General features: G+C 66.7%; 55 protein-coding genes, 1 tRNA gene and 1 riboswitch (1 of these 57 only partly in view). Of the genes, 20 read left to right on the forward strand and 36 right to left on the reverse strand.

Annotation, left to right across the window (positions count from 1 at the left end; genetic code table 11):
* Window positions 1-1710 carry the 3' portion of a TonB-dependent receptor plug domain-containing protein gene (locus tag AC5P5X_RS15600; RefSeq protein ID WP_111189583.1) on the forward strand. It extends 1149 nt beyond the left edge of the window, so the window shows 1710 of its 2859 coding nt (coding positions 1150-2859); its start codon lies off the left edge, out of view; the stop codon is at window positions 1708-1710.
* Between the two features lie 207 nt (window positions 1711-1917).
* On the opposite strand, the gene rarD is transcribed toward AC5P5X_RS15600, so the two are convergent.
* Both rarD and yedA read right to left on the reverse strand, forming a co-directional pair.
* Window positions 1918-2814 (reverse strand): EamA family transporter RarD, encoded by an 897-nt coding sequence (gene rarD, locus AC5P5X_RS15605; protein WP_012478888.1) that lies wholly within the window; start codon window positions 2812-2814, stop codon window positions 1918-1920.
* On the reverse strand, window positions 2811-3716 hold the full coding sequence (yedA, locus tag AC5P5X_RS15610) for a drug/metabolite exporter YedA (protein WP_111189582.1): 906 nt from the start codon (window positions 3714-3716) through the stop codon (window positions 2811-2813). The genes rarD and yedA overlap by 4 nt, the downstream gene beginning before the upstream one ends.
* Before the next feature lie 223 nt (window positions 3717-3939).
* Between yedA and AC5P5X_RS15615 the strand changes: the two genes are divergently transcribed.
* Both AC5P5X_RS15615 and AC5P5X_RS15620 read left to right on the forward strand, forming a co-directional pair.
* Window positions 3940-5274, forward strand: a complete 1335-nt coding sequence (locus tag AC5P5X_RS15615; protein ID WP_010486964.1) for an MFS transporter — start codon at window positions 3940-3942, stop codon at window positions 5272-5274.
* A 67-nt stretch (window positions 5275-5341) separates the two neighbouring features.
* Entirely contained in the window at window positions 5342-5641 is a 300-nt protein-coding gene (locus AC5P5X_RS15620) for a hypothetical protein (protein ID WP_111189598.1), read from the forward strand.
* A 198-nt stretch (window positions 5642-5839) separates the two neighbouring features.
* On the opposite strand, the gene AC5P5X_RS15625 is transcribed toward AC5P5X_RS15620, so the two are convergent.
* The 4 genes from AC5P5X_RS15625 to AC5P5X_RS15640 all read right to left on the reverse strand — a co-directional run bounded on the left by AC5P5X_RS15625 (window position 5840) and on the right by AC5P5X_RS15640 (window position 10530).
* Complete coding sequence (locus AC5P5X_RS15625; RefSeq protein ID WP_495216012.1) at window positions 5840-7492, reverse strand: M28 family metallopeptidase; 1653 nt, start codon at window positions 7490-7492, stop codon at window positions 5840-5842.
* A gap of 105 nt (window positions 7493-7597) precedes the next feature.
* Window positions 7598-8530, reverse strand: a complete 933-nt coding sequence (locus AC5P5X_RS15630) for an MBL fold metallo-hydrolase (RefSeq protein ID WP_111189580.1) — start codon at window positions 8528-8530, stop codon at window positions 7598-7600.
* 243 nt (window positions 8531-8773) lie between these two features.
* Window positions 8774-9070 carry a hypothetical protein gene (locus tag AC5P5X_RS15635; RefSeq protein ID WP_005411964.1) on the reverse strand — a complete coding sequence of 99 codons (297 nt, stop codon included), beginning with the start codon at window positions 9068-9070 and terminating at the stop codon, window positions 8774-8776.
* Between the two features lie 167 nt (window positions 9071-9237).
* Window positions 9238-10530 carry a tryptophan--tRNA ligase gene (locus AC5P5X_RS15640; protein ID WP_111189579.1) on the reverse strand — a complete coding sequence of 431 codons (1293 nt, stop codon included), beginning with the start codon at window positions 10528-10530 and terminating at the stop codon, window positions 9238-9240.
* Between the two features lie 108 nt (window positions 10531-10638).
* Here AC5P5X_RS15640 and AC5P5X_RS15645 point away from each other — a divergent pair, with 108 nt between their 5' ends.
* Entirely contained in the window at window positions 10639-11448 is an 810-nt protein-coding gene (locus AC5P5X_RS15645; RefSeq protein ID WP_059034869.1) for a hypothetical protein, read from the forward strand.
* A 74-nt stretch (window positions 11449-11522) separates the two neighbouring features.
* On the opposite strand, the gene AC5P5X_RS15650 is transcribed toward AC5P5X_RS15645, so the two are convergent.
* The 3 genes from AC5P5X_RS15650 to rocF form a co-directional block, all read right to left on the reverse strand.
* Window positions 11523-11744, reverse strand: coding sequence for a CsbD family protein (locus AC5P5X_RS15650; protein WP_004153772.1), 222 nt, complete (start codon window positions 11742-11744; stop codon window positions 11523-11525).
* Between the two features lie 206 nt (window positions 11745-11950).
* On the reverse strand, window positions 11951-12088 hold the full coding sequence (locus AC5P5X_RS15655; RefSeq protein WP_005407710.1) for an entericidin A/B family lipoprotein: 138 nt from the start codon (window positions 12086-12088) through the stop codon (window positions 11951-11953).
* A 160-nt stretch (window positions 12089-12248) separates the two neighbouring features.
* The gene (gene rocF / locus AC5P5X_RS15660; RefSeq protein WP_049448235.1) at window positions 12249-13169 is read right to left on the reverse strand and encodes an arginase; all 921 of its coding nucleotides are present in this window, start codon (window positions 13167-13169) and stop codon (window positions 12249-12251) included.
* Between the two features lie 130 nt (window positions 13170-13299).
* Here rocF and AC5P5X_RS15665 point away from each other — a divergent pair, with 130 nt between their 5' ends.
* The gene (locus AC5P5X_RS15665; RefSeq protein WP_111189578.1) at window positions 13300-13647 is read left to right on the forward strand and encodes a hypothetical protein; all 348 of its coding nucleotides are present in this window, start codon (window positions 13300-13302) and stop codon (window positions 13645-13647) included.
* A 24-nt stretch (window positions 13648-13671) separates the two neighbouring features.
* On the opposite strand, the gene AC5P5X_RS15670 is transcribed toward AC5P5X_RS15665, so the two are convergent.
* Window positions 13672-14442: a DUF3011 domain-containing protein gene (locus AC5P5X_RS15670; RefSeq protein ID WP_111189577.1), complete on the reverse strand. Its 771-nt coding sequence runs from the start codon at window positions 14440-14442 to the stop codon at window positions 13672-13674.
* A 592-nt stretch (window positions 14443-15034) separates the two neighbouring features.
* On the opposite strand from AC5P5X_RS15670, the gene AC5P5X_RS15675 reads away from it, so the two are divergent.
* Entirely contained in the window at window positions 15035-15442 is a 408-nt protein-coding gene (locus AC5P5X_RS15675) for a hypothetical protein (protein ID WP_111189576.1), read from the forward strand.
* An 80-nt stretch (window positions 15443-15522) separates the two neighbouring features.
* Entirely contained in the window at window positions 15523-15822 is a 300-nt protein-coding gene (locus AC5P5X_RS15680; protein WP_495216011.1) for a hypothetical protein, read from the forward strand.
* 257 nt (window positions 15823-16079) lie between these two features.
* On the opposite strand, the gene AC5P5X_RS15685 is transcribed toward AC5P5X_RS15680, so the two are convergent.
* From AC5P5X_RS15685 to birA, 6 genes are all read right to left on the reverse strand, one after another.
* Window positions 16080-16382 (reverse strand): addiction module antidote protein, encoded by a 303-nt coding sequence (locus tag AC5P5X_RS15685; protein WP_005407703.1) that lies wholly within the window; start codon window positions 16380-16382, stop codon window positions 16080-16082.
* Window positions 16383-16422: 40 nt separating this feature from the next.
* Window positions 16423-16728: a type II toxin-antitoxin system RelE/ParE family toxin gene (locus tag AC5P5X_RS15690; protein ID WP_005407702.1), complete on the reverse strand. Its 306-nt coding sequence runs from the start codon at window positions 16726-16728 to the stop codon at window positions 16423-16425.
* 191 nt (window positions 16729-16919) lie between these two features.
* Window positions 16920-16995 (reverse strand) — tRNA-Thr (locus tag AC5P5X_RS15695).
* 40 nt (window positions 16996-17035) lie between these two features.
* The gene (locus AC5P5X_RS15700; protein ID WP_005411958.1) at window positions 17036-17890 is read right to left on the reverse strand and encodes an SPOR domain-containing protein; all 855 of its coding nucleotides are present in this window, start codon (window positions 17888-17890) and stop codon (window positions 17036-17038) included.
* Window positions 17891-17899: 9 nt separating this feature from the next.
* Window positions 17900-18631, reverse strand: a complete 732-nt coding sequence (locus AC5P5X_RS15705; protein ID WP_005407698.1) for a type III pantothenate kinase — start codon at window positions 18629-18631, stop codon at window positions 17900-17902.
* Window positions 18628-19593: a bifunctional biotin--[acetyl-CoA-carboxylase] ligase/biotin operon repressor BirA gene (gene birA / locus AC5P5X_RS15710; protein ID WP_043035430.1), complete on the reverse strand. Its 966-nt coding sequence runs from the start codon at window positions 19591-19593 to the stop codon at window positions 18628-18630. The genes AC5P5X_RS15705 and birA overlap by 4 nt, the downstream gene beginning before the upstream one ends.
* Window positions 19594-19737: 144 nt before the next feature.
* Here birA and AC5P5X_RS15715 point away from each other — a divergent pair, with 144 nt between their 5' ends.
* Together AC5P5X_RS15715 and AC5P5X_RS15720 are read left to right on the forward strand one after the other, a co-directional pair.
* A complete protein-coding gene (locus AC5P5X_RS15715) occupies window positions 19738-20016 on the forward strand; it encodes a hypothetical protein (RefSeq protein ID WP_005411956.1) in 279 nt (92 codons plus the stop codon).
* Entirely contained in the window at window positions 19983-20774 is a 792-nt protein-coding gene (locus AC5P5X_RS15720) for a M90 family metallopeptidase (RefSeq protein ID WP_181453215.1), read from the forward strand. Before AC5P5X_RS15715 ends, AC5P5X_RS15720 begins: the two co-directional genes overlap by 34 nt.
* Before the next feature lie 943 nt (window positions 20775-21717).
* On the opposite strand, the gene AC5P5X_RS15725 is transcribed toward AC5P5X_RS15720, so the two are convergent.
* The 4 genes from AC5P5X_RS15725 to dusA all read right to left on the reverse strand — a co-directional run bounded on the left by AC5P5X_RS15725 (window position 21718) and on the right by dusA (window position 25544).
* Window positions 21718-23142, reverse strand: coding sequence for an ATP-binding protein (locus AC5P5X_RS15725; protein ID WP_005407694.1), 1425 nt, complete (start codon window positions 23140-23142; stop codon window positions 21718-21720).
* A 25-nt stretch (window positions 23143-23167) separates the two neighbouring features.
* Complete coding sequence (locus tag AC5P5X_RS15730) at window positions 23168-23851, reverse strand: response regulator transcription factor (RefSeq protein ID WP_004136763.1); 684 nt, start codon at window positions 23849-23851, stop codon at window positions 23168-23170.
* 73 nt (window positions 23852-23924) lie between these two features.
* Window positions 23925-24299, reverse strand: coding sequence for a hypothetical protein (locus tag AC5P5X_RS15735; protein ID WP_005407693.1), 375 nt, complete (start codon window positions 24297-24299; stop codon window positions 23925-23927).
* A gap of 213 nt (window positions 24300-24512) precedes the next feature.
* Complete coding sequence (gene dusA, locus AC5P5X_RS15740) at window positions 24513-25544, reverse strand: tRNA dihydrouridine(20/20a) synthase DusA (RefSeq protein WP_111189349.1); 1032 nt, start codon at window positions 25542-25544, stop codon at window positions 24513-24515.
* 220 nt (window positions 25545-25764) lie between these two features.
* Here dusA and AC5P5X_RS15745 point away from each other — a divergent pair, with 220 nt between their 5' ends.
* Both AC5P5X_RS15745 and AC5P5X_RS15750 read left to right on the forward strand, forming a co-directional pair.
* A complete protein-coding gene (locus tag AC5P5X_RS15745; protein ID WP_217279065.1) occupies window positions 25765-26184 on the forward strand; it encodes a lysozyme inhibitor LprI family protein in 420 nt (139 codons plus the stop codon).
* A 42-nt stretch (window positions 26185-26226) separates the two neighbouring features.
* A complete protein-coding gene (locus AC5P5X_RS15750) occupies window positions 26227-28008 on the forward strand; it encodes a peptidoglycan-binding domain-containing protein (RefSeq protein WP_100438230.1) in 1782 nt (593 codons plus the stop codon).
* A gap of 293 nt (window positions 28009-28301) precedes the next feature.
* Here the strand turns inward: AC5P5X_RS15750 and AC5P5X_RS15755 are convergent, their stop codons facing one another.
* On the reverse strand, window positions 28302-28490 hold the full coding sequence (locus tag AC5P5X_RS15755; RefSeq protein WP_224119324.1) for a sulfate transporter: 189 nt from the start codon (window positions 28488-28490) through the stop codon (window positions 28302-28304).
* Window positions 28491-28585: 95 nt separating this feature from the next.
* Between AC5P5X_RS15755 and AC5P5X_RS15760 the strand changes: the two genes are divergently transcribed.
* Complete coding sequence (locus AC5P5X_RS15760; protein ID WP_111189348.1) at window positions 28586-29566, forward strand: cation diffusion facilitator family transporter; 981 nt, start codon at window positions 28586-28588, stop codon at window positions 29564-29566.
* 111 nt (window positions 29567-29677) lie between these two features.
* Complete coding sequence (locus tag AC5P5X_RS15765) at window positions 29678-30103, forward strand: organic hydroperoxide resistance protein (protein WP_004153735.1); 426 nt, start codon at window positions 29678-29680, stop codon at window positions 30101-30103.
* Between the two features lie 148 nt (window positions 30104-30251).
* On the opposite strand, the gene mmsB is transcribed toward AC5P5X_RS15765, so the two are convergent.
* The 5 genes from mmsB to AC5P5X_RS15790 are packed head-to-tail and all read right to left on the reverse strand — an operon-like array spanning window position 30252 to window position 35791.
* On the reverse strand, window positions 30252-31142 hold the full coding sequence (gene mmsB, locus AC5P5X_RS15770; protein WP_005407687.1) for a 3-hydroxyisobutyrate dehydrogenase: 891 nt from the start codon (window positions 31140-31142) through the stop codon (window positions 30252-30254).
* Complete coding sequence (locus AC5P5X_RS15775) at window positions 31139-32314, reverse strand: enoyl-CoA hydratase/isomerase family protein (protein ID WP_111189347.1); 1176 nt, start codon at window positions 32312-32314, stop codon at window positions 31139-31141. The genes mmsB and AC5P5X_RS15775 overlap by 4 nt, the downstream gene beginning before the upstream one ends.
* Entirely contained in the window at window positions 32311-33108 is a 798-nt protein-coding gene (locus tag AC5P5X_RS15780; RefSeq protein WP_005411946.1) for an enoyl-CoA hydratase, read from the reverse strand. Before AC5P5X_RS15780 ends, AC5P5X_RS15775 begins: the two co-directional genes overlap by 4 nt.
* Window positions 33105-34271 (reverse strand): acyl-CoA dehydrogenase family protein, encoded by a 1167-nt coding sequence (locus AC5P5X_RS15785; RefSeq protein ID WP_111189346.1) that lies wholly within the window; start codon window positions 34269-34271, stop codon window positions 33105-33107. Before AC5P5X_RS15785 ends, AC5P5X_RS15780 begins: the two co-directional genes overlap by 4 nt.
* A gap of 14 nt (window positions 34272-34285) precedes the next feature.
* Window positions 34286-35791, reverse strand: a complete 1506-nt coding sequence (locus AC5P5X_RS15790) for a CoA-acylating methylmalonate-semialdehyde dehydrogenase (protein ID WP_012478809.1) — start codon at window positions 35789-35791, stop codon at window positions 34286-34288.
* Between the two features lie 115 nt (window positions 35792-35906).
* On the opposite strand from AC5P5X_RS15790, the gene AC5P5X_RS15795 reads away from it, so the two are divergent.
* A complete protein-coding gene (locus AC5P5X_RS15795; protein ID WP_059034185.1) occupies window positions 35907-37274 on the forward strand; it encodes a helix-turn-helix domain-containing protein in 1368 nt (455 codons plus the stop codon).
* 444 nt (window positions 37275-37718) lie between these two features.
* Here the strand turns inward: AC5P5X_RS15795 and AC5P5X_RS15800 are convergent, their stop codons facing one another.
* From AC5P5X_RS15800 to AC5P5X_RS15810, 3 genes are all read right to left on the reverse strand, one after another.
* Window positions 37719-38156 carry a YfbO family protein gene (locus AC5P5X_RS15800; protein ID WP_099474155.1) on the reverse strand — a complete coding sequence of 146 codons (438 nt, stop codon included), beginning with the start codon at window positions 38154-38156 and terminating at the stop codon, window positions 37719-37721.
* A 37-nt stretch (window positions 38157-38193) separates the two neighbouring features.
* On the reverse strand, window positions 38194-38772 hold the full coding sequence (locus AC5P5X_RS15805) for a hypothetical protein (protein WP_099497414.1): 579 nt from the start codon (window positions 38770-38772) through the stop codon (window positions 38194-38196).
* 92 nt (window positions 38773-38864) lie between these two features.
* Window positions 38865-40757 (reverse strand): patatin-like phospholipase family protein, encoded by a 1893-nt coding sequence (locus AC5P5X_RS15810; protein WP_111189200.1) that lies wholly within the window; start codon window positions 40755-40757, stop codon window positions 38865-38867.
* A 193-nt stretch (window positions 40758-40950) separates the two neighbouring features.
* Between AC5P5X_RS15810 and AC5P5X_RS15815 the strand changes: the two genes are divergently transcribed.
* From AC5P5X_RS15815 to pncA, 4 genes are all read left to right on the forward strand, one after another.
* The gene (locus tag AC5P5X_RS15815) at window positions 40951-42000 is read left to right on the forward strand and encodes a bifunctional nicotinamide-nucleotide adenylyltransferase/Nudix hydroxylase (protein ID WP_049403797.1); all 1050 of its coding nucleotides are present in this window, start codon (window positions 40951-40953) and stop codon (window positions 41998-42000) included.
* A gap of 64 nt (window positions 42001-42064) precedes the next feature.
* On the forward strand, window positions 42065-43474 hold the full coding sequence (locus AC5P5X_RS15820) for a nicotinate phosphoribosyltransferase (RefSeq protein ID WP_060380900.1): 1410 nt from the start codon (window positions 42065-42067) through the stop codon (window positions 43472-43474).
* A 133-nt stretch (window positions 43475-43607) separates the two neighbouring features.
* A riboswitch (cobalamin riboswitch) is annotated at window positions 43608-43837 on the forward strand.
* 161 nt (window positions 43838-43998) lie between these two features.
* Window positions 43999-44685 carry an epoxyqueuosine reductase QueH gene (locus AC5P5X_RS15825; RefSeq protein WP_005407678.1) on the forward strand — a complete coding sequence of 229 codons (687 nt, stop codon included), beginning with the start codon at window positions 43999-44001 and terminating at the stop codon, window positions 44683-44685.
* Between the two features lie 56 nt (window positions 44686-44741).
* Window positions 44742-45368: a bifunctional nicotinamidase/pyrazinamidase gene (pncA, locus tag AC5P5X_RS15830; RefSeq protein ID WP_024956219.1), complete on the forward strand. Its 627-nt coding sequence runs from the start codon at window positions 44742-44744 to the stop codon at window positions 45366-45368.
* Between the two features lie 288 nt (window positions 45369-45656).
* Here pncA and purU read toward each other — a convergent pair whose 3' ends face one another.
* The gene (gene purU, locus AC5P5X_RS15835; RefSeq protein ID WP_005411937.1) at window positions 45657-46508 is read right to left on the reverse strand and encodes a formyltetrahydrofolate deformylase; all 852 of its coding nucleotides are present in this window, start codon (window positions 46506-46508) and stop codon (window positions 45657-45659) included.
* Between the two features lie 114 nt (window positions 46509-46622).
* On the opposite strand from purU, the gene AC5P5X_RS15840 reads away from it, so the two are divergent.
* Complete coding sequence (locus AC5P5X_RS15840) at window positions 46623-47534, forward strand: LysR family transcriptional regulator (protein ID WP_032966340.1); 912 nt, start codon at window positions 46623-46625, stop codon at window positions 47532-47534.
* Window positions 47535-47537: 3 nt separating this feature from the next.
* Here the strand turns inward: AC5P5X_RS15840 and AC5P5X_RS15845 are convergent, their stop codons facing one another.
* The 3 genes from AC5P5X_RS15845 to AC5P5X_RS15855 all read right to left on the reverse strand — a co-directional run bounded on the left by AC5P5X_RS15845 (window position 47538) and on the right by AC5P5X_RS15855 (window position 50032).
* A complete protein-coding gene (locus tag AC5P5X_RS15845) occupies window positions 47538-48638 on the reverse strand; it encodes an NADH:flavin oxidoreductase/NADH oxidase (protein WP_099474165.1) in 1101 nt (366 codons plus the stop codon).
* 121 nt (window positions 48639-48759) lie between these two features.
* Window positions 48760-49575: an NAD-dependent protein deacetylase gene (locus AC5P5X_RS15850; protein ID WP_111189199.1), complete on the reverse strand. Its 816-nt coding sequence runs from the start codon at window positions 49573-49575 to the stop codon at window positions 48760-48762.
* Between the two features lie 55 nt (window positions 49576-49630).
* Window positions 49631-50032, reverse strand: a complete 402-nt coding sequence (locus AC5P5X_RS15855) for an acyl-CoA thioesterase (RefSeq protein WP_005407672.1) — start codon at window positions 50030-50032, stop codon at window positions 49631-49633.
* A gap of 152 nt (window positions 50033-50184) precedes the next feature.
* Here AC5P5X_RS15855 and AC5P5X_RS15860 point away from each other — a divergent pair, with 152 nt between their 5' ends.
* A complete protein-coding gene (locus tag AC5P5X_RS15860; protein WP_005407671.1) occupies window positions 50185-50820 on the forward strand; it encodes a LysE family translocator in 636 nt (211 codons plus the stop codon).
* A 39-nt stretch (window positions 50821-50859) separates the two neighbouring features.
* On the opposite strand, the gene AC5P5X_RS15865 is transcribed toward AC5P5X_RS15860, so the two are convergent.
* The 3 genes from AC5P5X_RS15865 to AC5P5X_RS15875 all read right to left on the reverse strand — a co-directional run bounded on the left by AC5P5X_RS15865 (window position 50860) and on the right by AC5P5X_RS15875 (window position 55048).
* Window positions 50860-51117 (reverse strand): hypothetical protein, encoded by a 258-nt coding sequence (locus AC5P5X_RS15865; protein ID WP_227833029.1) that lies wholly within the window; start codon window positions 51115-51117, stop codon window positions 50860-50862.
* Window positions 51118-51482: 365 nt separating this feature from the next.
* Window positions 51483-52502: a ribonucleotide-diphosphate reductase subunit beta gene (locus tag AC5P5X_RS15870; RefSeq protein WP_005407669.1), complete on the reverse strand. Its 1020-nt coding sequence runs from the start codon at window positions 52500-52502 to the stop codon at window positions 51483-51485.
* A gap of 143 nt (window positions 52503-52645) precedes the next feature.
* Window positions 52646-55048, reverse strand: coding sequence for a ribonucleoside-diphosphate reductase subunit alpha (locus tag AC5P5X_RS15875; protein ID WP_024956224.1), 2403 nt, complete (start codon window positions 55046-55048; stop codon window positions 52646-52648).
* Window positions 55049-55240 lie beyond the last annotated feature (192 nt).

Consider the following 55240-nt stretch of genomic DNA (forward strand, 5'->3'; position numbering starts at 1 on the left):
AGCATCGGCCTGGAAGGCAGCTTTGAAACCGGTTCGCGTTACTGGGACTGGAACGTCAGCTACATGTACAACCGCAATGAAGGCGAGCGCATCGGTACCGGCAGCATGTACCAGCCGCATGTCGACCTGGCGGTCGGCCCATCCTTCATGGATGGCACCGTGGCACGCTGCGGCAGCCCGGGTGCAGTGATCGCCGGCTGCGTGCCGTGGAACCCGGCCGCGCCGATGGGCTATGCAGGCCCGGGCTCGCTGAGCAACCAGGACGTGCAGGACTACCTGTTCACCCGCTTCGTCGACAAGATGAAGAGCACCACGAAGGTCGCCAGCGCCAACATCTCCGGTTCGGTGTTCACCCTGCCGGCCGGCGACGTGATGGCCGCGATGGGCTTCGAGCACCGCAACGAAGAAGCCAGCTACACCCCGGACCTGATGGTGCAGAAGGGCCAGATTGCCGGCACCACCGGCCAGCCGACCCGTGGCGACTACTCGCTCAACGAGGTCTACCTGGAGCTGCAGGTACCGCTGCTGGCCGACATGCCGTTCGCGCGTGAACTGTCGCTGGACCTGGCCGGCCGCTACACCGACTACAACACCTTCGGTTCGACCACCAACAGCAAGTTCGGCCTGAAGTGGAAGCCGATCGACAGCCTGCTGGTACGCGCGACCTATGGCACCGGCTTCCGTGCGCCGACTGTGGACGACCTGTACGGCGGTGCGGTGAAGAGCCGTGATTCGTTCACCGATCCGTGCGATACCTCGTTCGGCATCGCTGCCAGCAGCGCGACCGTGGCCGCACGCTGCCAGGCGCTGAAGGTGCCGGCGGACTTCCGCCAGCAGACCGCGTCGGAAGGCAACGTCGCCAACCGTCCGGGCCAGCAGGGCATCGCCGATTTCGACTCCGGTTCCAATGCGAACCTGAAGCCGGAAACCGCCAAGACCTGGACCGTGGGCCTGGTGTACAGCCCCGAGTTCGTGCCGGGCCTGGACGTCAGCCTGGACTGGTGGAAGATCCGCATCGACAACGCGATCGTGGGTGAGTCGGCCACCGACATCCTCAACCAGTGCTACGTGCAGGGCGTGGATTCGGCGTGCGGCCGCTTCACCCGTTCCACCAGCGCCAAGACGCTGGGTCAGGTGACGTCGCTGGACCGCTCGCTGGTCAATGCGGGCTACCGCGAAACCGCCGGCTACGACTTCAGCCTGCGTTACCGCCTGCCGGAAACCGCGTTCGGCCGCTTTGCCGCCACCTGGAACACCACCTACACCGACTACCTGGAGCAGCGCAACGACAGCGCCGCCACCACGCCGGTGGAGCAGAAGACCGGCTGGCAGGGCAACTTCCGCGTGCGTTCGACCTTCAACCTGGATTGGCAGTACGGCGACCTGGGCATCGGCTGGACCGCCCGCTACTACTCGGGCATGAAGGAAGCCTGCTCATATGACCTGGCCGGTGGCCCGGACTGCAACATGGCCGGCTTCGTCTCGCCGTACACCGATGCGCAGCCGAGCCGCAAGGTGGGCTCCAACACCTTCCACGACCTGCAGGTGCGTTACAGCCTGCCGTGGGACGGCACCGTGTCGCTGGGCGTGAACAACGTCTTCGACCACCAGGGTCCGATCATGTACAGCCAGCCGAACAGCAGCTTCACCTACTACGGTGGCTTCGACATCGGTCGTTTCATGTACATGAAGTACCAGCAGCGCTTCTAAGCCTGCAACCGCGTTCCCGCCACCGCCATCTCTCTCTCCTGGCGGTGGATGGAAGCAGAACGGCGCCCTTCGGGGCGCCGTTCTTTTTTGGGTGGAAGCGGGTCGGATCCCTTCGCCCTGCGAAGGGCTCTGACCCCACGCGACGGATAGAACAGGGTCAGAGCCCTCCGCGTTGCGGAGGGATCCGACCCCGCAGCCCCGCCGGCGCTAGCGCTTGGCGCGCATCGTGCGGATGTTGTCACCGACGAACAGGATCAGGCCGGCCCAGATCGCGGCGAAGCCGATCGCCTTGGCAGTATCGAACCCTTCGTGGAAGAAGAACACGCCCAGCAGCAGCTGCAGGCTCGGCGCGATGTACTGCAGGATGCCGACCAGCGACAGCGGGATGCGCTTCACGCCGTAGGCGAAACCGATCAGCGGCACTGCGGTCACTGCGCCACCGAAGACCAGCAGCAGGTCATTGCGCCAGCCCCAGCCATGGAAGAACGCGCCGCCATGGCCGTTTTCCGCCCAGATCGCGAAGGCCAGCGCCGGCAGGAACAGGTACATGCTCTCCACGCCCAGGCCGGCCACCGGATCGACCGAGACCAGCTTGCGCAGCAGGCCATACAGGCCGAACGAACAGGCCAGGCCCAGCGCGATCCACGGCGGCGTACCCGCGTCGATGGTCAGCCAGGCCACGCCCACCGCCGCCATCGCCACCGCCACCCACTGCAGGCGCCGCAGCCGCTCCTTCAGCACCAGCACGCCCAGCAGCACGTTCACCAGCGGGTTGATGAAGTAGCCCAGGCTGGTCTCGATCACATGGCCGGCGTTGACCGCCCAGATGTACAGGCCCCAGTTGAAGGCGATGGTCAGGCTCGACACCAGCAGGATCGGCAGCGCGCGCGGCTGCGCGGCGATCTTCTGCCACCAGCCCAGGCGCGAGCTGATCAAGAGCCAGCCCAGCACCATCACGGTGCTCCAGATGATGCGGTGGGCGATGATCTGGAACGAGGGTACCTCGTTGAGCAGGTGCCAATAGACCGGCACCAGGCCCCAGATCACGAAGGTGGATGCGGTAACCAGCAGGCCCCGGCGTTGTTCTTTCTCGTCCATGCTCACTTCTTTCTCGTCCTTGCCATTGTCAGCACCACCACACCCAGGAGAATCACCGCCATCGCCAGCAGGTCGCGCCAGCCGAAGCGCTCGCCGTTGAGCAGCGCGCCCAGCAGCACCGCGATCACCGGATTGACGTACGCATAGCTGCCGGCCAGCGCCGGCCGCACGTTCTGCAGCAGCCAGACGTAGGCGGTGAACGCAACGATGGAACCGAACACGCACAGGTAGGCCATCGCCAGCAGGCCACCGGTATCGGGCAGCGTGGTCGGGCGCTCGCCGACCGCCAGGCCGATCAGCACCAGCAGCACGCCACCGCAGATCATCTGCCCGGCGGCGGTCATGAACGGGCCCGGCAGGTCCAGGCCGCGCGCCCACACCGAACCGAAGGCCCAGCCGATCGGCGCGATCAGCAGCAGCACCAGCCCGGTCGGCGAGGCCGTCAGGCTGCTGCCGGCGTTGAGCCAGACTACGCCGAGGAAGCCGATGGCGATGCCCAGCCACTCACCGCGGCTGGCATGCTGCCCGCGCAGCGCCGAGAACAGCGCCATCCACAGCGGCACCGAGGCCACCGCTGTCGCGGCCAGGCCCGAGGACACCTCACGCTCGGCCAGCACCACCATGCCGTTGCCCAGCACCAGCATGGTCACGCCCATCACCACCAGGTTGCGCCACTGCCGCAGGGTCGGGTTCGGCATCTTCCAGAACAGGCGCAAGGCCAGGAACATCAGGCCACCGGCAATGATGAACCGGCTGCCGGAAACCATCGTCAGCGGCAGCGCGCCGCCGTGCAGGGCCTTGGCGATGCCCAGGTAGGTCGAGCCCCAGACCACGTAGACCAGCAGCAATGCCAGCGCGACAAGGCCACCCCGGGGGGCAGCCGCAGACGAAGAAGGGGGAGCCGACATGACACACCAGGGAGCCGGGGGAAGGCGGATTCTAGGACGTTTTGAGTATGGTCCGGGACCCCGGACGGTGGCACGCTGTCATCCATCCATGCACCCTGCTCTGGTCTGCTACCCCGTGTTGACGGCCGATGCAGTACCAAGAGGGCTGCCCGGCCGCGCCGCCCCAAGGCCGGGCGCCGTTTTCCCTGCGCACGGACGCGCCGCATCGAGGATTCCCACCCAGATGAGCACCACGTCCCAACCTGCCGTACCCGCAAATGACCGCGCCGCCCTGCGGCGGTCGATCTCCAACACCCTCAAAGGCTCCGCCGGCAACCTGGTGGAGTGGTATGACGTCTACGTGTACTCGGTGTTCGCCGTGTACTTCGAATCGCAGTTCTTCTCGCCGGACGACAAGAACTCCACGATGTACGTGTGGGCGATCTTCGCCGCAACGTTCCTGATGCGCCCGATCGGCGCCTGGTTCTTCGGCCGCTTCGCCGACCGCCACGGCCGCCGCCTGGCGCTGACCGTCTCGGTCACCCTGATGGCGCTGTGCTCGTTCCTCATCGCCATCACCCCCACCGCTGCCAGCATCGGCATCTGGGCCGCCGTGATCCTGCTGTTCGCACGCCTGCTGCAGGGCTTCGCCACCGGTGGCGAGTACGGTGCCAGCGCCACCTACATGTCCGAGGCCGCCATTCCCGGCCGTCGCGGCTTCCTGTCCTCCTTCCACTACGTCACCCTGGTCGGCGGCCATGTGCTGGCCCAGCTGACCCTGCTGCTGATGCTGACCTTCTGGGGCAAGCCGGAGATCTCCGAGTGGGGCTGGCGCATCGCCTTCGGCATCGGTGGCATCGCCGCGGTGGTGGTGTTCTGGCTGCGCCGCGGCATGGACGAATCGCTGTCGGAGTCGTCCATCGAAGCCGCACGCGAAGGCAAGGCACAGAAGTCCGGTTCGATGTACGAGCTGTTCGTGCACCAGTGGCGGCCGCTGCTGCTGTGCTTCCTGATCACCGCCGGTGGCACCGTGGCCTTCTACACCTACTCGGTGAACGGCCCGAAGATGATCCAGAGCGCCTTCGCCGGCAACGACCCGATGACCGGCACCCTGATCAACCTGGGCGTGCTGGCGTTCCTGATGGTGCTGCAGCCGGTCGGCGGCTGGCTGTCGGACATCATCGGCCGCAAGACCCTGCTGGTGTTCTTCGGCGTCGGCGGCGTGCTGTACAGCTGGTACCTGATCACCCAGCTGCCGCACCAGCATGACGCCACCCTGGCCTTCCTGACCCTGGCCATGGCCTTCGTCATCCTCACCGGCTACACCTCCATCAACGCGGTGGTGAAGGCCGAGCTGTTCCCCACCCACGTGCGTGCACTGGGCGTGGGCCTGGGTTACGCGCTGGCCAACTCGCTGTTCGGTGGCACCGCCCCGCTGCTGTACCAGGGCGCGCTGAAGACCGGCCATGTCGACTGGTTCGCTATCTACGTAACCGCCACGATCGCGGTATCGTTGGTGGTCTATGTGTTCTTCCTTACCAACAAGGGCCCGAACTGGCTCGACGGCACCCGCAAGTAAGCGCGTTGCCGTAATTGCGGCCACCGGTGCAATGCCGGTGGCCGCTGCGTCTCCCGCCACGCCACTGATGTGGATCGCGGCGACGCTGGCCGCAACCACGGCACTGGCCTGGCTGCTGCGCCGCCCCAACGCACAGGCCGCATGGCCACGCATCGGGTTCGGGATCGCCCTGCTGGTGTTCTGCTCCGCGCTGGCGCTGCAGCTGGCGGTGGACCTGGGCAGCGGCCACAGCTCGCTGCAACTGCGCCTGCATCGCGGCATCAATGCAGGGTCGCCGGTTGGCCTGCGCACGATGGTGGCGTGCTATCTGGCAGCGCTCGCTGCCGCCGGCTGGGGCGCATGGACGCTGCTGCGCCGGCGCAGGTAGTGCCGGCCGCTGGCCGGCAATCCGCAATCGGCAATCGGCAATCGGCAATCGGCAATCGGCAATCGGCAATCGGTAGAGTCGACTGTTGGTCGACTGCTCTCTCTGTCGGCACCGAAAAACCCGCGCTGCGCGCGATAGTCGACTGGCAGTCGACTCTACCCCCGGCGAAATGACATGACACCCCGCCGGTCCCGAGCCTCAGCGGCGGGCCGCTTCGCTCTTGTCGCGCGCGCCGCGGAACTCCGATTCCTTCTCCCACGTCGGCCAGCGGCGGCTGTTGGCCAGCTCGGCACCCAGGTCGTAGACCAGCAGAGTGTCAGCCGCGTGGCCGCTCGGATCCCAGCTCGGGGTCCAGGCATCGCAGGCCTGGTGGTAACAGTCGGCGAAATACTTCTCGCGCAGCGCGCGGCCGGCTTCAACACCGCCGTCCAGCTTGTCCAGGCCCGGGCCGATGGTGATCGCCGGCACGCCCAGGCGGGCAAAGGCGAAGTGGTCGGCGCGGTAGAAGAAGCCGGCCTCCAAGTTCGGGTCCGGGCTGTAGCTGCGACCGCAGGCCTTGGCCACGCGTTCCAGATCGCCTGCCAGCGACACCCGGCCCTTGCCCCACGAAGCGATGTCGCGGGTCGGGCCATCCGGGCTGAACATCTCGATGTTCAGCACTGCAGCGGTCTTGTCCAGCGGCGCCAGCGGATGCGCGGCGTAGTAGCTGGCGCCCAGCAGGCCCTTCTCTTCGGCGGTCAGTGCCACGAAGTACAGCGTGCGCTGCGGCTGCGGGCCGGCGGCGAACACGCGGCCCAGCTCCAGCACCGTGGCCACGCCGGTGGCGTTGTCGATCGCACCACGGCGGATGCGGTCGCCCTTGGCGTCGGCTTGGCCGATACCGAACGCATCCCAGTGCGCGGAGAAGATCACGGCCTCGTCGGCGTGTTCACCACCGGGCAGCTTGGCCACCACGTTGCGGGTGACCACCTGCTCGCGCTTGAGTGCGAAATCCACGCTCAGCTTCGCGTTGTCCAGTGCCACCGGGCGGAAGTCGGCACGCATCGCCTTGCGCTTCTCGGCATCGAAGTCGAGGCCGGCGTCGGCGAAGATCGCCTCGGCAAGTTCGCGCTGCATCCAGCCACGCAGCGGCGTGTGCTGCGCCATCGCCTCGGCCTGGCCGCGTTCGATGTCGAACAGCGGCGAGGTGCCCGAGCTCTTCACAGTGGCCCAGCCATAGGCGGCCGGCGCGGTCTCGTGCACGATCAGCACACCCTCGGCACCACGGCGCGCGGCTTCCTCGAACTTGTAGGTCCAGCGGCCGTAGTAGGTCACCGCCTTGCCATCGAACGCGCCCGGCGCATCGGCTTCGAAATCGGCGTCGTTGATCAGCACCACGGCGATCTTGCCGTGCAGGTCCACGTCCTTGTAGTCGTTCCAGTGGCGTTCCGGTGCGTCGATGCCATAGCCGACGAACACCAGTGGCGCGTCTTTGATCTGCACGCGCTTGCGCGGCTGCAGGCTCTGCAGGGTCACGTCCACGCCGTTGGCCAGCGCGCGCTTGCCCTGCTTCAGCGACAGGCTGGCCTTGGCCGGGCCGTCCAGCTGCGCGCGCACCAGCGGCACCGGCTGCACCCAGCTGCCATCCACGCCACCCGGCTGCAGGCCGTAGCTGCGGAACTGCTCGATCAGGTACTGCACCGTGCGCTCTTCGCCCTCGGTGGCCGGCGCGCGGCCCTCGAATTCATCCGATGCCAGCACACGCACGTGCCGCGACAGTGCCTGCGGATCGATGCCGCCACCCGGCAGGTCGTTGGCCGCATGGGCCAGCCCGCCGACGAACAGGCAGGACGACAGCAGCAACACGCGCATCGGATTCACGGCAATACCACGGCTAGCTTGGAAGTCACCAGAGTGTAACGTGGTCGTGACACCACGGCGCAACCTGGGCCCACGTCATCCACGCATGGCGTGGATCTACCTGCTGATGCGGTCCAGCCAGCAGGCCAGGCCCTGCGCGTTGAGTTCGATGTCCATCGCCAGAACAGCGGTCACCGCCGCATCGTCCAGCGCACAGCCATGCAGCTGTGCACGTTCCAGGTACAGCGCCTGCAGCGCGGCCAGCAGGCAGCGGTGGCGGTCCGGCCGGCCATCGCACTGGCGGCCGATGGTGGCCATCGCATCGATCTGTTCGAACAGGTCGTTGGCCAGTTTCTGCACCTGCTCCACGCGGCCGTAGTGGGTCAGGTACATCGCCTGCGGGCCATAGCCCAGCATGCGCTGGATCGAGGCCTTTATCGCTTCCGGGTCGAACTGCACCGGCGACGAGGTCGGGAAGATGAAGGCCCCCTGCGCGCTGTCCAGCTCGCGGTAGGAAATGCCGAAGGTATCGCCGGTGAACCAGCTGCGGCTGCGCGCATCCCACACGCAGTAATGGTGCAGTGCGTGGCCCGGGGTGTGCAGCAGCACCAGCTCGCGGCCGGCCAGGTCGATACGGTGGCCGTCCTCGGCCACCACCACACGATGTTCGGGAATGGCCTCGATACGACCATAGCTGCGCGCGATTTCCTCGGCACCGTACACCGCCGTGGCACCGGCAATCAGCCGGGTCGGGTCGATCATGTGCGGCGCACCGCGCGGGTGCAGCACTGCCTTTGCGTTGGGCAGCTGCTGCATCAGCAGGCCGGCGCCGCCGGCGTGGTCCAGGTGCACGTGCGTGAGCAGCAGCCAGTCCACCGCGTCAACGGCCAGACCCGCGTTGGCCAGCGCCTGCAGCATCGCCGGCACCGACAGGCCGGTGCCACAGTCGACGAACGCGGCGCGGTCGTTTTGAACGATCAGATAGGCCGCGTCGAAGTCGGGACGCTGGAAGCCGGTATCGATGGTGTGGATGCTGGGGTCGGCGATCATCGGCACGCACCTGGCAGGATCGGGAACAGACGCCCATGGTAGGCGCGCGGGCGGTCCGGGTTCGATGCGGCTTTGGTCGGGTGGTGCCGGGTTGTGGCCGGGTAGAGTCGACTGTCAGTCGACTGTCGCGCGCAGCGCGGGCTTCCAGAAGAGCAGTCGACTCACAGTCGACTCTACCAAGGGCAAGCGCAGGCAAGCGCAGGCCAACCAACCGCAGGTCCAGCGGGTGCGCAAGGGCCAGGTTCAGCGCAATGCGAACCGCGGCCGCAGCAGCAGGGCCAGCACCAGCACCGCCAGGAATGCGCCGTAGGCGTACAGCACCGCCAGTACCTGCGGCCAGATCGGGCCGGCGCCGGGCTGTGCCATGCCAAGTCGATACCCCCACAGCATCGACTCGATGCTCAGGGCGAAGGCCAGCAACAGGGTGGTGCCATCGAACAGGCGCCGCCGCGGGGTGCGCGGCTGGCGCGGGAACAGCCAGTACAGGCTGCCCAGCAGCAGGAACCAGGGCAGGAACAGCAGCAGCGACAACCAGGCCATCGCAGACTCCATGTCATCGCGCCTGAGGCGCGCGGACATCATGCCATGACCTTCGTTCGCGGGTAGTGCCGGCCGCTGGCCGGCGTTTTCCTACGCAGTGCCGTGGTAGTGCCGGCCGCTGGCCGGCATTTCCTATGCAGTTGCCGGCCAGCGGCCGGCACTACCCCTTACGCTTCGCGCAGCATGGCCAGGGCCGCCAGCACGGCGTCCACTTCGGCTTCCAGCTTGAACAGTTCGCTCTGCAGCTGGTCACCCTGCTCCGCCTGCTTGATCACGGCAATCAACTGCCCCGCGTCGCGCGGCGAATCGAAGCCTTCGCTCTGGATCAGCAGCGTGCCGTCACCGGCGGTCAGCTTGAAGTAGAAGCGGCCGTCCTTCTCGCGGTACTGCTTGAACAGTGGCGGTGCCACGCGGGCCACGCCGGCGTCCTCGCTGGCGATATCGCCTGCGCTGGACAGGTCACGCAGGCCCACCGCATGGCGCAGCTCGTCCAGCAGCGGTGCCGCCAGCTGCTCGCGCAGCTGCTGGCCACGGCGCTTGAGCAGCGCCTCGATCTTCTCCGGCTCGGCCATCAGCGCGTTGTAGCGCTCGCGCAGCGGCGACAGCTCGCTGTCGATGCGCTCGAACAGCTGCTGCTTGGCGTCACCCCAGCTGATGCCGGCGGCGAACGCCCTGGCGAATTCGGCGGTCTGTTCCGGGGTGGCGAAGGCCTGGTACATCTGGAACAGCGCAGAGCCCTCGGTGTCCTTCGGCTCGCCGGGTGCGCGCGAGTCGGTCAGGATCGAGAACACCAGCTTCTTCAGCTCCTCGCGCGGCACGAACAGCGGAATGGTGTTGTGGTAGCTCTTGCTCATCTTGCGGCCATCCAGGCCCGCCAGCGTCGCCACCTGCTCGTCGATCACCACGTCCGGCAGCGGGAAGTACTCCTTGCCATACACGTGGTTGAAGCGCTGGGCGAAGTCGCGCGCCATCTCGATGTGCTGGATCTGGTCACGGCCCACCGGTACCTGGTTGGCCTTGAAGATGAGGATGTCGGCGGCCATCAGCACCGGGTACATGAACAGGCCGGCGCTGACGCCTGCGTCCTCGTCCACGCCTTCCTCGCGGTTCTTGTCCACCGCCGCCTTGTAGGCGTGCGCGCGGTTGAGGATGCCCTTGCTGGCGATCGCGGTCAGGAACCACATCAGCTCGGTGGTCTCGCGGATGTCGCTCTGGCGGTAGAACCACACGTGTTCCGGGTCCAGGCCACAGGCCAGCCAGCTGGCCGCGATCTCCAGGGTCGCGCGCTGGGTGCGCTGCGGGTCCTGGGACTTGATCAGGCTGTGCAGGTCGGCCAGGAAGAAGAAGCTCTCGATCCCCGGCGCGCGGCTGGCCGCGATGGCCGGACGGATGGCGCCAACGTAGTTGCCCAGGTGGGGCGTGCCGGAGGGGGTGATGCCGGTAAGGACTCGGGTGGTCATGACTGCGTGGGGTAACCTTCGATGAACGGGGCCAGTTTACCTTGCACGCCACCAACCCCGTCAGGGCCTGCGGCGCGTTCATTCACGCAACCCCGCTGGAGACGCCCCATGAAACGCCTGCTGCCCCTGCTGTTGATCCTGCCCCTGGCCGGCTTCCGCCCCGCCCCGGTGCCGCCGCCGGCCTACGAGGGCGGCCCCGTGCGCATGTCTCTGGTCGACCGCGACCGCGGCACCGAATTGCGCAGCTACCCCGCCGAGGGCCAGCGCTGGGTGGCCGGCGAGCGCGGCCACCGCTACGCCGTGCGCCTGTACAACGACAGCCCGCGCCGGGTGCTGGTGGTGCTGTCGGTAGACGGCGTCAACGCCATCTCCGGCGAGGATGCCGATCCGTCGCAGACCGGCTACGTGCTCAACCCCGGCCAGCGCGCCGACATCACCGGCTGGCGCAAGAGCCAGGATGAAGTGGCGCAGTTCGTGTTCAGCAGCCCCAGCGGCAGCTATGCCAGCCGCACCGGTCGCCCGGACAACGTCGGCGTGGTCGGCGTGGCGGTGTTCGAGGAAGCGCGCCGCTGGCGTCCGGATCCGATCCTGCGCCGCAGCCTGCCGCTGCCGGCACCGGCCCCGACGGCCGAAGCGGCAGCCGATGCCAGCGCCAGCAACAGCCGCATCGAGGGCTATGCCAGCAAGTCGCAGGCCCCTGCGCTGGGCACCGGCCACGGCGCACGCGAGCAGTCGTCGGTACGCGATACCGACTTCGAACGCGCCAGCCGCAGCCCGGCGCAGGTTCTGCAGCTGCGCTACGACAGCGCCCGCAATCTGCGCGCGCGCGGCATCCTGGTCGATACACCGCCGTCGCGCCTGCCGCGCGAACCGCAGGCGTTCCCCAACCGCTATGTGCCGGACCCGCCGGCGCGTTGATCGGCCGCCCAGACAGCACAACGCCCGCAACCTCTCGGTGCGGGCGTTGTGCCGTGGGGGGAAAACCGTAGCGCTTACTTGTAGTCCGGGTAGTCCTTGCTCACGGCATCCTGGAACTCACGGACTTCCTTCTCAGCGCGGTCCTTGGCCCAGCCATAACGTTCCTGCAGGCGGCCGGCCAGATACTCGGCATTGCCTTCAGCCACATCGAAGTCGTCGTTGGTCAGATCGCCCCACTTGGCCTGGGCCTTGCCCTTCAGCTGCGACCACTTGCCGGAAATGATGTCTTTGTTCATTGCTGGGAGTCCTTGGTTGCAACGGCGTTCTTACCGTGGCTACAGCTTCGCGCAGCGGCCGTTGAGTGCCGGTCAACCGACCATGAAAACACTGCTCACCTGCTTGAATGGTTCACTACGCTTCGACACGTACGCTGCAGAAAAACGCGCAAGAAAAAAGGCCGGGGAGGTCCCCCCGGCCTTTTTGCTTTCCGTCCACTTCAGGCTCAACGGCCCTTGGCGGCATCCTCAACCTTTTCGCCAGCCTTCTGCACGTCCTTGCCGGCACCGGCAACGGTGTTGCAACCGGCCAGCAGGGCCACCGAGAACATCGACAACAGCATCAGGGCAACTACGCGCTTCATGGGCTTCTCCTTGGGTTCGCCGCTATACCGCTTCATTCGCGGATGGGGTTCGGTCGCTCGGCGGAAGGAGCCAATGCCACTGCCGCCGCGTGATGTGCAATCTGGCGGCAGGGGCGTGGAGCGCGTGTGAACGGATCATCGATCCGTTCAGGCGGAGAGCTCAGTCGCGCATCAGGGTGGACTTGCCGAACAGGCTTTCGACCAGGTCCACGGCCAGTTCGGCGGTGGCATTCTGCTTGTCCAGCAATGGGTTGAGCTCGACGATGTCCAGCGAACCCATGCGCCCGGTGTCGGCAATCATCTCCATCACCAGCTGCGCCTCGCGGTAGTTCACCCCGCCCGGCACGGTGGTGCCGACGCCCGGTGCGATGCTCGGGTCGAGGAAATCCACATCGAAGCTGACATGCAGGTGGGTGTTCTCGTCGATGCCCGCCAGTGCTGCTTCGACCGCGCGCTTCATGCCATTCTCGTCGATGTAGCGCATGTCATAGACATCCACCTTGTGGGTCTTGATCAGGCGCTTCTCTTCCGGGTCCACCGAACGGATGCCGATCTGGTGCATCTGCGCCGGGGTGATCGCCGGCGCGCTGCCGCCGAGCTGGGTCAGTGCATCCGGGCCCAGGCCGCACAGGCAGGCCACCGGCATGCCGTGGATGTTGCCCGACGGGGTGACGTCGCTGGTGTTGAAGTCCGAATGCGCATCCAGCCACAGCACGCGCAGGGTCTTGCCCTGCTCGCGGCACCAGCGTGCGACGGCGGTGATCGAACCGATGCCCAGGCAATGGTCGCCGCCGAGCATGATCGGCATGCGCCCGGCCTGCAGCTCGGCGTAGCTGGCTTCCATCAGCGCGTGGTTCCACGCCACCACTTCATCCAGGTGGCGGTAGCCTTCCACCGGCGCGGTCCACGGATTGCGCGGACCATCCAGGTTGCCCAGGTCGCGCACATCCACGCCGCGCGCCTCCAGCGCCTCCGGCAGCCCAGCCACGCGCAGCGCTTCCGGGCCAAGCCGTGCACCGCGATGGCCCGCACCCACGTCGGTGGGAACGCCAATCAACGATACGGAAATGGGATGGGCCATGGGTGCCTCCTGCGGGGGAAAAAGAAGCACAGTCTAGCCAGAGCTGTGTGACACCACTCGCGGCGGTGCAGCAGGGCAATCACATGGCATGATGCCGCGCGGACCTGCCCCCGCTTCATGGAAGATTGCAATGTCGCCCTTCATCAATACGGCCTGGCCGCGCTTTTTCATCGGGGCGCTACCCATCGCCGCTCTTGCGGTTTTTTTCAGCAGCTCGATCGATGCGTCGCAGAACGGCTGGTTGATGCAGGCGACGCTGCTGCTGGTGCCGTTCTCGACCCTGGTATTCCTCGGGTTGGGTTGGCAGCGTCTGCGCAAAGCACACGCCGAACACCCGATTCTGAAAAGCGAGCTGCCCCGTGTGGCGACGGCATTGATCGGCAACGTGAAGGTGGCGGCGCTATGGTTCGGCCTGACCTTCGTTGGTATGTTCACCCTGATACTGGCGTGGGTGTTGCTGTATAGGTCCTGCGGCTGAAGCCTGCCCCAACCCGCTGCGCGCTCAGCGTCCGCGGCGGCGCACCAGCGTCACGCTCTGCACCTGGCCGTTCTTGCGCATCATGCACAGGAAGCGGCCATCGGGATAATCGATGATCAGTTCCTGGTAATCGCTGCCCACCGGCATCTGGGTGACCAGGGCGCCCTGCGCGCCCTTGCGCATGTTGCAGGCGCCCAACGCAGTATCGCCTGCCGGCGCGGGGGTAGTCACCGAGGACACATTGCGGAACACCGCGCGGCAGCCGCCATTGACCCACACCGAGTGCCGCGACAGGCCCCAGTTCTTGCCCTCCTCGCAGCGGGTACGGCTGAGCTGGCGCACGATTTCCACATTGCCACGGGTATTCAGATCGCACGACACCTGTTGCTGGCCGGTGGATTCGCAAGTGACTTCGCGCGGCAGCGCGGCATCCCCGGCGGCAGCGTCGCCAGGGCGGGCGCTGTTTGTGGCGGGCGCGGGCGCACCGCTGCTACTGACCTGGCAGATGCCATTGGCGCCGCCTCGGCCGGTGTAGCTGACCTGCGGCGAGCCGTCATCGTTGCGGCTGATCGACAGGGTGATGCCGCTGTTGACATCGCGTGCTTCGAAATAGCGGTCGTTGAAACGTTTCAACGCCGTCTCGCGGCCCTGCACGTAGACCGGCCCGCCTTCATCAGCGTGCACATCGATGCCGCCCGGGCAGCTGGCGTTGAAGAACGGTACCGCAGCCATGGCCGGGGCCGCGAAAGCGGTGGATACCAGTGCGACGGTGAGCGACAGGGCGTGGCGACGCATGTGCGGATCCCGAAGAGGCCCAGGTGGGCGTGTAGCGGCAGTATGCGGTGGGCGCTGCGGGCGGTCCGTGAGGAATATCAAGATCCGGGTAGCGCGCGTGGGGATTCACGTCTGGTATCGTTGCCTTGGTGCCTTACCGAGGCTGTTAAGCCAGCTTTACGTCGCACGTTACTGTAAGCCGTGCGGCAACAGTGGCGCGGCCCGAATGGCCGATGATGTCGGCACTGCGCGATATGTCGCTTCTGGCATTGCGATGCTCGAAACAGGCCAAACGCGATAATTCATTTTTCCTTTCAGGTCACCCGATGCCATCGAAACAAACGACTGGCAGGCGGGGATTTCGCGTGCGCATGATGAATCGCCACCTGCAAAGGTGGTCGGGACTTCCAAGCCCGTGTTGTCAACGATGTATACGCTTGCCAGCCGGCGTCGTCCTTTCAGGGGCGGCGCCGGCTGGCAATCCGTTAGCCGATCGACGGCGGGCGGTGCGTGGGGGCCTCGTGCCCGCCGATTCGTTGACCCGGTCTTGGAAGCCACGCATCGCCCGCCACCCTCTTCGGGTGGCACCTCTGTTGCCGACGAGGACGCCCGCATGCCCAAGACCCATCACCCGTACCTGACCGCCACCCTGGGCGAGGCTGCCTTGCGCCTGCCGCCCGAACTGGCGCAGCCGTTGGAAGCTGCTTTCGCTGCCGCGAACGAGGCGCCCGCGCCCATCAACCTACCCGGATGCCTGCAGCGCATCCAAGCCGGTGACGCCGCCGATGGACAGCCGTGGCAGGGGCCGGCAGGCACGCCTGGTGAATCGGTGGCTGCCGCTCGCAGGGATCGCGCCGCGGTTGGCCTGGTGTCGCTGCTGGAGCTGTACCACGCCGCCGAGCGCGTGCGCGTGGACGGGGAAGAGAAGGACGATATCGGCGACGGTGTGCGCGAAGGGCTGATGCTGGCCTGCCGGGGGCTGGCGGAGTATGTGGCGTTGCAGGTGGGCGGGGCTCAATAATGCGGAACATTGGCGTCTCCAACGCACAGATTCAACACGCCGCAACCCCGACGAACGAATCAGGCAGACCCGCTGCTGGAATGAGCACACCCTACCCAAACCTGAAACCTGTCCTCGTTGAGCTGCGGCTGGACGAAGTGGATTCGCGCGGCGGCGCTGTTGCCGAGATGATCGCCTCCACCGCGCGCCCCATGGCGCTGTCCATAAGCCCTGAACTCATGTGGTACAGCTTCGTGCTGAATGACAGAGCCATCGCCCGGATCCGTCCTGGAACGCGGGCGAATTGCACAATCTCATTCATCAGTTACGAAGGTGCGAAGGAGGTGTTCACTTGTGGCACGTTGGCCGCCTTCGGAGACGGATCATCAACAAAGGGTTGATCCGCATCATCCGGTTTGATTGAACCTGTTCGCGCCGAATGCCTTGATCTGGCAACGGCAGACGCGTGAGGCATCAATGCGCAGCGTGGCACACAAGCTGCTTCGAGCCAGAATGGCCAAACGACTCCTCCTTTGCCGCGTCATTGAGTTGACTCACCGGCTTGGGACGAAAAAACCGCCGAAAGGCGGTTTTTTCATGCTTTTCCGTGCGCTTTACGTCCAGCGACGTGCCAACGCATCAAGGTCCGCACGTACGCTCATGCAGCGCTGGCATGCAGGCGCACACCCAGGGCACGAGTCACCTTCAGGATGGTCGAGAAATCAGGGCTGCGCTCGCCAGACAGGGCACGATACAGACTCTCCCGCGACAGGCCCGCCGCACGTGCGACCTTGCTCATCCCTTGGGCACGCGCGATATCGCCCAGCGCCTTGGCGATGAATGCCGAATCGCCGTCGCTTTCTTCGATGCATGCATCGAGATAGGCCGCCATTTCCTTCGGTGTATGAAGGTGTTCGGCCACATCAAATGCTTCGAGTTCAACTTTCTTCTTGATAGCCATGATGGGACAGCTCCAGTACTTCGGTATTGAGTCGTTTCGCCTACAACCAGTTCGATGCTCGCAGGGCACGCGCAATCTCCTTGGCCTTCTCTATATCGCGCTGTTGCGAACCCTTGTCGCCTCCGACCAGAAGAATCACCAACTGCCTGCCCCGCTGGGTGTAGTACACGCGGTAACCGGGTCCTGCATCGATACGCAATTCAGAAACGCCATCCGCCAGATAGCGGTGATCACCAGGATGGCCTTCAGCGAGCCGACCGATACGGGCCAGGATGCGAGCGCGTGCGGTTACGTCCTTGAGAGCGTCAATCCATGTCGCGAACTGACGGGTACGCTGGATCTTCATGGAGAAATGTAGCCTACTGGCTACATACTTTCAACAATCAGGTTCAACAATCAGGATCGCGCGCAGGGAAGTGCAGAGCGACGCATCACACGCCGCGAGGGAGAACAGCGGAGAAGGAAGGAGGGGGGGCGGGATCGGCGCCCGACTGGCCAACGCGCAGCCGCTGCAAAAAGAGATTGGCAGATGCCCATTGGTGCCGCTTATCCGAATCGAACGGATGACCTACTGTTTACAAGACAGTTGCTCTACCAACTGAGCTAAAGCGGCATGGGTGGATCACCGGCGGCAGCGCCGCGGTCCGGGGATTCTAGCGCAACCTTGCGCATTCCAGCGACCGGCTCTGTGCCGCCCCGCTGCGCTGCTGGGCCTGGGCCGGTTGCGTGCCTGCCGCCAGCTGCCCTTCCAGCCACCACTGCCCGGCGTCGCCGCTGGCGACAAGGCGCGGCTGGAAGCCGGCGGCCTGCACCGCCGCCATGCGCCGCTCGGCGCCTTCGCGGTTGCGGTACTGGCCCAGCGCCACGGCGTTGGCCTCCTCGCCTTGGCTGATGATGTAGTAGTCGCTCAGGCCAGCGGCGACGATGCGTTTCACGGTGGCCTGGGCTTCTTCGCGGTTGGCGGCGGCCGGCAGCATCACCCGGTAACGGGCACTGCCGCTGGCAGCAGGCTGTTCGCGCAGGCGCACCTGGCTGAGCAGCGTGCTGGCCTTGCCCTGCGCACTGGTAGCGGCGGCGCGGTCGGCGAACGGGCCCAGCGCGACGCAGCGCGGCGGCTCGGCGGCCGCGGGCGGGGTTGCGGGCTTCTCCGGTGCCGGGGTCGGGGTCGGTGCAGGCGGTGTTGCCGGCTTGGCAGCGGCAGCAACCGGCGTAGCCTCAGCCGCCTGCGGCTTGGCAATCTCCGGCTTGGCCGGGGCGGCGGGCGCCGGCGTTACAGCCACGGCCGTCTTCTCCGCCGGTTCGCGCTCCATCAACGGCGCGGTCGGCGCGGCGGCCGTGGCTTCGGCGGCCGCAGCGGCATCCACGCCACCGGGCACCCAGCGCAGCTCGGCCACGCCGGCGGGTTGCGGCGGCGGCGCAGGCTTCTGCGGTGCATCGCGCAGCAGCCACCAGCAGGCGACGCCAAGATTGAGGATGGCCAGTACGACGATCAGGGCACGGGTCAGCATGCGCGGATACTAGCCTGCGGGCTGGTGCACCGCCCAGCGGGCGAGGCCATCCAGCACCAGCGAGGGGTGGTAGTCGGCGCCAGGCAGCAACGGCATCAGCGCCGGTGCGCCGCCACCATGCACCAGCAGCGAGGGCGCAACGCCCAGCAGCGTGTGCGCCTGCTGTGCGCTGCGTTCGATCAGTGCCACGGCCGCACCATCGCAGCCGGAGGCGAGCGCGTCGGCGGTGTCGTTGGCGAATTCGCTGTAGTCACCGCCGGTAGCCGGCAGCTGCACCGCGCGGGCATGCAGTGCTTCGCGCATGGTGGTGGGCGATGCGGAAATGCGGCCACCGTGGTGCTGGCCGTCGGCGTCGAGCAGATCAATCGTCAGTGCGGTGCCCACCCCGACCACCAGCACCGGGCGCTGCGCCTTGGCCGCGGCCAGCAGGGCCAGGAAGCGGTCCACACCGAATTTTTCGGGCTTGGCATAGGCAATGCGCACACCGGCGCATTCGGCGCTGGTACGCACCACGTGCACGTGCTCGAAGCGACGCTGCAGCTGGTCCAGCATCGCGCTGGTCAGCGACGGTGCGGCCACGCTGGCCACGAACGCGGTGGTGCCGCTGGGCAGGCTGTGCGGCGGCTGTCCGGCCATGCCTTCGGCGCCATGCGCCCAGGCCTGCACGTCACCGGCACGGTCACCCTGCAACGGCGCGAACTTGAAGCGCGAGTTGCCGAGGTCGAACAACCAATCGCTCATGCCGCCCTCACGCTGACTTCGCCGGCGTGCAGCAGGCGCTCACGGCCATCGATGCGCACGCGCAAGGCGCCGTCATCAGCCAGGCCGAGTGCGGTGCCATGCTGCCACTGCCCTTCCAGTTCCACCCGTACTTCGCGACCGGCCAGCATGTCGAACGCGGCGTAGCGCGGCAGGAAGGGAGCGAGGCCTTCGCGATCGAATTCTTCCAGTGCCGGCAGCAGGCGCGCCAGCACGGCAGCAACCACCACGTTGCGGTCCACCGGCTTGCCGGCCAGCGTGTCCAGGTCCACCCACGGCTGGGTGATCTGCTCGGCGAAGGACGGCGGCATGTGCGTGTTGATGCCGATGCCGATCACCGCGCGCGCCGGGCCGGCGTATTCGCCACCGCCTTCTGCGAGCAGGCCGACCAGCTTGCGGCCATCGACCAGCAGGTCGTTCGGCCACTTCAGCTGCGCCTGGGTGTAGCCCAGGTCGTGCAGCGCTTCGGCCACGGCGATGCCGGCCACCAGGCTCAGCCCGGCCAGGCGACCGAGGCCACCGGAAAACAGCCGCAGCACCGACAGGTAGATATGCGCGGCCAGCGGCGACGCCCACGTACGGCCGCGACGGCCGCGGCCGCCGGTCTGGCGCTCGGCCAGCAGGACGCTCACCCCGCGCTGGGGCGCGCTGCAACGCAGCAATTCGGCGTTGGTCGAGTCCACTGTCCAGGCGACCTGCAGGTCGTGCAGCAGGGCTTGGACGCCGGCAGGCAGGCCGGCACGGATCGCGTCCGGGTCCAGTAGGTCGACCGGGCGGGTCAGGCCATAGCCCTCACCTGCACGCCCCTCGATGTCTACACCGGCGGCTCTAAGTCCTTGAATACGCTTCCAAATGGCCGCCCGGGTCTGGCCCAGCTCACGGGCCAGGGCGTCGCCGGAGAGGCGACCGGCAGCGAGTTTGGCCAGCAATTGGCGGTCGTCCACGGCAGCTTCCACGAAGTCAGGAAGGAATTATGCGGGAAAGCCGCCAGCGGCGCCCGCCACGCTGGGTTCCGCGGGGGCTTCCAACGGGGCGCCGGGTTCGGGCTAGAATCGGGAACTCACCTTCCCTTAACGTGGATGTCGTCAATGCGCCGTTATGCCCATTGCCTGATCCTGCTGACGATGCCCTTCGCGGCGTCTGCGACGGCAGCGCTGGACGACAGCCGCGGCGCCTGCGTGTCCTCCAACGGCGATGCCGCTTCGCAGCGTGCACCGACCGCGACCGCTTCGGCCGCCACCACCAAGCCGGCACCGGTCCGCCCGGCAGCCAACACCAGCACGGGCGGCGGTGGCAGCGATGACGACGTGCTGCAGCGCATCCGCGCACCGAAGTGGCACAGCTACCTGCCGGGAATGTTCCGCTGATCAAGTCGTTGCTGCAGTGGCTGCGGCCTGCGCCGCGGCCGATCGACGATATACTGTGGAATGAGGCCTGCCGCCGCGCCGCCTGGCTGCACGGTCTGGACGACGAACGCCGCGCGCGATTGCGCCTGCTGGCCACGCGCTTCCTGCACGAGAAGACCATCACGCCGATCGGCGAGCTGCAGCTGCATGCCGGCGATGGCGTGCTGCTGGCGGCACTGTGCTGCCTGCCGCTGCTGGAGTTCGGCGAGGTGGGTCTGGAAGGCTGGTCGCAGCTGATCGTCTACCCCGATGCATTCCGCGTACATCGCAGCCACATGGATGCGGCCGGCGTACTGCATGAGTGGGATGACGAACTGATTGGCGAGTCGTGGGACAGCGGTCCGTTGATCCTGTCGTGGGCCGATGTGCAGGCCGACCTGGCGACGCCGCACGAGGGCTACTGCGTGGCGGTGCACGAGATGGTGCACAAGCTGGATGCGCTGGATGGTGCGATGGACGGCACGCCGCCACTGCCGCGCGAGTGGCAGCGCGAGTGGGCAGCCACCTTCCAGCGTTCCTACGACGCCTTCTGCGCGCAGGTGGATGCGGGTGAGGAAACGCTGATCGACCCGTACGCGGCCGAGGCACCGGAGGAGTTCTTCGCGGTGGCCAGCGAGTATCACTTCTCGGCACCGGATCTGCTGCAGCAGGCGTTGCCGGAGGTGGCCGCGCAGCTGCAGCGGTTCTATGGCGAGCCGCCAAGGATCGAAACACGGTAGTGCCGGCCGCTGGCCGGCAACCTGGCAATGCCACCGAAGATCATGAGGGTGCCGGCCAGCGGCCGGCACTACCGGATTGCGCACGCGCTGTTGCGTCAGGCGATGCCCGGCGGACGGGAACGCGTGGCTGCGGCGGTGCTACGGCGAGCCGCCAAAGGTCGAAACACGGTAGTGCCGGCCGCTGGCCGGCAACCTGGCAATGCCACCGAAGATCATGAGGGTGCCGGCCAGCGGCCGGCACTACCGGATTACGCACGCGTTATTGCGTCAGGCGACGCCCGGCGGACGGGAACGCGCAGCCGCGGCGGTTCCATGGCGAGCCGCTGACGATCGAAACACGGTAGTGCCAGCCGCTTGCCGGCAACCTGGCAATGCCACCGAAGATCATGAGGGTGCCGGCCAGCGGCCGGCACTACCGGACTACGCACGCGTTGTTGCGCCAGGCGATGTCCGGCGGACGGGAACGTGTGGCTGCGGCGGTTCTATGGCGAGCCGCCGACGATCGAAACACGGTAGTGCCGGTCGCTGGCCGGCGACCTGGCAATGCCACCGAAGATCATGAGGGTGCTGGCCAGCGGCCGGCACTACCGGAACACCACGCGCTGTTGCGTCAGGCGATGCCCGGCGGACGGGAACGCGCGGCTGCGGCGGTTCCATGGCGAGCCGCCGAAGATCGAAACACGGTAGTGCCGGCCGCTGGCCGGCAACCTGGCAACGCCACCGAAGATCATGAGGGTGCCGGCCAGCGGCCGGCACTGCCGGAATACCACGCGCTGTTGCGTCAGGCGATGCCCGGCGGACGGGAACGCGTGGCTGCGGCGGTTCTACGGCGAGCCGCCGACGATCAAAACACGGTAGTGCCGGCCGCTGGCCGGCAACCTGGCAATGCCACCGAAGATCATGAAGTTGCCGGCCAGCGGCCGGCACTACCGATTGCGAAGGTTTACGGCCCCGGCGGCAAACGCACTTCGAAACGGGCGCCGCCCAGTTCGCTGGAACGGCCGACGACCAGTTCGCCGCGGTAATCCTTGATCAGGTCCTGCACGATCGACAGGCCGATGCCGTGGCCCTGCACGCGCTCGTCGCCACGCACGCCACGCTGCAGCACCTTGCCGATGTCGTCCGGGGCAATGCCCGGGCCATCGTCGTCCACCGCCAGCAGCAGGCCAGCGCGGCGCGCGTTCGGTGCCGGCAGCGGCTGCGCGGTCAGCAGCACGCGGCGGTTGGCCCACTTGAAGGCGTTTTCCAGCAGGTTGCCGAGCAGTTCCTGCAGATCGCCCGGTTCGCCGTGGAAGCGCGCGGCCGGATCGATGTCGAACTCGCACAGCACGCCCTTGGAGGCGTAGACCTTCTCCAGGCCACGTACGATTTCCTCGGCGTTGGACTCGATCGGCAGCGGCGCGGAGAACAGCTTGTGGCCCGACGACGCAGCACGTGCCAGCTGGTACGAAACCAGGTTGTTCATGCGCTGCAGCTGCACGTCCAGCTCCTCGCGCAGCGCGCCATCGCCCGCGCCGCTGTCCATCTGCGTGCGCAGCACCGCAATGGGCGTCTTCAGGCTGTGTGCCAGGTCGGCCAGGGTATTGCGCTGACGCTCGAGGTTCTCGCGCTCGCTTTCAATGAAGGCGTTGATGCTGTCGGTCAGCGGTTCCAGCTCGCGCGGGTGGCGCTCGCTCATGCGCTCGGTCTCGCCGCGCTGCACCTTGGTCAGCTCGGTGATCACCCGACGCAGCGGACGCAGGCTCCACTGCAGGATGACGGTCTGCAGCAGCAGCAGGATCAGGCCGATGCCGCCCAGGTAGAACCAGACACGGCCGCGGAACACGCGCAGCTGCGCGCCCAGCGCGCGCGAGTCTTCCATCACATAGATGGTGTACGGGAATTCGGTGGCCGGGTCGGCGTCGGCGTCCCACACCAAGCCCAGGCCATAGCGGTACACCGAGCCCTGGCTGCCGTCGATCTGGATCATCGGCAGCGGGCCTTCGAACACTTCCTGGCGTGGCGCCAGCAGGCCGCCGCCGACGGTGGGCAGCATCGGGCCTTCGGCGGACATCGAATTGCCCTTGCCGTGCGGCATCACTACCTGCAGGTACAGGCCACTGCCCGGCACGTCGAAGCGCGAATCCGGCGGCTGCTCGCGGATGTACAGCGAGCGGTCGCGGGTGAAGTCGATGCCGGCCGCGTACGCGGTGGCGTAGTTCTTCAGGCGCTCACGCAGGTTCGCCTTCGCCGTATCGGCGAAGGCGGCGTCGAGTGCGTAACCGGCCAGGGCCAGGAACGCGACCAGGCCCACGGACGCGGCAAGCATCTGGCGCGCCTGCAGGGAGCGCGGCCGCCAGCGTCGGAAGAACCACAGACGGCCGGACATCATGGTCTCGCCAGGCTGAGCCGGCTCAGCCCTCGTTGCGCGGAATCGCGAAACGGTAGCCGCGACCGCGCACGGTCTCGATCGGCTTCAGTTCGCCATCCGGGTCCAGCTTCTTGCGCAGGCGGCCGATGAAGACCTCCAGCACGTTCGAGTCGCGGTCGAAGTCCTGCTGGTAGATGTGCTCGGTGAGGTCGGCCTTGGAGACCAGTTCACCGGCGTGCATCATCAGGTACTCCAGCACCTTGTATTCGTAGCTGGTCAGGTCGACATTGCTGCCGGCCACGCTGACGGTCTGCGCAGCCAGGTCCAGAGCGACCGGGCCGCATTCCAGGGTCGGCTTGCTCCAGCCGGCGGCGCGGCGCAGCAGCGCGTTGACGCGGGCCAGCAGCTCTTCGACGTGGAACGGCTTGACCAGGTAGTCGTCGGCGCCCTGCTTCAGGCCTTCGACCTTGTCCTGCCAGCTCGAACGCGCGGTCAGGATCAGCACCGGGAACTTCTTGCCTTCGTCACGCAGGGCCTTGATCAGCTCCATGCCCGACATCTTGGGCAGGCCGAGGTCGATGATGCCGACATCGAACGGAACTTCGCGCCCCATGTAGAGGCCTTCCTCGCCGTCCTGCGCAGCATCGACGGCAAAGCCTTCGCGCTTGAGCCGGGCTGCCAGGGTCTCACGCAGCGGGGCTTCGTCTTCGACCAGAAGGATACGCATGAACTCTCCCTAGTGTCCTGGGTGTGGCCCGGAGGCCTGTGGGGTACGGGTTGATAGCGACAACTATCCCTGTTCAGGGGTTATCGCCGCGTAGTGATGACATATCCGACCGCGGCGTGCGCGGCTGTGAACGCGACGGTGCGGGGTCGTCCATGTAGCGGACCCGGCCCCGGTCGTCCATGTACTTCACCCGGTTGATGTCACGCCCATCGAACGGCACGCGCTCGGCGCCGAGGATGTGGCCGCCGGTGGTGCGCTGCACGCGGCGCACGGCATCGGACAGCGAGCGCTCGTCGCCACGGCCACCGCGCTCGCCCCGCTCCATCATCTCCGCGCGCCCCTGATCGCCACGCGGCGGCTGTTGCGCCAGCGCCGAAGACAGCGGCGCAGCCGCCAGCACCACGCAGGTGGCCAGGGCAATGCGGCGATGGAAGGGAGCGGAAGACATCGATGCGATCCTAGCCGAGCACGGCGATTCGTTCAAAAGTCGTAAATCCGGGAGCCGGGTTCGGGACCCGGCGCTTTACAAATCCTTTGCAAATTCTTGGTTTGGGGCAGTGAATCCGGTCTGAACTTTTCCGGCCCTGCGCTCGCGTCGTTCATCTAGGTGAACATTCGGGACGAATCGCCGCCCCTTGTCAAGTCAGGACCGTGACCGACGTCACGCTGCGGCGCGATCAGCTTCGCGTTCGGTGACCGCCAAGGCCTGTTCGATCAGGCTCCAGCCGGCGCCCGGGCGGTGTGCGCCCTCGCTCAGCACCTGGCGAAATGCGCGACCACCGGGCTGGCCATGGAACAGGCCGAGCAGGTGGCGGGTGATGTGCTTCAGCGCCAGGCCTTCGCCCAGCCGCGCCTCGATGTAGGGGCGCATCGCGCGCAGCAGGTCACCACGTGCCTGTGGCGGGGCGCCGGTGTGCAGCGCCTCCAGCTGATGCAGCAGATAGGGGTCGTGATAGGCCGCCCGGCCCAGCATCACGCCATCGACGTGCGCGGCCTGCGCCTGTACCGCCTCGATGCTGGCCAGGCCACCGTTGATCACCACCGGCAGTGCCGGGCGCTCCTGCTTCAGGCGGTAGGCCCAGTCGTACTTCAGCGGCGGAACCTCGCGGTTCTCCTTCGGCGACAGGCCCTTCAGCCACGCGTTGCGCGCATGCACCACCACCATCGCCGCACCAGCGGCGACCTGGCGGTCGACGAAGCTGGCAAACACGTCGTAGTCGTTGTCCTCGTCCACGCCCAGGCGGCACTTCACCGTTACCGGGATGTCGACCGCATCGACCATGGCCGCCACGCACTCGGCCACCAGTACCGGCTCGCGCATCAGGCAGGCGCCGAAACGCCCGGCCTGCACGCGGTCGGACGGGCAGCCGCAGTTGAGGTTGACCTCGTCGTATCCCCACTCGGCGGCAATGCGCGCAGCCTGCGCCAGCAGGGCAGGATCGCTGCCGCCCAGCTGCAGCGCCAGCGGCTGTTCGCTGCGGTCGAAGCCGAGCAGGCGCTCGCGGTCGCCGTGGATGACCGCGTTGGCGTGCACCATCTCCGTGTACAGGCGTGCACCCGGCGCCAGCACGCGATGGAACACGCGGCAATGGCGGTCGGTCCAGTCCATCATCGGGGCAACGGACAGGCGCAGGGAATCAGCGTAACGGGCGGTGGCGGACGTCATCGGGGTGTTGATCGTGGAGACTGGCATTGCCAGTGAGATCAATAGTTTACACCGCTCGGCTGAATGGCGGCGGCTGGCGCCCGGACAGCGCTGGGGCGCCCGGGCCCGAGGGCGGTCCGCAGGCCGGGCGGCGCCACCCCACAATGACGGGCAACCGGTCACAGTTGTCGCGATTCGTTGACGACGACGAAATATTGACGCCGTTATAGTCCGTCGCTCGCAATGGATTTGACGTGTGGAGCAGATGATGCAGCACAAGCGTTTGAGCAGGACCCTCGCCACCGCGCTGGCGGTTGCCGTACTGGCCATCGGCACGGCAACCGCAGCACCGGCTGCCACCGGGCTGAGCCCGGCCTTCACCACCTGCCGTGACAAGGCACAGGGTGCGATCGAGCAGGCCGCCTGCCTGACCTCGGAAAGCGCACGCCAGGACCAGCGCCTGAACCAGGCCTACCGCCAGCTGCAGGCAAAGCTGAGTGGCGCAAAAAAGACCAAGCTGGTGAATGCCCAGCGCGCGTGGCTGCAGTCGCGCAGCCGCGATGGCGAACTGGATACCGCGCTGTACGACGATTCGCAGCCCGGCAACCTGCAGGGCGAGCTGAACGATGTGATGCGCCTGAGCGCGCGTGCCGACCAGCTGCAGAAGTATCTGCAGCTGCTGGACTGACCCTTGAGGGGCAAACCCTCTGACTGCACAAGGATGTAAGACATGCCAACCAACATCGATACCCATGATCTCGATGCCACCTCCGGCGCCGTGTATTTCGCCGTCGGCCGTGGTACCGAAGGGGGTCCCGCCTCCTACCATCTGGCCATCGCCGGCATCACCCAGGGCGTGACCGAACCGCACTGGGGCACGGTGAACAAAGTCGCGCAGAACAGCGGTTACAGCCTGGGCGCGATCCAGGTCGACTTCGGCCAGCGCGGCGAGTGGGCGCTGGGCGCCATCGACGGCCACGCACTGAAGGCAGGCGAGACGACCTATGTCGACGCCGTGATCGATCAGGCCAGCACCTATGCCAAGGCGCACAACCTGCCCTTCACCCAGGACCACGCCGACCTGCGCCGCGACCTGCTCAGCCACGGCAATGGCCTGAGCGGGCGCAGCTCGATCCAGTTCATCGATACCAACACGCGCGACAGCATCAACGCCTGGGCCGGTTCGGCCGAGGGCAAGCAGTGGATCCACGCGAACATCGACTACCCGCAGGTGCGCAACGCCACACGGATCGGCATGGCGATGGTGGACGCACACGGCAGCGGCATCGCCGAGGAAAACCGCTTCGAAGCGATCAGCCTGATCGCCAAGACCGCCAACCAGTTGCCCAGCCAGCTGCCCAAGCTGCAGAAGGTGCTGGAAGAAGGCGGTGACTACGAGGCGCTGCGCGCGAAGGCCGGGCAGATCCGCGAGACCTACCAGTACTTCGACGCGCCCAAGGCCGGCGACATCGCCGTGCGCTACGAAAATGCCTATGCCAACAACAAGGACGCAATGGACCGCGCCCATGCCAAGGTCAGCAGCCGCGACTACTCGCCCGCTGGTGAGCACAATGATGCGGACATCAAGGTGGCGCTGGACCAGATCGGCGCACCGCGCCAGCAGGCCGGTTCGCAGACGTTGAAGGAAGGGTCCAGCGGCCGTGACGTGCTGAAGCTGGAGAGCAATCTGGTCACGTTGGGCTATGCCAGTGCTGGCGGCCAGCAGACGCTGAATCCGGACCGGCGCTTCGATGCCACCACCCGCAAGGCGGTGGAAGACTTCCAGCGCGCACACAACCTGGACCCGGTGGACGGCAAGGCCGGGCCAGCCACGCTGGCCGCGATCGACCGCGACGCGCGCGAACTCCAGGGCAACCTGGCCGCGCTGGGGCTGACCGACGCCAAGGGCCAGGCCATCGGTAGCGATGGCTATCTGGGCGGTGGCAGCCGCCATGCGATCAACGCTTTCCAGCAGCAGCATGGCCTGCCTGCGACCGGCATTGCCGATGCGGAAACCCGCCAGGCGCTGGCCAATGAAGTGCAGCAGCGTGCGCAGGCGCAGGGCAACACCCCGGAACAGCAGGCAGCGGACGAGCCTGCACGCGAGACGGTGTACCCGATGTCCGACCCGCGCAGCCCGCAGAACTGGCTGTACACCGAGACCCTGGTGCAGGTGAAGTTCGCCGAGGAAGCGCGTGGCCTGCCCTCCGGCGAGCACAGCGAGAAGCTGGCTGCTGCGCTTACCGTGGAAGCTGCACGTGCCGGCCTGTACCGGGTTGATCGCGTTGAGCTGAACCAGGATGGCTCGATGGCGCGCGCGGTGCAGGCCAATGCACTGCACGACGAAAGCGCGTTGAACCGCAATACCGCGCCGGTATCGACGGCGGACGCGATGCGCCAGAGCGTGCAGGAAAACAGCGAGCGGGCATTGCAGGTGAGCGATCAGCAGCGCGAGCAGCAGAAGATCGACCAGCAGACCCAGCAGCACGGCCCGCGGGCCATGATGGCGTAAGAGAGCGGGCCCACGGGCCTGCGAGTGCCATTGCCTTGCTCACCCCTCGTCGGCTTGAGGCCGACGAGGGCGTTGGTTGAGGTGCGTCGAGGATTGTCGCAAATGCGAGGTCTTGCGCCCCGGAGCGTGCCCACGCTTCGAGGGAGTCGGTCTCGAGGTGTAGCCGATCCGGTTTGATCGCGTCGGCGCTTTGACGACAGATAAGTCCGTCCGTAGCTTTTCCTAAGTGATCAGTACCCGCCATCCATAGGCGGTCTGCTTCTTGAAACACTGCCGCCTCAGGCGGTCAGGTCTCACGGGTGGGCGTCGCGCAGATCAATCTGTACCTTCGGCGTCACGTGCTGGTAATCGAACACCGTACCCAGAGGGCCGGCCGAGGCAAGGAACACCTGCCCACGCACGCGGTAGACCTGCGTGTCACCGGCATCGTAGCGCTGCATATCCAGCATGCGGCCGAGGAATTCGATGACCAGGTTGGCCATGCCCTGGGCGACGCATTCGCGATCACGCTCGCTGGGCGTCTCGGCGATGTCCTCGACGTTCTGCGACGATGCCGGACAGCGGAAGGCAGCGAAGCATGCCGCCGCTCTACAATCGGGCCATGGCCACCCACCGCCCGCAGTTCTTCGACCCCGCAACCGAACAGGGCGTGCTGCGCCTGTCGATCGCCGCCTCGCTGCTGCTGGCCGCCGCCGCAGTGGTATTCGGCCTGCTGGCCAATTCCTCGCTGATCATCTTCGACGGCATCTACGGCCTGATCGATGTGGTCATGACCTGGCTGTCGCTGCTGGTGGCACGCCTGATCGCGCTGTCCACCCAGACCGATGCGTTGCAGTCGAGGCTCAACCAGCGCTTCACCATGGGCTTCTGGCACCTGGAACCGATCGTGCTGGGGGTCAGCGGCACGCTGATGATCGGTGCGGCACTGTATGCCCTGGTCAATGCGGTGGATGCGTTGATGTCCGGTGGCCGCCACATCGCACTGGGCCCGGCCATCGCCTTCGCCGGGCTGTCCATCGTCGGCGAAGGCGCACTGGCCTGGTTCATCCTGCGCGCCAACCGCCGCATCGGCTCGGAGTTCATCGCACTGGATGCGAAGAACTGGGTGATCGCGGCCAGCATGTCGGCATGCTACCTGCTGGCCTTCCTCGGCGGCGTGCTGGTGCAAGGCACGTCCTGGGCCTGGGTCGGGCCGTACATCGACCCGGCCATCCTTGCCTTCGTCTGCGTGCTGGTGATGATCGCCCCGCTCGGCACCGTGCGCCGGGCGCTGGCCGGCATCCTGCTGGTCACCCCGCCGGAGCTGCAGGCGCACGTGGATGCCGTGGCACGCGCGATCGTGGCCAAGCATGGCTTCGTCGAGCACCGCAGCTACGTGGCGCAGGTGGGGCGAGGCGAGCAGATCGAGCTGTTCTTCGTGGTGCCGGAAAACGACCCACCGCGGCCGCTGGTGGAATGGGACCAGCTGCGCGACGAGATCGGCAACGCGCTGGGCGAGGCCTCGCCGGACCGCTGGCTGACCATCATGTTCACCACCGACCGCGAGTGGACGATCTAGGCCGACAGGACGATCGATCAAGTTTTTCGTACGCCCTGCAACCCAACGTACGCGGAAACCGGGCAAAGTAGGCTCCAACGCAACATCCACCCACCGACCAGGAGCATCCCGATGTCCATCGAAAAGGTTCTGTACACCGCCCAGGCCACCTCCACCGGCGGCCGTGAAGGCCGTTCCGTCTCCTCCGACAACGTGCTGGACATCCAGCTGTCGACCCCGCGCGAGCTGGGCGGCGCCGGTGGCCCGGGCACCAACCCGGAACAGCTGTTCGCCGCCGGCTATTCGGCCTGCTTCCTGGGCGCGCTGAAGTTCGTGGCCGGCCAGGCCAAGGTCGCGCTGCCGGCCGACACCACCGTGACCGGCAAAGTGGGCATCGGCCAGATCCCGACCGGCTTCGGCATCGAAGCCGAGCTGACCATCAACGTGCCGGGCGTGCCGCGCGAGCAGGTGGAAGAACTGGTGCAGAAGGCGCACATCGTGTGCCCGTACTCCAACGCCACCCGCGGCAACATCGACGTGACGCTGATCGTTGCCTGATGGGGTGCTGCCGGCCAGCGGCCGGCACTACCAACGTAAAGAGCAAAAAAATGGGCGGATGCCGGTCGAAACCGAACATCCGCCCATCCCACCTTCGTTGTCCCACAGGGGGGCATGAGGTTGCCGGCCAGCGGCCGGCACTACCAGGTCATTTTTCGCTGGTGATGAGCTGCACGACGCTGGAGAAATCCAGCTTGCCGCGGCCGGCCTGGTGGTTCATCGAGTACAGGTTGCGGGCCACTTCGCCCAGCGGAATCGAGGCACCGACACTCATCGCCGCTTCCACCGCCAGGCCCATGTCCTTCAGCATCAGATCGCTGCCGAAACCGCCGCTGTAGCCGCGCGAGGCCGGCGCGTTTTCCAGCACGCCCGGCCACGGGTTGCACACTTCGGTGGCCCAGCTGCGGCCGGTGCTGACCGCCATCATCTGCGACAGCACCTTCGGGTCCAGACCGTGCGCCACGCCCAGGGCGATGGCTTCACCGGTGACGGCCATGATCACGCCCAGCGCCATGTTGTTGCACAGCTTGGCGACCTGGCCGGCGCCGCTGGCGCCGACATGGAAGATGTTCTTGCCCATCGCCTGCAGCACCGGACGGGCGCGCTCCAGCGCATCCTCTTCGCCACCGACGATGAAGGTAAGGGTGCCGGCCTGGGCACCGGCGGTACCGCCGGACACCGGTGCGTCGATCATCTGCAGGCCACGCGCGGCAGCGGCTTCGGAGACCTTGCGGGCGCTGGCCGGGGCGATCGTGCTGCAGTCGATGACCAGCGCACCGGCCGGAATCGCGGCAAGGATGCCGTCGTCGCCCAGGTACACGCCTTCGACATGGCGGCTGGCCGGCAGCATCGAGATCACCACTTCGGCATCGGCCAGGGTGTCGCGTGCCGACGACGCAGCACTGGCACCGGCGTCAACGGCGGCCTGCACCGCGGCCGGGACCAGATCGAACACGCGCACGCTGTGGCCGTTCTTGACCAGATTGGCGGCCATCGGGCCACCCATGTTGCCCAACCCGATGAATGCAATGCGGCTCATGCAAGGCTCCTTTCAACAAGGGGAGTGCCCAGGTCGGCCAGCGGATGCGCGGCATCGGCCCAGGGGGAAGCGAAGAAGGTGTCGGCCCACGCGCCGGTGGCCTCGGCCAGGGTGGCCGGGTTCCACTGCGGATTGCGGTCCTTGTCGACCAGCAACGCGCGGATGCCTTCGGCGAAATCACCGTGGGCGGCGCAGTGCAGCGCGACGATGTACTCCAGGCGATAGATCGCGGCCAGATCCTGGCCGGCACTGCGGCGCTGCAGTTCGTACGCCAACCGTGCCGAACCGGGTGCACCGGCGGCGAGAGTCTTCTGTGCGGCCTGCAACCAGGCGTCGTCGGTCTGCAGGCCGGCAATGCGCGCCACGATGGCCTGCAGGTCATCGCCTTCGCACAGCGCCTCGACCTGCGCCGCATTGGCCAGCAACGGGCCGGTGGCGGCGTCGCTGGCGTGCGACTGCAGCAGATGGGTCAGGCGTTCGTGGTTGTGTGCGGCATCGCCCGACCAGGCCACCTGCAGCAGCGCATCGAACACCGCGCTGCGGCGTTCTTCGGCCACGTGCACGTCGGCCAGGCCGGCGTAGATGGCGTCGCCCGGGTTGAGCAGCGCGCCGGTCAGCGCCAGGAACAGGCCGCCCTTGCCCGGTACGCGCGGCAGCAGCCAGCTGCCACCGACATCGGGGAACAGGCCGACGGTGATTTCCGGGAAGGCCAGCTTGGAGCGCTCGCTGACCACGCGGTGGCTGGCGCCGGACATCAGGCCGATGCCGCCGCCCATCACGATGCCATGGCCCCAGCACAGGATCGGCTTGGCGTAGGTGTGGATGAGATGATCGACGCGGTATTCGACGTCGAAGAACTCGGCGGCGTAGTCGTTCTCGCGGATGTCGCTGCAGCCGGCCTCGCGGAAGGCGACCATGCTCTTGTACAGGCTGTGCAGGTCGCCGCCGGCGCAGAACGCCTTCTCACCGGCACCCTGCAGCACCACCATGGCGATGCCGTCGTCATCGGCCCAGGCATTCAGCTGCTTCAGCAGCAGGTGCGCCATCGGCAGCGAGAAACCATTGAGCGTGCGCGGCGCGTTGAGCGTGGCGATGCCGATGCGCGTGCCGTTGCCGGCCACGCGCTCCTCGAACAGCACCGGTGCGTCGTCGGCAACGGTGTCGATGCTCATGCGTTCTTCCACTGCGCGGTGCGCTTTTCCAGGAAGGCGGTCACGCCCTCGACCTGGTCGGCGGTGTCGAACAGGTCGACGAAGGCTTCACGCTCGGCCACCAGCGCCGAGGCGTGGGTGCCGGTGCGGGTGGACTGCACCAGGGTCTTGCAGGCGGCGATGCTGGTCGGGCTCTGCTTGCCGGCCTTCTTCGCCCATTCCAGGGCCAGTGCCTTGGCTTCGCCCTTGCCGACCTTTTCTTCGGCCAGGCCAATGCGCAGTGCGGTCTCGGCATTGATGCGCTCGCCCAGCAGGATCATGCGCTTGGCCCAGCCCTCGCCGACCAGGCGCGGCAGGTTCTGGGTGCCACCGGCACACGGCAACAGGCCGACGGTGGCCTCCGGCAGCGCCACCTGGGCGTGGTCTTCAATGATGCGCAGGTCGCAGGCCAGTGCGCATTCCAGGCCACCGCCCATGGCGTAGCCGTTGATCGCGGCGATCGACACGCCGCGGAAACCGGACAGCGCTTCGAAGGCTTCACCGAAGCGGCGCGCGGCCTCGCGTGCAGCGGCCTTGTCGCCGGAGGCGAACTGGTTGAGGTCGGCACCGGCGGAGAAGAACTTCTCGCCGTCACCGGTGATCACCAGCGCGTAGATGTCGCGGTCTGCGTTGAGCGCACCCACCAGGTCGCGCAGCGCCGACAGGCTGTGCACGGTCCAGGTGTGCGCCGGCGGGTTGTTCAGGGTGACCACGGCGGTGTGACCATCCACCTCCACCTTCAGGCCCACGTGCTCCTGGGTACGCCAATCCTTCATCGCAGTTCCTCTTCGGTGTTGAGCAGGTGACGGGCAACGATCACCCGCATGATCTCGTTGGTGCCTTCCAGGATCTGGTGCACGCGGCAGTCACGCAGCAGGCGCTCGATCGGGTATTCGCGGATGTAGCCGTAGCCGCCGTGGATCTGCAGCGCTTCGTTGCAGACGTTGAAGCCGGCATCGGTGGCGAAGCGCTTGGCCATCGCGCACCACACGTTGGCGTCGCTGGCACCGGCATCGAGCTTGCGCGCGGCGGTGTGCACCATCTGCCGGGCGGCGACCAGCTGGGTGACCATGTCGGCCAGCTTGAACTGCAGCGCCTGGAACTCGGCCAGCGCCTTGCCGAACTGGCGGCGCTCGCCCATGTAGCGGCGTGCGGCATCCAGCGCACCCTGCGCGGCACCCAGCGAGCAGGCGGCGATGTTGATGCGGCCGCCGTCCAGACCCTTCATCGCCAGCCTGAAGCCGCCGCCTTCCTCTCCCAGAAGGTGGCTGACCGGCACGCGGACGTTTTCGAAGGTGATGCCACGGGTGGGCTGGCTGTTCCAGCCCATCTTCTCTTCCTTGCGGCCGAAGCTGATGCCCGGCAGGTCCGACGGCACCGCAATGGCGCTGACACCGCCGGCACCGGGGCCACCGGTGCGCGCCATCACCACCAGCAGCTCGGTGGCACCGGCGCCGGAAATGAAGGCCTTGGAGCCATTCAGCACATAGAAGTCGCCATCGCGCACGGCGGTGGTCTTCAGCGACGCCGCATCGGAACCCGCACCCGGTTCGGTCAGGCAGTACGAGGCCAGCTTGCTGCCCGAGGACAGATCGGCGCCCCACGCATCGCGCAGGGCCGGCTGGCCCCACTTGGACACCATCCACGAGGCCATGTTGTGGATGCTGATGTACGCCGCGGTCGACGGATCGACGTTGGCGAGCTCCTCGATGACGACGGCGGCGTCCAGTCGGCTCAGGCCGCTGCCGCCCACTTCCGGGTCCATGTACAGGCCGCAGAAGCCCAGTTCACCGGCCTTGGCGATCGCCTCGCGCGGAAAGATGCCCTCCGCATCCCATCGCGCGGCGTGCGGCGCCAGTTCGGCCTGTGCGAAGTCGCGCGCCGCCTCGCGGTACGCCTGCTGCGCTTCTTCCAGTTCCGTCGTCATCGAGTGGCTCATGGCTGCTCCTGCCGTTACTTCAGGCTGATCGTGGTGTTGACGCCGTGGCTCAGCGTCTCGTCATCGAACCAGCGCGCGGTGACCGTCTTGGTCTGGGTGTAGAACAGCACCACCTGCTTGCCATACGGGCCCAGGTCACCCAGCTTGGAGGCGCGCGAACCGGTGAACGAGAACAGCGGCACCGGCACCGGGATCGGCACGTTGATGCCGACCTGGCCGACGTCGATGTCTTCCTGGAACTTGCGCGCGGCCGCGCCGGACTGGGTGAACAGTGCGGTGCCGTTGCCATTCGGGTTGCTGTTGACCATCGCGATGGCGTCTTCCAGCGTTTCTGCTTCGAGGATGACCAGCACCGGCCCGAAGATTTCTTCCTGGTAGATGCGCATGTCGGTGGTGACACCGGCAAAGATGGTCGGGCCGACGAAGTTGCCCTTCTCGAAGCCATCGACCTGCGGCTTGCGGCCGTCGAGTACCAGCTTGGCGCCCTGCTCCACGCCCGAGGCGATCAGGCCTTCCACGCGCTCACGGGCGCTGCAGGAAATGACCGGGCCGACGTCGGTGCCGGACACGGTGCCGGCGCTGACCTTCAACGTCTTGGCCTTTTCGACCAGGTCCTGCACCCAGTTGCGCGCCTCACCGACCAGCACCAGGGTGGAGGCGGCCATGCAGCGCTGGCCCGCGGCACCGAAGGCGGCACCGACCATTGCGTTGAGGGTCTGTTCCTTGTTGGCGTCCGGCAGCACCACGGCGTGGTTCTTGGCGCCCATCATGCACTGCACGCGCTTGCCGGCCAGCGAGGCGCGGTTGTAGACGTGGGTACCGACGCGGGTGGAACCGACGAACGACACGGCCTTGATGTCCGGGTGGTCGCAGATCGCGTTGACCACTTCCTCGCCACCGTGGACGACGTTCAGCACGCCCTTCGGAATGCCGGCTTCCAGGGCAAGCTCGACCAGGCGCATGGTGACCATCGGGTCCTGCTCGGACGGCTTGAGGATGAAGGTGTTGCCCGTTGCAATCGCCATCGGGAACATCCACAGCGGGATCATCGCCGGGAAGTTGAACGGGGTGATGCCAGCGCACACGCCCAGCGGCTGCATGATCGTGTAGGTGTCCACGCCATTGGCCACGTTGTTGGCCAGCTCTCCCAACTGCAGGTTGCCGATGGCGGCGGCGTGCTCGACCACTTCCAGGCCACGGAACACATCGCCTTCGGCATCCGGCAGGGTCTTGCCCTGTTCGGCGGTGAGGATGTGGGCCAGCTCGCTCATGTTCTCGCGGATCAGCTGCTGGTACTTCAGGAAGATGCGCGCGCGGGTGCCGATCGGGGTCTTGCGCCAGGTCTTGAAGGCTTCCTTGGCGGCGGCGACGGCGGCGTCCACTTCGCCGGTGGTGGCGAACGGCACCTTGGCCAGCACGTCCTGGGTGGCCGGATTGATCACGTCCTGCCAGTGGGAGGTGGCCGATTCAACGAACTGGCCATCGATCAGCATGCGGATACGGGGCGCTGCAACAGTCATGACGACAATCCCACGGGGTGCGAAAGATGCTTGGCATTATTCACAGCACCCGTCTCGATTTCCGGGCTGAATCCGCTTAATCTGGCCAACACGCCAGACGATTCATGTTAATTCTGTGAATTATTCAGCCACCCAGCGGCAGCTTGGCCTGCGCTTGCTACGGCTGCGCGAGCAGCGCGGCTACAGCCAGGTGGACCTGGCCCGCGCCTTGGGCCTGTCGGCCAGTTACCTGAACCAGATCGAGCGCAACAAACGCCCACTCACCCCGGCCGTGCAGAAGAAGCTGGGCGAGGTATTGGGCGATGTTTCCTCACTGTTCGACGAAGATGAGCCCGCTGCCCTGCAGGAAGCGCTGGGCGAGACCCTGCGCGACCTCGGCTTGGCCGAAGTCAGCGCGACCGAGCTGCGCGCCCTGGCCGGCAACCTGCCGCAGGTCAGCCGCGCACTGCTGGACCTGCACCGCCGCCACCTGGCGCTGCGCGAGCATGCCGCCGCGCTGGAGTTCCAGCTGGGCGAGCCCGGTGCCGGCAGCACCCTGCCGGCCGGCGACCAGGTACGCGAGTTCTTCAACCGCATGCACAACCACATTCCCGAGCTGGACGAGCTGGCCGAGCGCCTGTTCGCCGAGTGGGGGCTGTCACCCGGGCATGTGGCGCCACGCCTGCGCCAGCTGCTGGCCGACCGCCATGGTGTGCTGGTGGAAGTGGCCGCCCTGCAGGCCGGGCGCGAGAAACGGCAATACGATGCCGGTGCGCGGCGGCTGTGGCTGCCCGATTACCTGGAGCCCGGCCAGCAGGCGTTCCAGATGGCGGCCGAGCTGGCCCTTCACGGCTACCTGCCGCAGATCGATGCGGTGGTGGCGCGCGCTGGCTTTACCGATGAGGCACGCATCGCGCAGGCGCGGATTGGCTTGTCGAATTACTTCGCCGGTGCGTTGGTGATGCCGTACATGCGTTTCCTGCGTGCGGCCGAGGCCAGCAGTTACGACATCGAGCTGCTGGCGCACCAGTTCGGCGTGGGCTTTGAAGCGGTCTGCCATCGGCTGAGCACGTTGGCACGGCGCAGCGCGCCCGGCCTGCCGTTCTTTTTCATCCGCGTGGATCGCGCCGGCAACGTCTCCAAGCGCCATTCGGCCACCGATTTCCATTTCTCGCAGGTGGGAGGGTCGTGCCCGCTGTGGATCGTCTACGAGGCGTTCAACCAGCCCGGCCGCATCCTCACCCAGACCGCGCGCATGCCCGATGGCCGCCGTCATTTCTGGCTGGCGCGGCAGGTCAGCAGTGGTCCGGTCGGCCATGGCCAGCCACGCAAGACCTTCGCGGTGGCGTTGGGCTGCGACCTGCAGCATGCCGAACGACTGGTGTATTCGCTGGGGCTGGATGTGCAGAGCCCGGGGAACTCGGTGTCGATCGGACCGGGTTGCCGGGTGTGCCCGCGCGAGGACTGCATGCAGCGCGCGTTCGCGCAGTTGCCGGGGCGGTAGGGTTGGTTCGGCAGGGCTGCGCCCTGCACCTGCGGTAGTGCCGGCCGCTGGCCGGCAACCTCAAAAGCAACAGCGGGCTTTCCGTGGGATGGCGGGGTGGGTCCGGTTGCGGGGGACGCTGCAAGTCCCCCTCCGGGGCCCGGCCCAGCCGCTGGTGGCTGTGCGTTCGGGCGCTTGCGAAGCAGTGCTTCGCAAGCAAAGCGCCCTCACCCATGTAAGCTCGGTCGCCGCTTGCTCGTGTGCGCAGTCCTGCGCACACGAGCAAGACCGGGGTTGGGCGTCCTGCCCAACCCGCCCGAGGCATGCCTCGGGCCTATGCGGCTCACGCCCCCGCAACCGGACCCACCCCGCCTTCGACAGTTTCCCGCTGCTGTGGGTGGGTGTCGACCTTGGTCGGCACGCTGTGGCCGTGCGCGAAATGCATCCACGCGTGGCGTGGCTCTACTAGTCCCAGAATACGGTCAGCACGCGGTGGCCTTCCGAGGGAACGGGTGCATCGATGTGTTGGCCGTACGGCCAGCCTTCGCCGACGCCGTCGCATTTCAGGCCCTTCAGCCAGCCTTCCACGGTTGCGGCGTCGGCGCGGGTCAGCACGTGCACGTTCTCCGCGGCAGGCCATTCGCTGTCGTCTTCCAGCGCACTGCCCCAGTCCTGGTGCAGGCCGACGTAGACACCTTCCACTTCAGGCTTTTCGGCGATCGCGGCCAAGCGTGCGTACAGCTCGGCAATCGACGGGCGACCATAACCCCACTGGTTCGGTGCGATGCACTCTTCGAAGTCGTTGCCTTCGAAATATGCGGTCAGCGGTACCACCGGTAGGCGCTCCGGATCACGGGCGTCGAGGCGTTCAAGCAAGTCCAGCAGTTGCTGACGGAGAGACATGGGCATTCCTCTACGCGTGGGGAGCTATACATCCTATCTATGCAGGATTAATCACCAATTCCCTCAGAATCAACAACGACGCGCTCAGCAGGAACAAGCCCTGCAAGCGCCCATTCCGCAGCAATGACCCAGCGTTGGCAGAAGGTACGATCTCCAACGAGTAGATGCAGATTCGCGGGACCGCTCCCAACACGACAAGTAAAAGACAGAAGTGGCCCAGAATCATGGCGCTTCTCCATTGACCTACCGCAAACAGAGCTCCAGCGGCGCCAATAAATATAGGCGCAGCAAAAGAACAAGCGGACCAAATGTAGGACGCAATCTGCTGGGCAATGTTCATCATCCAGCTCCTGACGGGCTCAAGCACGCCTCCGCCGCGCCCAAATGTGAAGGCAGCAAGACCCGCCATGAAAAAAACTGAGCCGATCGCTGCACTGATGAAGTTCGGTGAGAACAGCTCCTTGAACATCGCAATCACCGGTCCATACAGCGCAGGCAAAAGCCCACCGGACACGACCAATCCAGCACCGATAAACAAGAGTTTCGGCCAAACGCGAAGACAGTTGCGGATGTCCTTTTCCACGCTGGCTTCAATGTCAACCTTCAGTGATGTCATTTGAGTGCTCCCGGTCCTGTCTCTGGATAGAAGCTCCATGGGCGGAAATGCCAATGGGCCACTTCGCAATGCTTGCATGTTCGTTGAGGCAGTCAGTAGATCGGCGTCACCTTCATCTGCGGCAACGGACGCGGTGCGCCGTCAGTGAGGTCCGGGCCGAGGTCTTCCCAGGTACGTCCCTGCTCGACCATCAACCCCCACAGCTGCTGCGAGGCCAGCCGCTTGTCTTCCGAGCCCAGCTTGTACGACGGCGGTGCCGGTTCCCCGCGGGCAACCATCGCGTACGCCGCGCGGTAGGCCAGTACCTGCTGCGCCGGATCATCGGTGCGTGCCACTTCCAGCGTGTAGCGCTGGTAGGCCGAGGCCAGGTTGCGCCAGCGGATCCAGTAGTGGTTCTCGAACGAGAACGAACAGAAGCGCGCGCCGGCGAGGCTGCCCTTGTCGGCGATGCGGGTCAGCACCTCCTGCGGCATGTCCAGGTTCATGCCGCCTTCGTCGCCCTGCAGGCTGACGTGCACGATGCGGTCGCGGTAACCCGGCGCGCGCGCCTGCAGCAGATCGCGCCAGTTCTGCATGGTCGCCACCACCGCGAACAGGAAGCGGCCCAGCTCGGCGGCCGCCAGCGGTGTGGCGATCGACTGGTAGGTGCGCTGCCAGCCGTGTCGGTTCTCGGTGGGCAGGAACACCGCGTGCTCCAGCGACTGGCGGCCATTGCTGCCGTGGTTCACCTCTTCGGCGTGCTGCGGGTAGACCAGATTGATGGCGAAGGTAGGCCAGCGCGGCAACGCGGCATCGAACAGATGGATCGGGAAATTGCTGCTGATGCCACCATCGGAGAACCAGCAGATGCGGAAGGCGGTGATCACCGGGCCGCAAGCCTGCCCGGCGCTGGTCAGCCCTTCCATGCTGTCGGCCACGTTGTGCTCGGGGTCGGCCGCCGGCGCGGTCGGCTCGCAGCGTCGTTCGCGGCGTGAGGGTTCATGCAGCGGCACCGCGCTGATCAGCAGCGGGAAGCTCAGGCTCATGCGCGTGGCCACCAGCACCGGCAGCTTCGGGCCCGGCGGCAGGTGGTAGTACTGTCGCCCTTCCACCTCCAGCGGCGGGCCGGCCTGCGTCACCAGCCACTGCACCACGCTGGCCGGGAACAGCTGCTCGAATTCCTCGCGCAGGAACCAGAACTGCGCGCCGCCCAGCGGCAGCGTGCGCGGCTCGTTGTGCGACACGCAGGTGGTGATCATCTGCAGGCTGATCGCATGCGGGCTGTCCGGCTCGCCGGCATAGCGCGGCGCGTCGTGCAGGTCGGCGAAGGTGAGCGGTGCATCCAGCGGCTTGCCGGACAACTGCTGCAGGCATTCGTGCAGCCACTCGGTCAGTGCCGGTGTGCGTGCATCGCGGCCGAGGCCGCTGCACAGGCCCAGCAGATTGCGTCGCGCCACGCGTGCCACACGAAGCGCGGCACCGGCCACACCCGCACCGTACGCACACAGCAGCGACGGCAGCAGCGTGGCCGCCACCCCGCTCCAACCACCGCCCCACCAGCCCAGGCCGAGCAGCAGCGCCAGCGACACCAGCACTTCCAGCGGCGCGATCTCGAACACGGCAACGGCCAGGCACAGCAGTTTGTGCGGCAGGCTTGCATTGCCGGTCAGCACCACCAGCAGGCGATAGGCCGCGCGTGCCCCGCGTGCGGGCTGGAACAGGCTGTAGATGAAGCCGCGCCGCGACAGCTGCGCCGACACCGCCGACAACCCGCCATAGCCGGCATCGCCGGGCAGGTGCTCGCCGGCCTGCTGGCGACGATCACCGCAGGCCGCCGCAGCCGCCACGGCGGCGGCGATGGCGCCGGCCGAAGTGCCGCCGATGCTCTTGAAGCGATACTCGCGCGCCAGCGCCAGTACCGCATTGGGGTACACGATGCCGCTGGTGATGCCGCCTTTCATGACCAGATCGCAGTACCTGTCCGCCACTGTCTTGCCCCCGAGCATGCCGTCCGCCGCGTGGGTGCCAGTATGGCGCAGGGGCTTCTCAGGGCCTGAGAACAACGGCGCAGTCCGCGCACGCGATGCGCCGTTCAGCAGAAAGCACGGCTGCAGGCTTGACCCGCCCCGCCATCGGCGTAGCATCTGCAGCAAGCCAAGGGACAGACCCGCGGCTGCCACAACGACATGAGGGATTCTCATGGAATTCGACTATCTCGTCTTCATCGGGCGATTCGAGCCCTTCCACAACGGCCACGCCGCCGTTGCCCGCCTGGCCCTGAGCCGGGCCCGCAAGCTGATCTTCCTGGTCGGCTCTGCCGATACCCCCCGCAGCCTGCGCAATCCCTGGACCGTGGCCGAACGCGCCGTGATGATCCAGGCCGCCCTCGATGGCCACACCGACCGTCTGCTGATCCGCCCGCTGCGTGACCACCTGTACAACGAAGCGCAGTGGATCGCCAACGTGCAGCGCCAGGTGGCTGAAGCCCTGCGCAACGACGGCGCCGCCGCCGATGCGAAGGTGGGCCTGATCGGCATGGACAAGGACGCGTCCAGCTACTACCTGCGCGAGTTCCCGCAGTGGCCGCTGGTGGACGTGCAGCACACCGCCACCCTGTCGGCCACCGAGCTGCGGCGCTACCTGTTCGAAGCCGGCGACGTCGACTTCCACGGTGCGCTGCTGATGCTGCGTGGCAATGTGCCGGCGCCGGTGTACGACATGCTTGAAGCGTTCCGCAAAAGCGCGCCTGCCTATGGCCAGCTGGTGGCCGAGTACCGCTTCATCGAACAGTACAAGGCCGCCTGGAAGGATGCGCCCTACGCGCCCACCTTCGTCACCACCGATGCGGTGGTGGTGCATTCGGGCCACGTGCTGCTGGTGCGTCGCCGCTCGGAACCCGGCAAGGGGCTGTGGGCGCTGCCCGGCGGCTTCGTCGGCCAGGAACAGAGCCTGCTCGACAGCTGCCTGCGCGAACTACGCGAGGAAACCCGGCTGAAGATTCCGCTGCCGGTGCTGAAGGGGTCGCTGAAGGGCCAGCAGGTCTTCGACCACCCCGACCGCAGCCAGCGCGGCCGCACCATCACCCACGGTTTCCACTTCGAATTCCCGGCCGGTGAACTGCCGCCGGTGCGCGGCGGCGATGACGCCGACAAGGCGCGCTGGATACCGGTGAGTGAAGCCCTGGACATGGGCCCGCAGCTGTTCGAAGACCACCTGCACATCCTGGAGTATTTCCTCGGCCGCGGCTGACAGGCCCGGCCTCCCCACTGGCGGACAGACCGCTGGTGTCACTCGACGCGAAGGAGCTTCCGTCATGCACTACCTCGATAATCTTCTCCTCAACACCGACAGCTACAAGGCCAGCCATTGGCTGCAGTACCCGCCGGGTACCGATGCCACGTTCTTCTACGTCGAATCACGTGGCGGCCTGCACGATCGCACGGTGTTCTTCGGCCTGCAGGCGATCCTCAAGGACGCGCTGGCACGACCGGTCACCCACGCCGACATCGACGACGCTGCTGCGGTATTCGCCGCCCATGGCGAACCGTTCAACGAGGCCGGCTGGCGCGATATCGTCGACCGGCTTGGCGGCCACCTGCCGGTGCGCATCCGCGCCGTTCCCGAGGGCAGCGTGGTGCCCACCCACCAGGCACTGATGACCATCGAGTCGACCGATCCGGCTGCGTTCTGGGTGCCGTCGTATCTGGAAACGCTGCTGCTGCGCGTGTGGTATCCGGTCACCGTGGCCACCATCAGCTGGCACGCACGGCAGACCATCGCCGCGTTCCTGCAGCAGACCAGCGACGACCCGCAGGAGCAGCTGCCGTTCAAGCTGCACGACTTCGGCGCGCGCGGTGTATCGAGCCTGGAATCGGCCGCGTTGGGCGGTGCCGCGCACCTGGTCAACTTCCTCGGCACCGATACCGTGTCGGCGCTGTGCCTGGCACGCGCGCACTACCACGCGCCGATGGCCGGCTATTCGATTCCGGCCGCCGAGCACAGCACCATCACCAGTTGGGGCCGCGAACGCGAGGTGGACGCCTATCGCAACATGCTGCGCCAGTTCGGCAAGCCCGGTTCGATCGTGGCGGTGGTGTCGGACAGCTATGACATCTACCGCGCGATCAGCGAACACTGGGGCACCACCCTGCGCGATGACGTGATCGCGTCGGGCGCCACCCTGGTCATCCGTCCCGACTCGGGTGACCCGGTGGAGGTGGTGGCCGAAAGCCTGCGCCGGCTGGATGAAGCCTTCGGCCACGCGATCAACGGCAAGGGCTATCGCGTGCTCAACCACGTGCGGGTGATCCAGGGCGATGGCATCAATCCGGACACCATCCGCGCGATCCTGCAGCGCATCACCGACGACGGCTACGCCGCCGACAACGTGGCCTTCGGCATGGGCGGTGCGCTGCTGCAGCGGCTGGACCGCGATACGCAGAAGTTCGCGCTGAAGTGCTCGGCCGCACGGGTCGAGGGCGAGTGGATCGACGTCTACAAGGATCCGGTCACCGACGCCGGCAAGGCCAGCAAGCGCGGCCGCATGCGCCTGCTGCGCCACCTGGACGATGGCAGCCTGCATACGGTGCCACTGCCGGCCAACGGCGACGACACCCTGCCGGACGGCTTCGAGGACGCAATGGTGACCGTGTGGGAGAACGGCCATCTTCTGTACGACCAGCGGCTGGACGACATCCGCACGCGGGCGGCCGTGGGGCATTGAAGGTGCATCCCGACCGGGGTCAGAGCCCGCTGCGTGGCAGCGGGATCCGACCCCTTCCTTCCGCTGGGGTCGGATCCCGTTGCAGCGCAGCGGGTTCTGACCCCTGCGCTCTTGACCGGCGCCACCAACAGGTCCACCTTGCACACGCCGAAGGTATCCCTCCCATCGCTGCGGCGCGGGGAGGGATTTAAACGGGAATCCGGTGAAGGCGCCTCGCGCGTCCATTCCGGAGCTGCCCCGCAGCGGTGAATGGAAACGAATCCTGCCAACAGCACTGGGCTCGCACCTGGGAAGCGGCGGGTAGTAGGTGGGCTGCGGCCCGTGTCCATCAGCCCGAATACCGGCCCCGGCCGGGGGACACGACCGTTCCCTGACTCGACCTGGAATCTCCGCGGGGAGGTTGCCGGGGCCGTCGTCGTCCTGCGCGTGCAGGCGGTGTGGCCGCGCGCGTCCTGTTCACGGTATCCGGCCAGACCCGTTCACCCACGCGCTGATGCATGGGCCACCGCCGTTGCCGGCGGTCCATGCGGTACCTGACGATGACCGAGCTCCAACGCCCCACCCTGACCCTGCCCGCCGACGGCAAGCGCCTGCTGCTGCATTCGTGCTGCGCGCCCTGTTCCGGCGAAGTGATGGAGGCGATCACCGCCTCCGGGATCGACTACGCGATCTTCTTCTACAACCCCAACATCCACCCGGTGAAGGAGTACGAGCTGCGCAAGCAGGAGAACATCCGCTTCGCCGAGCAGCACGGCATTCCTTTCATCGACTGCGACTACGACACCGACAACTGGTTCAGCCGTGCACGCGGCATGGAAAACGAGCCCGAGCGCGGCATCCGCTGCACGATGTGCTTCGACATGCGCTTCGAGCGCACTGCGCTGTACGCGCACGAGCACGGCTACGACACCATCAGTTCTTCGCTGGGCATCTCGCGCTGGAAGAACATGGCGCAGATCAACGACTGCGGCATCCGCGCCGCCTCGCGCTATGAAGGCCTGCAGTACTGGGACTACAACTGGCGCAAGGGCGGCGGTGCCAGCCGCATGATCGAGATCAGCAAGCGCGAGCAGTTCTACCAGCAGGAATACTGCGGCTGCGTGTACTCGCTGCGCGATGCCAACCGCCATCGCCGCGAGAATGGCCGCGAGCGGATCAAGATCGGCCTGTTGTACTACGGGCAGGACGCTGGGACGCCGCAGGACGATTGACGTGCAGGCATGGGGCGGCCACGCTGGTCGCCCCTTGAGTTCGTGCTGGATCTGCCATGACCGCCCTGCCCGCCGATGTCGCCCTGCTGGTGATCGACCTGCAGCCGGACTTCATGCCCGGCGGTGCGCTGGCCTGCGACCAGGGCGATGCGCTGGTGGCACCCATTGCCGATCTGCTGGTGCAGCGCCGCTACCGCACCGTGGTGGCAACACAGGACTGGCACCCGGCCGACCATGCCTCGTTCGCCAGCCAGCACCCCGGCCAACGCCCGTTCGAGACCATCCTGCTGCACGCGCAGCCGCAGACCCTGTGGCCGGACCACTGCGTGCAGGGCAGCGCCGGTGCCGCCCTGCACCCGGGCGTGGACTGGACCGTGGCCGACCTGATCCTGCGCAAGGGCACGCGCCAACAGGTGGATTCGTACAGCGCCTTCCGCGAGAACCACGGCCCCGATGGCGAGCGCCCGGCCACCGGCCTGGCCGGCTGGCTGCATGAACGCCGCATCCGCGAAGTGCACGTATGCGGCCTGGCCCGTGACTACTGCGTGCTGTGGAGCGCGCAGGACGCGGTAAAGTCCGGCTTCCGGGTGAAGTTCCTGTGGGAGCTGACCAAGCCGGTGACCGAAGCCAACGACGTGATGGTGCGCGAGGCGCTGGGCAAGGCGGGGATCGCGATCGTCTGAGGCGTGACCGCCGGGCATGGCCCGGCGCTACCGCGCACGCCGCTTATGCCGCTTGCGCGCTCCTGCCCACAACAACACAATCGATTCATCCAGCCCCCTAACTACGCCCCCCCTATAGATCGCGGGACGGCCGAACCGGGGGCTTTTCATTGGATGAAATCAGGATTCGGTAGTGCCGGCCGCTGGCCGGCAACCTCGGGATCTCTGCAGTTGCCGGCCAGCGGCCAGCACTACCGGATAGCACCCGTGGTAGCGCCGGGCCATGCCCGGCGGACGCGGGATGGGCGATTACCGGAATACCACCGTGCGATGCCCATTGAGCAGGATGCGGTGCTCCACATGGCGGCGAACCGCGCGTGCCAGCACCAGCGATTCGGTATCACTTCCCAGCCGCACCAGTTCACGCGGTGCCATCGCATGGTCCACGCGGGCCACGTCCTGTTCGATGATCGGGCCTTCGTCCAGGTCCTCGGTGACGTAGTGCGCGGTGGCGCCGATGATCTTGACCCCACGCGCGTGTGCCTGGTGGTACGGCTGCGCGCCCTTGAAGCTGGGCAGGAAGCTGTGGTGGATGTTGATCGCACGGCCGGCCAGCGCGCGGCACAGCGTGGGTGACAGGATCTGCATGTAGCGCGCCAGCACCACCAGGTCGATGCGCTCGCGCTCGACCAGGTCGATGATCTGCTGCTCCTGCACCGCGCGTGTATCGGCGGTCACCGGCAGGTGGTGGAACGGCACCTGGTAGGACGCCGCCAGCGGCGCAAAGTCGGCGTGGTTGGACGCCACTGCTGCGATGTCCACCTTCAGCTGGCCGCTGTGGGCGCGGAACAGCAGGTCGTTGAGGCAATGCCCCTGTTTGCTGACCAGCACCAGCAGCCGCGCGCGGCGTCGGCCATCGTGCAGCTGCCAGTCCATGCCGAAGCCCTCGGCAAGCGTGGCCATGGCGGCGTGCACGGTCTCCAGCGGCAGGCCGGCATCGCGGTCGAAGTGCACGCGCAGGAAGAAGCGGCCACTCTCCTCATCGCCGAACTGCTGGGCGTCGAGGATGTTGCAGCCGTGGTCGAACAGCAGGCCGGACACGCGGTAGACGATGCCGGTGCGGTCGGGGCAGGACAGGGTAAGAATGGAATCGGGGCGCATCGCCACAGTGTAGGGCAGCGCCCTGCCCAGCGGCCGGATGATCACGGGTGCAACCGGCCTGCTTGGTTCAGTACCAAGCGATACTTGGACCTTCCCGTGGCAAGCTGGTCGGTCATGAACCTGTTGCAACTGATCCGCAGCTTCACCCGCACCGCAGAGACCGGCAGCATTGCCGCCGCGGCCCGCATCCTTGGCATCAGCGCTACCGCGGTCGGCCAGAACATCAACCGGCTGGAGGCCCATCTGGGCGTACGGTTGCTGAACCGGAGTACGCGGCAGCTGGCCCTCAGCGAGGCCGGCGCGCTGTACCTGGCGCAGGTGCGCCACATCGAAGCCGACCTGGCGCGCGCGCAGGCGATGGTCACCGCCGGTGACATCGAACCGGCCGGGCCGCTGCGCATCGCCAGCAGCAGCGCCTTCGGTCGCCACGTGCTTGCCCCCTTGTTGCCTTCACTGCAGCAGCGCTACCCACAACTGCAGCTGGAGCTGCGCCTGACCGACCGCGCCGTGCAGCATGGGCCGGAAGCGGTGGATGCCAGCATCCGCATCGGGGCGCAGCTGGAGGACGGCGTGGTCGCGCGGCAGCTGGCGCGTGTTCCGTTCGTGTTCTGTGCCTCGCCGGCCTACCTGAAGGCGCACGGCATCCCGCAACAGCCTTCCGATCTGGGCGGTCATCGCGGGTTGCTGCACCGCTTCCCCACCGATGGCCGGCCATTGCGCTGGGGCCTGCTGAAGGACGGCCAGCGCGTGGACGCCGCGCTGCCACCGAGCATGGTCTGCGATGACATCGATGCGCTGGCGACGCTGGCGGCGGCCGGTGCCGGCATCACCCGGCTGGCCGCATTCGTGGCCGAGCCGTACCTGCGCGAGGGCCGCCTGCAGGCGGTGTTCGGCGCCGACACCGCGTGGCGCCCGGAACCGATGGAGGTCTACTTCTGCGTCAGCGACCGCCGCGATTTCACCGCCAAGATCCGCGCGCTGTTCGAACACCTTCAGGCCGGCATCGCGCCGGCCTGGCGGGTGTGAGCCTCAGCGCGTCTTGAACACGCCGCGCGCATCGCGCGGCTCGCAGCGCAGGTACTGTGGCGCCGGTTCCACGCTGTCGCGCAATGCGGCAGCGGCATGCCACGGCCAGCGCGGGTCGTAGAGGATGCCGCGCGCCAGGGCCACGGCATCGGCGTGGCGATGGCGCAGGATCGATTCGGCCTGCTCGGGCTCGGTGATCATGCCCACGGCGATGACCGGCATGCGCACCTTGGCCTTGATCGCTGCCGCGAACGGCACCTGGTAGCCCGGACCGACGGTGATCTTCTGGCGTTCGTCCAGGCCACCGCTGGAGACGTGCAGGAAATTGCAGCCGCGCGCGTCCAGCACCTGGGCCAGCGCTTCGCTCTGCACCAGATCCCAGCCGCCATCGACCCAGTCGCTGGCGGAGATGCGCACGCCCACGGCGACCTTGTCCGATACCGCCGCACGCACGGCGTCGAACACTTCCACCAGCAGGCGCAGGCGGTTCGGCAATGAGCCACCGTAGCCATCAGTGCGACGGTTGCTCAGCGGCGACAGGAACTGGTGCAGCAGGTAGCCGTGGGCGGCATGCAGCTCGATCAGCTCGAAGCCGAGGCGCTCGGCACGCACCGCACTGGCGGCGAAGGCGGCGATGACCTCGGCGATGCCGGCGTCGTCCAGTTCCTGCGGTGCCGGATCGGCGGCGTGGAACGGCAGCGGCGACGGCGCCACGGTGGCCCAGCCACGCGCATCGTCGGCCGGCAGCTGGCCACCGCCGTCCCAAGGGCGGTTCACCGAGGCCTTGCGACCGGCATGGCCGAGCTGGATGCCCAGCGGCATCGGCGACCAGCGGCGGACGCTGGCCAGTACCTGTGCCAACGCGGCCTCGGTGCCGTCATCCCAAAGGCCCAGGTCGGCCCAGCTGATGCGGCCACGCGGCTCGACCGCGGTGGCTTCCAGGATCAGCAGGCCGGCGCCGGATTGCGCGAGGTTGCCCAGGTGCATGGCATGCCAGTCGCTGGCGCGGCCGTCTTCGGCGGAGTACTGGCACATCGGCGCGACGACGATGCGGTTGGACAGGGTCAGGGGGCCGAACGAGATCGGCGAAAACAGCTGGCTCAAGACAGTGATGGACGACGTAGGGGATGCGTATTGCACCGCCGCACGGCTCCGGGATCAACCATCTGGATGGATCGCTGTTTCGCGGCGGCGGGTGGCCTGTAGAGTCGACTGACAGTCGACTCTACCCGGCCGATGGTTCGATAACCGACGCCAGCGCCTCAGCACAATCGCGTTCATCCTTGAACTGCAGCAGGTCGTCGGCACGGGTGCGGCCACGGTTCAGCGCCGCCACCGGCAGTCCTGCTTTGGCCGCCGCCTTCACGAAGCGGAAGCCGGAATAGACCATCAGCGACGAGCCCACCACCAGCACGGCGTCGGCCTGCTGCAGGTGCTCGTGCACCGCCTCCACCCGCTCGCGGGGCACGTTTTCGCCGAAAAACACCACGTCCGGCTTCAACACCCCGCCGCAGTGCGGGCACACGGGTACCACGAAGCTGGAGAAATCGGTCTCCAGGTCGGCGTCGCCATCAGGCGCGACGCCGGCCTCCAGCGCATCCCAGCCGGGGTTGGCGTCCAGCAGGCGCTGCTGGAAGTCCTCGCGGCCGCTACGGCGCTCGCAGCCCATGCAGCGCACCAGGTCCAGGCGGCCATGCAGGTCGATCACGTTACGGCTGCCGGCGCGCTGGTGCAGGCCGTCCACGTTCTGGGTCAGCAGCACCTGCAGCTTGCCACGGCTCTCCAGTGCGGCCAGGGCCTGGTGGGTACCGTTGGGCCGGGCCAGGCCGAAGCGCGGCCAGCCCAGCAGGCTGCGCGCCCAGTAGCGCTGGCGGGTAGCGGCCTCGCCCATGAAGGCCTGGTAGGTCACCGGTGGCGTGCGTTTCCACTGGCCGTCGCTGTCGCGGTAATCGGGAATGCCCGAGGCGGTGCTGCAGCCGGCGCCGGTCAGCACGAACAGGCGCTGGGCGCGGTCGATGAAGTCGGTCAGTGGCGGGGTCATGGCTGCCAGATGGGGGCGCTGCGGCGCCCCTGCAAGCGCCGGTCGGTTGGCCGGGTCAGGCCGCCGGCAGCGGCGGCACCGCGATCGGGTGGCCTTCCTCGTCCAGCGCGATCATCACGAAGTGGCCGCGGGTGCACAGCTTGCGCTCGCCGCTGTGCAGGTCTTCGGCGACCAGTTCCACCTCCACCTTCATCGAGCTGCGGCCGACTTCGACGATGCGGCCGATGGTTTCCACCATCTGGCCGATGCGGATCGGCAGCTTGAAGTCGACCTGGTCGCTGCGCGCGGTCACCACGGTACGGCGCGAGTAGCGGGCGGCGGCCAGGAACGCGGCCTTGTCCATCCACGCCAGTGCCTGGCCACCGAACAGGGTGCCAAGGTGGTTGGTGTGGTTGGGGAAGACGATTTCGGCCATGCGCACTTCGATGGGCGGCACGGTCTCGGGGATCGGGGTCATGGGGGAGCTTCGGTGTGGGGTGCTGCGGATTCTAAGCGACCGGCGTGACGGCCATCGGAATGCACGTGCAACGGTCACCCGGCAGCGGTGCCTGCGCAGGCCGCGCCTGCAGCAGGCGTTACACTGCGCCACGCCCACTGCCAGGACCCCCCATGCCCGCCACTTCCGATCTGCTGGCCTTTGCGCTGGTTTCGCTGGCCATGGTGCTCACGCCCGGGCCGAACATGATCTACGTCATCTCGCGCTCGATCTGCCAGGGGCCGATGGCGGGACTGATCTCGCTGGGCGGGGTGGCGCTGGGCTTCGTGTTCTACATGCTGTGCGCGGCACTGGGCATCACCGCCCTGCTGATGACCGTGCCGTTCGCCTACGACGCGCTGCGCATCGGTGGCGCGCTGTACCTGCTGTACCTGGCCTGGCAGGCGCTCAAGCCCGGTGGCCGTTCGCCGTTCGCGGTGCGCGAACTGCCGCAGGACAGCCCGCGCAAGCTGTTCACGATGGGATTCCTGACCAATCTGCTGAACCCGAAAGTGGCGGTGATGTACCTGTCGCTGCTGCCGCAGTTCCTGCACCCGGACAGCGAAGGCAGCGTGCTGATGCAGTCGATCGTGCTGGGCTCCACCCAGATCCTGGTCAGCGTCAGCGTGAACGGCATGATCGCGCTGACCGCCGGCAGCATCGCCGGCTTCCTGGCCGCACGCCCCACCTGGCAGATGGTGCAGCGCTGGCTGATGGGCACGGTGCTGGCCGGACTGGCGGTGCGCATGGCGGTGGAAGGGCGGCGCTGATCGCGGCGTGCCCTCCAGGCGATACGCCCGGCCCCGTAATCAGAACAGTTCAGCGTGGTAGAAGCTCGGTTGTGCCGACCAGGCCTTGATATCGCCACATTGCGGCACGCTGGTGTAGTACAGGCGGATGGGCATGGCGGAGACCTTCGCACTCATCAGCATGGCGTAGGTTGCCTTGCAGACCTCGGGCGGCATGCTGAAGTCGCCTTTGCTGACGATGTTGCAGACCGCGTGGATGGGCGAGACGGTGGTCGCCACGAACACCTTGCCGCTGGCATCGATGGAAACGTTGGTCACCTTGGAATCGCAGTTCGTGCCATGGGCGAGGGGCGGACAGGCGACCAGGACGGCGAACAGTCCTCCCATCCACCCACGAAACACGGTCCTGCGGGTTGCTGTTCCAGGCACTGCAGTCTCCATTGCGACCTCCAGGGTCCATTCAGTTGCGCCACCATGGCAGGACCACGCGCACGGAAACCCGGCGCTGGGATTGTCCACGCGTCATTCCTGCAGTGGCATCCCCTCTTCCTCCCCGGGCCCGGCATGGATGCGAAGCACCGCCACCACTGGCGTCCAGCGAGAATAGCTCATCCTTCTGATGCGCAACGAAAAACCCCGGCATTGGCCGGGGTTCTTCGTTGCGACAGGCCGGGCCGGTTCGATCAGAAGTTCATGTCGAAGGCGACTTCGCCCTGCACGCCGACCTGGTAGGCCGAGACGCGGCGTTCGAAGAAGTTGGTCAGCTCCTGCACGTCCTGCAGTTCCATGAACGGCAGCGGGTTGCGCACGTTGTACTTCTTTTCCATGCCCAGCTTGGCGAAGTGCTGGTCGGCACAGTGCTGCAGGTACTGGCGCATGTCGCGGGTGGAGATGCCGGCCACGCCGCCGGACAGCACGTCCTCGGCGAACTGCACTTCGCATTCGATGGCTTCGGCCAGCATGTCGTAGACCTGCTGCTTCATCTCTTCGTCGAACAGGTCCGGTTCTTCCTCACGCACCACGCGCACCGACTCGAACGCGAACTCCATATGTGCGCTCTCGTCGCGGAACACCCAGTTGGTGCCCGAGGCCAGGCCCGGCAGCAGGCCGCGCGAACGGAAGTAGTACACGTAGGCAAAGGCCGCGAAGAAGAACAGGCCTTCGATGCAGGCGGCGAAGCAGATCTGGTTGAGCAGGAACTGGCGGCGCTGCTCGCGGGTCTCGATGCGGGTCAGGCTCTGGATCGAGTCGATCCACTTGAAGCAGAAATCGGCCTTCTTCTTGATCGAGTCGATGTTCTCCACCGCCGAGAACGCCTTGGCGCGCTCTTCCGGATCCGGCAGGTAGTTGTCGAGCAGGGTCAGGTAGAACTGCACGTGCAGCGCTTCTTCATACAGCTGGCGCGACAGGTACATGCGCGCTTCCGGCGCATTGAGATGCTGGTACAGGTTCAGCACCAGGTTGTTGGACACGATCGAGTCGCCGGTGGCGAAGAACGCGACCAAGCGGTGGATCAGGTGGCGCTCGCCCGGCGACATCTTGCTGTGCAGGTCGGTGATGTCGATCTGGAAGTTGATCTCTTCCACCGTCCAGGTGTTCTTGATCGCGTTCCGGTACATGTCATAGAACTGCGGGTAGCGCATCGGGCGCAGGGTCAGTTCAAAACCGGGATCGAGCAGCATCTGCTTGGGCTTGTCGGCCATGGGTGTTTCCTTGAATTCCTGGGTGAGCCGCCGGGCGTGGCCCGGCCTACCGTGGGTGTTTTTCCGCAGCCGAGCATGGCTCGGCTCTACAGGTGCGAGGTGTTCGAGTGCCGACCAACGGTCGGCACCCACCGCGCGGTGTGTTACTGGCAGGCCTCGCAGGCTTCCGGGTTTTCCAGCGAGCAGGCGATGGCTTCGTCCGGGCTGAATACCTTGGCCGGGGCCGCAGCGCTCACCGTGGTCTTGGCGATCTTGGTGGCCGGGCGCGAACGCAGGTAGTAGGTGGTCTTGATGCCCTGCTTCCAGGCGTACATGTACATGGAGGACATCGCGCCGATGTTCGGGCTTTCCATGAACAGGTTGAGCGAGGCCGACTGGTCGATGAAGGCGCCACGCTCGGCGGCCATGTCGATCAGCGAACGCATCGGCAGTTCCCACGCGGTGCGGTAGACCTCGCGCAGCGTTTCCGGAATCTGCGCCACGCCGGCGATGGAACCTTCGGCCAGCTTGATGGCATCGCGCATTTCCGGCGTCCACAGGCCCAGCTTCTTCAGCTCGTTCACCAGGTAACGGTTGACCTGCAGGAAGTCACCGGACAGGGTTTCGCGCTTGAACAGGTTGGACACCTGCGGCTCGACGCACTCGTAGCAGCCGGCGATCGAGGCGATGGTCGCGGTCGGCGCAATCGCGATCATCAGCGAATTGCGCAGGCCGTGTTCCTTGATGCGGCTGCGCAGGGCGTCCCAGCGTGCGGTGTCTTCCGGCACCACGTTCCAGGCGTCGAACTGCAGTTCACCACTGGCGGCGCGGGTGTCGTTGAACGACGGGTGCTTGCCGCGTTCCTGGGCCAGCTCGCAGGAGGTTTCCAGCGCATGGAAGTAGATCGCTTCGGCAATCTTCTTCGACAGGGCGCGGGCTTCGGCGCTGTCGAACGGCAGGCGCTTGCGGAAGAACACGTCCTGCAGGCCCATGCAGCCCAGGCCGACCGGACGCCAGCGCAGGTTGGCGCGGCGGGCGGTTTCGATCGGGTAGAAGTTCAGGTCGATGACGCGGTCGAGCTGGCGCACGGCCAGGCGCACGGTCTCGGCCAGCTTCTCGAAATCGAACTCGTTGTGCTCGTCGAAGTGGTTGCCCAGGTTGATCGAACCCAGGTTGCACACCGCGGTTTCATCGTTGGAAGTGACTTCCAGGATTTCGGTGCACAGGTTGGACAGGTGGATCACGTTGCCCGGACGCAGGGTCTGGTTGCTGGCGCGGTTGCACTTGTCCTTGAAGGTCATCCAGCCGTTGCCGGTCTCGGCCAGCGTACGCATCATGCGGGCGTACAGCTTGCGGGCGGAGATGGTGCGGTTGGCCTTGCCCTGGGCTTCGGCCTGCAGGTAGGCGGCCTCGAAGGCTTCGCCGAACAGGTCGGTGAACTCCGGCACGACGCGCGGATCGAACAGCGACCATTCCTGGTCGGCTTCGACGCGCTTCATGAACAGGTCCGGCACCCAGTTGGCCAGGTTCAGGTTGTGCGCGCGGCGGGCTTCGTCACCGGTGTTGTCACGCAGCTCGAGGAAGTCCTCGATGTCGGCATGCCAGGTTTCCAGGTACACGCAGGCCGCGCCCTTGCGCTTGCCGCCCTGGTTCACTGCGGCCACGGACGAATCCATGGTCTTCAGCCACGGCACGATGCCGTTGGAGTGGCCGTTGGTCGACTTGATGAGCGAACCACGCGAACGCACGCGGGTGTAGCTGACGCCGATGCCGCCGGAGAACTTCGACAGCTGGGCGATGTCGCCGTACTTGGAGTAGATCGACTCCAGCGAGTCCTGCGGCGAGTCCAGCAGGAAGCACGAGGACAGCTGCTCGTGGGTGGTGCCGGAATTGAACAGGGTCGGGCTGGACGGCAGGTAGTCCAGGTTGCCCATGCGCTTGTACAGCGCCAGGGTCTCGGACACGTCCTCGCTCAGCGCGCTGGCGATGCGCAGGAAGAACTGCTGCGGGGTCTCGATCACCTTGCGGGTGTGCGGGTGGCGCAGCAGGTAACGGTCGTACAGGGTACGCAGGCCGAAGTAATCGAAGTTCAGGTCCAGCGAGATGTCGATGGCATCGTTGAGCTTGCGCGCGTTGGTCTGCACGAAGTTCAGCAGGCGGTCGTTGATCAGGCCGACTTCATGGCCACGGCTGACCGACTGCGAGAAGGCGTAGATTTCCTGGCCCGAGACTTCCTTGGCAATGTAGTTGGCCAGCAGGCGCGCAGCCAGGCGGCCGTACTCGGGCTCTTCACCGATCAGCAGGGCGGCGGTGCGGATGGACAGTTCGTCCAGCTCGCGGGTGGTGGCGCCGTTGTACAGGCCGGAAATGGTGCGGGTGGCCACGCGCATCGGATCGACGGCGTGCAGACCTTCGGAGGAACGCTGCACCGCGCGCACGATCTTGTTCAGGTCCACCAGTTCGGTCGTGCCATTGCGCTTGGTCACACTCATCGCGTTGGCCGTCGGCGGCGACGTCAACAGGAATTCGCTTTCCTTCTCGATGGTGGCGCTGGATTCGGTGGTCACGGCGTGTGTCCTCTTGGCGTGATTGGTGGGTGCTCGATGCATCGGGTGACGCAGCCCGGGACATGACAGCCCAGGATGGCAGGACGGCGTCGCAGCGGATGAGACCCTGCGCCTGCCACTGCCGTTGACGATCGCGGATGGGTACCCGGGCATCCCTGGAATTGGGGTTGCTGCGACCGACGGCCACAAGAT

The organism is Stenotrophomonas sp. YJH_SMC_91 (assembly GCF_059368495.1).

Coding starts and splice junctions, on each gene's coding strand:
- AC5P5X_RS15790 (WP_012478809.1), bottom strand. CDS start 35,791: ATGACTGTTGCAGCGCCCCGTATCCGCATGCTGATCGATGGCCAGTTC.
- AC5P5X_RS15815 (WP_049403797.1), top strand. CDS start 40,951: ATGGAATTCGACTATCTCGTCTTCATCGGGCGATTCGAGCCCTTCCAC.
- AC5P5X_RS15840 (WP_032966340.1), top strand. CDS start 46,623: ATGAACCTGTTGCAACTGATCCGCAGCTTCACCCGCACCGCAGAGACC.
- AC5P5X_RS15730 (WP_004136763.1), bottom strand. CDS start 23,851: ATGCGTATCCTTCTGGTCGAAGACGAAGCCCCGCTGCGTGAGACCCTG.
- AC5P5X_RS15765 (WP_004153735.1), top strand. CDS start 29,678: ATGTCCATCGAAAAGGTTCTGTACACCGCCCAGGCCACCTCCACCGGC.
- AC5P5X_RS15850 (WP_111189199.1), bottom strand. CDS start 49,575: ATGACCCCGCCACTGACCGACTTCATCGACCGCGCCCAGCGCCTGTTC.
- AC5P5X_RS15700 (WP_005411958.1), bottom strand. CDS start 17,890: ATGCTGACCCGTGCCCTGATCGTCGTACTGGCCATCCTCAATCTTGGC.
- AC5P5X_RS15680 (WP_495216011.1), top strand. CDS start 15,523: ATGAGCACACCCTACCCAAACCTGAAACCTGTCCTCGTTGAGCTGCGG.
- AC5P5X_RS15685 (WP_005407703.1), bottom strand. CDS start 16,382: ATGGCTATCAAGAAGAAAGTTGAACTCGAAGCATTTGATGTGGCCGAA.
- pncA (WP_024956219.1), top strand. CDS start 44,742: ATGACCGCCCTGCCCGCCGATGTCGCCCTGCTGGTGATCGACCTGCAG.
- AC5P5X_RS15725 (WP_005407694.1), bottom strand. CDS start 23,142: ATGTCCGGCCGTCTGTGGTTCTTCCGACGCTGGCGGCCGCGCTCCCTG.
- AC5P5X_RS15655 (WP_005407710.1), bottom strand. CDS start 12,088: ATGAAGCGCGTAGTTGCCCTGATGCTGTTGTCGATGTTCTCGGTGGCC.
- AC5P5X_RS15760 (WP_111189348.1), top strand. CDS start 28,586: ATGCCGCCGCTCTACAATCGGGCCATGGCCACCCACCGCCCGCAGTTC.
- AC5P5X_RS15745 (WP_217279065.1), top strand. CDS start 25,765: ATGCAGCACAAGCGTTTGAGCAGGACCCTCGCCACCGCGCTGGCGGTT.
- AC5P5X_RS15750 (WP_100438230.1), top strand. CDS start 26,227: ATGCCAACCAACATCGATACCCATGATCTCGATGCCACCTCCGGCGCC.
- AC5P5X_RS15705 (WP_005407698.1), bottom strand. CDS start 18,631: ATGAGCGATTGGTTGTTCGACCTCGGCAACTCGCGCTTCAAGTTCGCG.
- AC5P5X_RS15755 (WP_224119324.1), bottom strand. CDS start 28,490: ATGGCCAACCTGGTCATCGAATTCCTCGGCCGCATGCTGGATATGCAG.
- AC5P5X_RS15820 (WP_060380900.1), top strand. CDS start 42,065: ATGCACTACCTCGATAATCTTCTCCTCAACACCGACAGCTACAAGGCC.
- AC5P5X_RS15870 (WP_005407669.1), bottom strand. CDS start 52,502: ATGGCCGACAAGCCCAAGCAGATGCTGCTCGATCCCGGTTTTGAACTG.
- rocF (WP_049448235.1), bottom strand. CDS start 13,169: ATGGCCCATCCCATTTCCGTATCGTTGATTGGCGTTCCCACCGACGTG.
- purU (WP_005411937.1), bottom strand. CDS start 46,508: ATGCGCCCCGATTCCATTCTTACCCTGTCCTGCCCCGACCGCACCGGC.
- mmsB (WP_005407687.1), bottom strand. CDS start 31,142: ATGAGCCGCATTGCATTCATCGGGTTGGGCAACATGGGTGGCCCGATG.
- AC5P5X_RS15625 (WP_495216012.1), bottom strand. CDS start 7,492: ATGCGCGTGTTGCTGCTGTCGTCCTGCCTGTTCGTCGGCGGGCTGGCC.
- AC5P5X_RS15645 (WP_059034869.1), top strand. CDS start 10,639: ATGAAACGCCTGCTGCCCCTGCTGTTGATCCTGCCCCTGGCCGGCTTC.
- AC5P5X_RS15665 (WP_111189578.1), top strand. CDS start 13,300: ATGTCGCCCTTCATCAATACGGCCTGGCCGCGCTTTTTCATCGGGGCG.
- AC5P5X_RS15860 (WP_005407671.1), top strand. CDS start 50,185: ATGCCCGCCACTTCCGATCTGCTGGCCTTTGCGCTGGTTTCGCTGGCC.
- AC5P5X_RS15615 (WP_010486964.1), top strand. CDS start 3,940: ATGAGCACCACGTCCCAACCTGCCGTACCCGCAAATGACCGCGCCGCC.
- AC5P5X_RS15785 (WP_111189346.1), bottom strand. CDS start 34,271: ATGAGCCACTCGATGACGACGGAACTGGAAGAAGCGCAGCAGGCGTAC.
- AC5P5X_RS15650 (WP_004153772.1), bottom strand. CDS start 11,744: ATGAACAAAGACATCATTTCCGGCAAGTGGTCGCAGCTGAAGGGCAAG.
- AC5P5X_RS15630 (WP_111189580.1), bottom strand. CDS start 8,530: ATGATCGCCGACCCCAGCATCCACACCATCGATACCGGCTTCCAGCGT.
- AC5P5X_RS15620 (WP_111189598.1), top strand. CDS start 5,342: ATGTGGATCGCGGCGACGCTGGCCGCAACCACGGCACTGGCCTGGCTG.
- AC5P5X_RS15855 (WP_005407672.1), bottom strand. CDS start 50,032: ATGACCCCGATCCCCGAGACCGTGCCGCCCATCGAAGTGCGCATGGCC.
- AC5P5X_RS15800 (WP_099474155.1), bottom strand. CDS start 38,156: ATGTCTCTCCGTCAGCAACTGCTGGACTTGCTTGAACGCCTCGACGCC.
- AC5P5X_RS15780 (WP_005411946.1), bottom strand. CDS start 33,108: ATGAAGGATTGGCGTACCCAGGAGCACGTGGGCCTGAAGGTGGAGGTG.
- AC5P5X_RS15735 (WP_005407693.1), bottom strand. CDS start 24,299: ATGTCTTCCGCTCCCTTCCATCGCCGCATTGCCCTGGCCACCTGCGTG.
- AC5P5X_RS15670 (WP_111189577.1), bottom strand. CDS start 14,442: ATGCGTCGCCACGCCCTGTCGCTCACCGTCGCACTGGTATCCACCGCT.
- yedA (WP_111189582.1), bottom strand. CDS start 3,716: ATGTCGGCTCCCCCTTCTTCGTCTGCGGCTGCCCCCCGGGGTGGCCTT.
- AC5P5X_RS15690 (WP_005407702.1), bottom strand. CDS start 16,728: ATGAAGATCCAGCGTACCCGTCAGTTCGCGACATGGATTGACGCTCTC.
- AC5P5X_RS15810 (WP_111189200.1), bottom strand. CDS start 40,757: ATGCTCGGGGGCAAGACAGTGGCGGACAGGTACTGCGATCTGGTCATG.
- dusA (WP_111189349.1), bottom strand. CDS start 25,544: ATGCCAGTCTCCACGATCAACACCCCGATGACGTCCGCCACCGCCCGT.
- AC5P5X_RS15635 (WP_005411964.1), bottom strand. CDS start 9,070: ATGGCCTGGTTGTCGCTGCTGCTGTTCCTGCCCTGGTTCCTGCTGCTG.
- AC5P5X_RS15675 (WP_111189576.1), top strand. CDS start 15,035: ATGCCCAAGACCCATCACCCGTACCTGACCGCCACCCTGGGCGAGGCT.
- AC5P5X_RS15715 (WP_005411956.1), top strand. CDS start 19,738: ATGCGCCGTTATGCCCATTGCCTGATCCTGCTGACGATGCCCTTCGCG.
- AC5P5X_RS15640 (WP_111189579.1), bottom strand. CDS start 10,530: ATGACCACCCGAGTCCTTACCGGCATCACCCCCTCCGGCACGCCCCAC.
- AC5P5X_RS15775 (WP_111189347.1), bottom strand. CDS start 32,314: ATGAGCATCGACACCGTTGCCGACGACGCACCGGTGCTGTTCGAGGAG.
- AC5P5X_RS15825 (WP_005407678.1), top strand. CDS start 43,999: ATGCGGTACCTGACGATGACCGAGCTCCAACGCCCCACCCTGACCCTG.
- AC5P5X_RS15805 (WP_099497414.1), bottom strand. CDS start 38,772: ATGACATCACTGAAGGTTGACATTGAAGCCAGCGTGGAAAAGGACATC.